Consider the following 52,086-nt stretch of genomic DNA (forward strand, 5'->3'; position numbering starts at 1 on the left):
GCCGCCGCACCGCCGGCGGTAGAGGAACAGGGTGAGCCCGGCGGCCAGCAGGTTCAGCGCCACCCCGACGACGATCGGGTCACCGCGCAGGGTCACCGACACGAACGCCATGATCGCGCCGAGGACCAGCCCGAGGCCGATCCCGGCGAGCAGTCCGAGCCCGACGCTGCCGGTGGCGTACGCGGCGAGGAAGCCGGCGTAGGCGCCGAACAGCATCATCCCCTCGAGCCCGATGTTGATCACGCCGGCACGTTCGGAGATCAGCTCACCGAGCGCGGCGAGCAGCAGCGGGACCGACAGCCGGATCGCGGCGGCGAAGAGGGCGACGTCGAACGGGTTCACGAGTGCGCTCCTTCGGTGACGCGTGCGGGTTGCTCCGCCGCGGTCGCTGCGGGCCGCCGGGAACGGCGGCGCTCGACCAGCCATGCGGAGCCGGTGACCAGCAGGATCACCACGGCCTGGGTTGCGGTGACCAGGCCGGAGGAGATGCCGACCCTGGCCTCCATCAGCCCGCCGCCCTGGCGCAGCGCGGCCAGCAGGAGCGCGGCCGGGATGCAGGCGAGCGGGTTGTTGCGGGCGAGCAGCGCCACGACGATGCCGTCGAAGCCGTAGTTCGCGGAGAAGCCGGGGGCGAGGTTGCCTGCGGGAGCGGCCAGCACGAGTGACGAGCCCGCGACGCCGGCGACGGCGGCCGACGTGCACAGCGCGCCCACCCCGACCAGCCGGGTCCGGGTGCCCGTGGCCTTGGCCGCGGACGGGTTCGCGCCGGTCAGCCGCAGCCGGTAGCCCACGACAGTGCGGCGCAGCACATACGCGGCGGCCAGCACCACGACCACGACCAGCACGATGTCCCAGCGCAGCGTGGTGCGCGCCAACAGGACCGGCCAGCGCGCCGAGTCGGCCACCGGGGAGCTCTGGCCGAGCGTGCCGGTCGGTTCCTCCATCGGGCCGTTGGCCAGCCAGGACACGATCTGGGTCATGATCAGGGTGAGGAGCAGCGTGGCGATGAAGTCGTTGACCCCGCGGCGAGCCCACAGCCAGGCGGCGATGCCGCCGAGTGCCGCGCCGCCGGCCGCCCCTGCGAGGACCGCGAGCGGCAGGTGCACCGCCATCGGCAGGCCGGACAGGTGGAGTCCGACCACCGCCGCGGTGGTGCCGCCCGCGAGGATCTGCCCCTCCAGTCCCACGTTGAGCCGACCCGCGCGGGAGGCGACGACCCAGCCGACCGCGGCCAGGACGAGGGGGACGAACTTGGTCAGGGTGGCGCCGAACTGGGCGGGGCTGCCGAAGACTCCGTCCCACATCGCCCGGGCGGCGTCGCCCACGGGGGCTCCGCTCAGGGCGATGACCAAAAGGGACACCGCCAGCGCAAGGACGACGGCGAGCAGGCTGACAGCAGCGCCGCGCAGAGCCCGCCGGTCGACGGCGAGCCGTCTCATGGGGTCGCTCCTTCTGCGCCGGCGGCCATCAGCTCGCCGATCCGGTCGCGGGTGGCGTCCGCAGCGTCGAGCACGGCGACGACCCGGCCCGACGACATTACCGCGATGCGGTCGGACAGGGCGAAGATCTCGTCGAGCTCGGCGGAGACGAGCAGGGTCGCCCCGCCCGCGGTCTTGTGGGCGTTGATCTGGGCGTGCACGAACTCGATCGCGCCAACGTCGAGGCCACGGGTGGGCTGAGCGGCGACGAGCAGATCGGGCTCGCCGTGCATCTCCCGGGCCAGGACGATCTTCTGCTGGTTGCCGCCGGAAAGGCTCGCAACGGGGGTGTCCAGCCCGGTGGTGCGTACGTCGAAGCGGGCGACGAGGTCGGCGCAGTGCCGGCGGATGCGGCCCGGCCGCAGCACGCCTGCGCGGCTGAAGGCAGGCTCGCCGATCGCCCGCATCATGAGGTTGTCGGTTACCGACAGCGGTAGCGCCAACCCGTCGCAGTGTCGGTCCTCGGCGATCGTCCCGGTGCGGCCGGGGCCACCGCCGGTGCGGGCCGTGACGGTGACCGTGCCCGCCGTGGGGGTACGCACGCCTGCGACGAGGTCGGCGAGCTCGCTCTGCCCGTTGCCCTCGACACCGGCGACCCCGAGCACCTCGCCGCCCCGCACCCGCAGGTCGACGGGCCCGAGGTCGCGGTCGCCGCGATACCGGGCGAGGGTGAGCCCGTCGACATGGAGCACCACGGGACCCGGCGGGACCACCGGCCGCTCGGTGCGCAGCACGACGTCCCGGCCGACCATCATCCGGGCGAACTCCTCGGGCGGGGTCGCACCGACCTCGACGGTGTCGACGACCCGCCCGCCCCGCACCACGGTGCACCGGTCGGCCACGGCCGCGATCTCGCCCAGCTTGTGGGTGATCAACACGATGGCCAGGCCTGCTGCGGCCAGCTCGGCAAGGACCTCGGCGAGGCGGTCCCACTCGGCCGGGGAGAGCACGGCGCTGGGCTCGTCGAGGAGCAGCACCCGGGCGTCGCCGAGCAGGCACTTGAGGATCTCGATCCGTTGCCGCTCGCCGACCGGGAGGGCCTCCACCGGGACGTCCGGGCGGACCCGCATGCCGTGCCGCTCGCCGATCTCGACGAGCCGGGCCCGGATCGCGGCTGCGTCGTACCGGCCGGTCGTGCCTTGGGCCAGCGCGACGTTCTCCGTGGCGGTCATGTCCGGGACCAGCATGAAGTGCTGGTGGACCACGCCGATCCCGGCGGCGCGCGCGGCCTGCGGGTCCCCGGCCGGCAGCGGTGCGCCGCCGACGGACACCTCACCTGAGTCCGGTCGCACCAGCCCGGAGAGGATCTTGACCAGCGTCGACTTGCCGGCCCCGTTCTCCCCCAGCAGCGCGAGGATCTCCCCGGGGCGGACGTCGAGGTCGATCCCGTCGTTCGCGAGCAGCGCGCCGTACCGTTTGGTCACCGCACGCGCCGACAGCGCCGCGGGGGCGGCGCCGTCGGACGTGCGGGAGGGGGCCGGCATGCTCAGCCGCCCTGGGGCAGCGTGATGGCCCCGGAGTTCAGCTTCGCAGTCGTGTCGGCGACGACGGACTCGTAGTGCGAGGCCGACGGGCAGAGCTTCAGGGCTTGCACGGCGGGGTCGTCGAGGGCGTAGAAGCGGGGCTCGGCCGGCAGCGAGCCCGCCTTGTAGTCCTCCAGCACATGGCCGACCATGATCTTGGTGTCCTGGAACGCGTAGCCGATCAAGGCGGGAGACTCCTCGCAGCGGTCGGTCGTCGGGTTGAAGACCTTGACGTCCTTGCCGGACTCGGTGACCGCGTCGAGCACACCGGGCAGGCCGGCGTCCTGGAAGGCGTAGATCACGTCGGCGCCGTTCGCGATCTGGGCCGCGGTGGCCTCCTTCGCCTTGGCCGCGTCGCTGAGGGACCCGACGGTCACCGAGGCGACGTTGATGTCCGGCTTGACGGACTTGGCGCCCGCGGCGAAGTCGATCGACGACTGCGAGTTCGGCGGGATATCGGTGCCGCCGACGTAGCCGACCGTGCCCGTGGCGCTCTCCTGCGCCGCGACGACGCCGGCGACGTAGGCCGGAACGCCCTGCCTGGTCGCATAGGTGTGCAGGTTCGGCACCCCGGCCTGCACCACCCCGGACATCACGAAGGTGACGTCGGGGAACTGCGGGGCGACGGTGTTGCCCGCGGAGACCAGCGAGCTGCCACCGGCGATGATCAGCTGGTTGTCGGCGGCCAGGTTGGTCAGGGCGTCGATCGCGGCCTGCGGGGAGCCGACGTTGTCGACGACCGAGACCGTCATGCCCTCCCGGTTCGCGACGGCCTGCACGCCGTCGAGGTAGGACTGGTAAAACGCCTTGTCGTTGCGCGGGCCGGCGAGCACGACACCGACCTTGGTCGGCGCCCCGGAGGCACCGGTCTCCGGCGCGGCCGTCGACCCGCCGCTGGAGCAGGCGCTCAGCACGAGCGCGGCGCCGAGAACGGGCGCGGCGAGCACGCGGGTGCTGCGCAGCCACGAAGGCACTCGGATCATCTGACTCTCCTTCTTCGCGACCGATCCGCCGGCGGCTGAGATCCTGAGATCGCATCTAGTGCCACGGATCGTGTCCTCGGGGCTCACTGGCCGTCAAGACATGCACGGATGCGTAACCAGCACGCAACACCAAACTCGGTTAACGTGCCGTGACGTGACGTCCACCGCCCTTGACAGTCTGTGGACCGACCCCGCAGATTTAAGATCTCAAATCGAAGTGGGAGTGCAATGGAGAGATCAGCAGCGGTCGAGCAGGCCCTCGCCAGCATCGACGAGGCGCGTGTGGTGTCCCTGGTCCAGGACGTCTGCCGGATCCCGAGCGTGCTCGGCGACGAGCTCGCGTTCGCTCAGTACCTGGTCGACGTCATGAAGGACTCGAGCTTCACCGACGTCCGGCTGCAGGACGTGCTGCCCGACCGGCCGAACGCCATCGGCGAGCTCGACTTCGGCACGGGCCCCCGGGTCGTCCTGACCGGACACATGGACACCAAGCCCGAGTCCATCGGCTGGACCGACACGACGCCCTACTCCGGCGAGCTGATCGACGGGCACGTCTACGGCCACGGGATCATGGACATGAAGGCGGCGCTGGTCTGCCAGATCGTCGCCGCCGAGGCCGTACGCTCCTCGGGCGTCCCGGTGTCGGGCAGGCTCGCCTTCGCCGGCGTCAGCGACCACATGGGCGACCAGCTCGGCTCGATCCGCTACTTCGACGAGTACTCCGCCGACCTGTGCGTGCTCGGGGAGCTGTCGGACAACGAGATCTACCTCGGCCACCGGGGTCGCTACTACTTCGACATCACCGCGCAGGGCAAGTCGGCGCACACCTGCCACAAGCCGCTCGCGGTCAACGCGAACATGTTGGCGGCCAAGGCGATCCTGGAGCTCGACGCGTCCCGGCTCACCCCCGAGCTCGAGCCGTGGGTCCGCGACCTGTTCGGCGAGGAGACCTACATGGCGCCCGGCCGGGTCTACGGCGGTCTGCCGCCGGGAGGGCCGTCGATGATCCCGGACGAGTGCGTGATCCGGCTCGACTGCCGCCCGCAGCCCGGGGTGTCGGTGGAGACAGTGCGTGCCGAGCTTGACCGCTGCCTCGACGCGGTCAAGGCCGCCGACCCGCGCTTCGCGGCGCGGGTCGAGCTCGCCGACGTCAAGTCCGGTTACGTGGCGGACCCGCACAGCCTCGTCGTCGAGACGATGGTCGACGCCGTCCGGCAGGTCCGCGGTACGGAGCCGACCCTGCAGGCCGCGGGCTGGCTCGGCGACACCGCCAGCTTCGGCGACACGATCCCCACGGTGATCTTCGGTCCGGGCGGCGAGCCGGTGTACTGCCCGAACGAGCGGCTCTCGGTCGCGGACATCGTCGAGGCCACCAAGGTCTACACCGCCTTCGCGACGCTGGCGCTGCTGACGTGAGCGCCCCGGCCACGGCTGCCCCGTCGTTCGAGCACCTGCTGGAACGGCCGGACCTGGTGTGGATGGGGCAGAACACCACCCACCTGGAACCGCCCGCCGAGGTGCTCGCCGCGCTGGAGGAGAGCACCCGGCGCCGCGAGTTCCAGCTCTACGCCCCGGCGCTGGGCTTCGAGCGGCTACGCACACAGATCGTCGAGGACCTCGGGCTGGCCGGGGCCGACGCGTGGATCACCGACGGCGCGGTGGGCGGGCTCCACCACATCTGCACCGGCCTGGCCGGGTCGGTCTCCCGGGTGGTCACGAGCGACCCGGGATGGCCATGGCCGGCCCGGTTCGCGGGTCTGGAGGGCGTGCCTGCCACGACCCTGGACCTGTACTCCGCCGAGCAGGGCTACCGCGTCACCGCCCAGCAGATCGCCGAGGTGATCGAGCCCCGCTCGCTGATCTACCTGATCGACCCGCTGAACCCGCTCGGCAGCCGCTACACCCGCGCCGAACTCGTCGCGATCACCGACCTCGCCCGACAGACGGGCTCGCTCGTCGTGCACGACTGCACCTACCGACACTTCGCCACCGACCACACCCTCGCGGCGGAGCTCTACCCCGAGGGCACGTTCACCACCTACTCGTTCTCCAAGTGGCTGGGTCTGGCCGGGCTGCGGCTCGGCGCGGTGGTGGCGGTGCCGGAGCTGCTCGGGCGGCTGACCGAGGTGCCGTCGAACCCGCTGGGCGCCAACATCCAGGCCCAGCGCGCGGCGATGGCGGGGCTGTCGGTGAAGGAACCGTGGCTCGCCCGCGTGCGCGCGGCCAACCGGACCAACCAGGAGACGGTCCGGCTCGCCGTGCAGCGCAGCGGGCTCGGCGAGCTCGTGGTGTACCCCTCGCACGGGAACTTCGTCGCCGTGGACATCGCAGGCAGCGGCTGGTCCGCCGACACGCTGTGCGCCGCCATGCTCGAGCGGGACGTGTTCATCCGGCCCGGGACCTACCAGTCCCCGCGTTTCGGCGAGCGCTTCGTCAAGGTCAGCACATCGGTTCCCGAGGAGTGGGGCGAGCGGTTCGCCGCGGCTTGGGCGGACCTGTCGACCCCTGCGAGGCAGGCGTGACCGCGGCGGCGCGCTACGCCGAGCTCGACGCCGAGGAGTACCGGGCGGCGTCTGGGCTGGAGCTCGGGCGCCGGGTCGCCGCCGGGGAGATCTCCCCGGTGCACCTGGCCGAGCTGGCCCTGGGCCTGGCCGCGGAGGCCGAACCCGCGCTCAACGCCTACGCCGTCCTGCTCCCCGAGCGGGCCCGCGCCGCGGCGGTGCAGCTCGAGGCCGAGGTGCGGGCCGGCCGCGTGCGCAGTCCGCTGCACGGGGTCCCGATCGCCGTGAAGGACAACATGCTGGAGGAGGGGCTCCCAGCCGGAAAGGGCTCCCGGACCAGCCCGGGCACGCCCGCCGCCGCATCGTCGCCCATGGTGGGCAGGCTCGTCGACGCGGGCACCGTGGTCATCGGACGCACCACCACCCCGGAGTTCGGGTGGAAGGGCACGGGGATCTCGCCGCGCACCGGCGTCACCCGCAACCCGTGGGACCCGACCCGCAGCTCGGGTGGCTCCAGCGCGGGTTCCGGCGCGACCGTGGGCAGCGGCGCGGTCCCGATCGCGACCGGCACCGACGCGGGTGGCTCGGTCCGCATCCCTGCCGCGTTCTGCGGCGCGGTCGGGCTCAAGCCGACCCTGGGGGCGATCCCGGTCTGGCCGGGCACGGTCAACGAGAACCTCTCCCACGCCGGTCCGATCACCCGCGACGTCCGGGACGCACGAGCCGTCCTCGACCTCACCCGCGGACCCGACGCGCGCGACCCCCAGTCGTACTGGTCCCGTCCACCCGCTCCCGACAGCGGGCGCACGCTGCGAATCGGCGTCGTCCGGGCGCCGTTCGGGATCGCTCCGGAGGCGTCGGTCGGCCGGGTCGTCGATCCCGCCCTCGACGCGGTCGTGGCGGCGGGCGGCGCCGAGTACCACCAGGTCGAGCTGCCCGCGGCGCTGCCGCGCGCAGTGTTCGAGGCGCTCTGGGTGACCGGACGCGGCCTGGGGTTTTGCGACCTCGCCCGCGAGCACGCCGCGGTCATGGACCCGGGCCTCGTCCGGCTCGGTCCGCTCGCCGAGACCTACAGCCTGGGCGACTACTACGAGGCGCTGACCGCGCGCCGCGCGTTCAACACCGCGATGGCACGGACGCTCGACGAGTGGGACCTGCTCGTCATGCCCACGATGCCCCTGACCGCCTTCGCCGCGGACGCGGAGGTCCCCGAGGGCGGGGAGGCCGACGCGCCGCTCCCGTGGATCACCTGGACTCCGTACACGTACCCGTTCAACATCACCGGCCAGCCCGCCGTCACCGTGCCGTGCGGGCTCGCGGGGGACGGGCTCCCGGTGGCGCTGCAGATTGTCGGACCGTGGGCGCACGACGACCGGGTCCTCGGCTTCGCGGCCCACGCCCAGGACGTCCTCGGTCCCGCACCGGCCGCTTCGCGTCCGCGAGAATCACAAAGTTAACGGCCGTGGCCCTTTCGTCACCGCCAACCGGGCACGGAGAGTGCAAGGTTGTACCACAAGGATCACCGGAGACCCCGACCCGCCGGGGGAGTGCGAAGGACAAGACGATCATGAGGCCGAGCGTGGGCACGCCCCCGGCGCCGAAGGCGTCCACCCGCAGGTCGACGCCGGACTTCACCGGCCTGACCCTGCCGGAGCCCGGCGCGGACACCCACCTCCAGATCAAGGAGGTCGTGTACCGCCGCCTGGTCCGGGCGATCGTCGAGCTGGAGCTCGAGCCGGGAACCCAGCTCCGCGAGCGCCAGCTCGCGGAGCAGATGGGGGTCAGCAAGACCCCGATCCGCGAGGCGCTGGTCCGGCTGGAGAAGGAGGGCCTGGTCACGGTCGCCCCGTACCGTGGCGCGATCGTCCGCGGCTACACGCACGCGGACATCCGCGAGATCTATGAGCTTCGTGAGCTGCTGGAGGGCTTCTGCGCGCGGCGGGCGGCCATGCAGATTAGTGACGCGGACGAGGCGGACCTGCGGGCCAACGTGCGGCAGAGCCGTGCGCAGCTCGACGCGGGCGAGCTGGATGGCATCCCTGCGCTCTTCGACGGCTTCGACCGCATCCTCTACCGGCAGGCCGCGGGCCACCGGATCGGCGGCATGCTCGTCGAGCTCGACGCCCACCTCGAGCGGCTGGGCAACCTCACGGTCGCCGTGCCCGGCCGACTCGACGCCTCGGTCCGCCAGCACGAGGAGATCGTCACCGCCATCACGAAACGGGATCCCGCCGCCGCCGAGGCGGCGTGCCGTGAGCACATCCGCAGTGTGTTCGCGGACCTCGTGAACGCGCTTCCCGACGAATGACCTGTCAGGCTTAGCGGATCCGGGGAGTTCGTCGTCCGGGAGTGTGCGCCGAGCCTGGGCGCTGACCGCGTCGTCTGTGGGTGACGCGGTACATCGGTCCTCGGGCACACGGTCGGTGGAGAGGCGCCCGGCGGTCTTCGCGCAGCTCATCCGCCGTGACGTGCGGCGGCCTTACGCGGGGAGGATGACAGTGCAAGACCGAGCGTCGTCCGCCCTCGTAGATCACAGCGGAGCAGCTGATTCGCTTTCCCAGCAATACACCCCATCCCGGCCCGAAAGGCGCAAGGTGCTCCCGTCAAACGCTGACCGGGGTGAGGCTCTCGCCCATCCACCGCGCGATGTCAGCCATCCTGGCGTCCGTGCCCGGCTGCCCGAGGTCTTGGAGGCCGAAGGGCAGCCCACGGCCATGAGCGGCACGTTGACCGCGGCGCCCCCTATAGCGAGCTGGGGAAGTTGAAGGCCGGGTCACCCGTCGCGGGCGGGCTCCTCGCCGGTTAGGTCACCGTGCCACTCGGGTGCCGGGGGTGGAGGTCGGCGCGCGATGATCGCGTCGATGCGAGTCTCGAGGAGTGCGTGTCGCCCGTATCGCGGCCCGCTCCCGCAGCGCCTCTTCGTCGTCCGCGGCACCGAGCTCCTCGGCGGCCTCGACGAAGAACCGTTGCCCGCGCTCGCTGACCCCGTCCGGGTGGTCAGCGAGGACTTCGCGGAAGGCCCGGTAGTGCTCCCAGGCGGGGATGGCTCTGCCGAGCCCGGAAGCGCCGGCCAGCGCCCGTTCGAGGCGCTCCACCACTTGAGCTCGCCAGTTCTCGCAGCTCACAGACGATTGTGCTGCCGGCGTCGTCAAGGACGGCCCTGGTTGTCGGTTCGTAGGTCTGGGTCGGAGCGATTCTTGACCGGACAGGACACCAGGGCGTGCGGTCCTCGCGGGAGCTGGAGGAGCGCCGCTGTGGGCGGGACGTGGCCTGGGGCTCTACGACGCCCTCCCCCTCGTCTATGGGCCGGACGAGCACCCGCGCCCCTCCGAGTTGCGCGGCACGCTCGCCGCCGTGCTGCCCGACGTCTACGCCGTCTACCGCAGGCTCGGCACGCTCGCCAGCCGAGACGCCCGCCCTCGGCGACGGCCACAACGTGCACGGACTCATCCCCGGCGCCGGCGCCTCGGTCCGGCTGCCCCGCACGATCGGCCGCGACGCGCCGCCGAGATGCTCTACACCGGCGCCACCTACGACGCCGACCTCCTGCAGTCCTGGGGACTGATCAACCAGGTCGTCGCCTCTGATGAGCTGGACAGCACCGTGGCCACGCTCGCAGCCCGGCTCTCCCAACGAAGCCCGCTTGGGCTGCGGCGCATGAAACAACTACTCCACGACAGCGCCGATCTGCCGTCCACCGAGGCACTGCAGACGGAGCGGAGCTGCGTCGACCAGCACGATCTCGCACCCGACGTGCAAGAAGGGGTCGCCGCCTTCCTCGACAGGCGACCACCTGTCTTCGCGTCGACCCCCGAGAGCTACACCATGTCTACCGACGGTGAACAAGGTGACCTGCAGATCACTTGCGGCAAGCCCCAGCGGAGTCCGCAGCAACATCGTCCTGAAGGCTGCCGCCACTGCGCTAGCCTGGTGTCGCCGGAGCCTAAAACTCGACGCGTTGGCTCGGGCGACTGCGTTCCGGCGGTGGCGGGCCGAGGACGTCCGCTCCATCCTCGCCGCCGGCGCGGCCGCGCCCCGGCCCCGCCCGGCCGGGAACGCCCTGGTCATCGAGCTGCCCGCGGTCCCGACCCGCTCTCTGGCCGACTACGCCATCACCACCGCTATCGAGCCGGACACCGCGGAGAGGTCTGGGCACCGCCACCGTCGCATCGCGGGGTGAGTGCCCGCGATCACCGCTACCGCCAGGAGGCAGGCCAGACGCCGATGATGGCCGTTGCGGGGGCCGAGACCAGGCCGGCGACGAGCCCGGCGCGGGCGTCGCCGAGCCCGGGACCGCCAGCGCCGATGGCGTACTCCGCGGAGTTGATCCGCTGCGGAACCCATCGGGTGTCTCGTTCCAGCAGGCCAGCGGCGCCGACCAGCTCGACGAGGTGCTGCGCTGGCCCGCCCGCCGTGGTCACGGTCTGGGCGATTGGCATCTACGCGAGCGCGCTCGATGCTGGGCGGCACCCGCGTCCGCTGGGCCGCGGCGTGGCTGTTCGTCGACCTGAACTGGATCGAGGAGGACTACTACTCCCCACAGGCCACGGGATCTGCCTGCTGCTTCACCATGTTGACCTTCGCGCTCGCCCCGATGACGACCCGCCGCGCCGACCTCGCCGGAATGCCCGGCTGGCCGACCAGGCAGCCAGGGACCAAGCCGCTGCCGCTGGGGCACCGCTGGCTGGTCTCGGCGCTGACCCCGCCGGCACACGACGGTCGTCCGCCGGGATCGACACATGGTGCTCGTCAAGTACGACTCGGACCGGATACCGCCTGGGAGCGGGTGCCGGGCGGTCGGTCATGGGCGCATCCTGCCCTGCCGGCGCTCGGGCGCGCCCTGAGGTGCGGTCAGTCGCGGAGCGTCATGAGAGCCTTGGCGACCGGGGCCCAGCGGTCGGCGTAGGCCGGTAGTGCCGGGTCGTCGGCGAAGCCCGAGTCGAGGAGGTAGAGGCCGGGCAGGGCGCAGGTGCCGCCGAGCTCGGCCAGGACGGGCTTGAGGGTGAGGTCGGGGGCCATGGAGTGGGCGGGCCCGGCGCCGAGCATCAGCGGCACGGCGACGACGTCCTGCAGCCCGGTGCCGCCCGCGAACTGGTCGAGGAACAGCTTGAGCAGCCCGGTGTAGGTGGCCTTGAATGTCGGGCTGGCGAACACGACCAGCGAGGAGGCCTGCACGGTCTTCACCGCGGACGCGACGGCCTCGTCGCCCCAGCCGAGCAGGCCGGGCCCCAGCTCGGTCAGCTCGACGACGTGGTCCGGGGCGCCGCCGGTGAGCCGCTCGGCGAGCAGCTCGCCGGCCGCGCGGGTGCGGGAGCCTGCCTTCGGGTTGCCGACGACGACGGTGACGGTCATGAGATCTCCAGGAGGCGGACGGGGCGGGGCCCGGGGGTGGGAGCGGGGACGGGCAGCACGGCGAGGTCGGGCCGGGCCAGCCCGGTGGCGCTCGCCGGGCCGGGGAGCAGCCGCACGGCGCGGTGCCCGAGGTCGGCGAGGATCGCGCCGGCGGCGCCGTCGTCGGCCGGGGTCCATGCGTGCCCGTCGAGCGCGCCGACGGCTCGCGCACCCGGCCGGCGCACGTAGAGCAGGATCCCGCCCTCGCGCGCGACCTGGGCCGCGGACTCCGCGAAGCGACGGGCGCAGTCGCAGGTCAGAACGCCGAAGACATCGCCGGTCACGCACTCGGCGTGCACCGCGACGAGCGGCCGGCTCGCCGGCCCACGCCCGACGAGCGCGACGTGCTCGGCGCCTGTGACCTCGTCGCGGTACCCGACGGCGTCGAGCGGGCCGTGGTCGGTGGGCAGCCGGGTGGTGGCGGCGCGGGTGACCCGGCCCCGCTCGCCGTCGCCGTGGCGCAGCCGGTGGTCGACGAGCTCGGCGATGTCGAGGACGGGCAGGTCGTGCCGCGCGGCGAGGAGCGCCGCGTCCTCGCCGCCGGCCATGCCGGTGCCGTTTCCGACCAGCTCGGCGATCAAGGCGACCGGGGGCAGCCCGGCCAGGCGGCACAGGTCCACGCCGGCCTCGGTGTGCCCGGGCCGGGCGACCACACCACCCACGCGGGCCCGCAGCGGGAGCACGTGCCCGGGCCGGACGAGGTCGGCGGGCCGGCTGGCGGGATCGGCGAGGACCCGGGCGGTGCGTGCACGGTCCTTCGCGCTGATCCCCGTGCCGACGCCGTGCGCCGCGTCGACCGACACCGTGTAGGCCGTGCCGCGCGGGTCCTGGTTGTCGCGGACCATGGGGTCCAGGGCGAGGGCGTCGGCGCGCTCGGCGGTGAGCGGCGCGCAGAGCAGGCCCGACGTGTGCCGGACGGCCCACGCGGTCCACCGCGGCTCGGCCAGCGCGGCCGGGAGGATCACGTCGTACTCGTTCTCCCGGCCGGCGTCGTCGGCGACGAGGACCGGGCGCCCGGCACGCAGGGCGGCCACGGCGGGGCCGACCCGGTCGACGGGGGTGAGGGTCTCGGGCTGGACGCTCATCAGGCCGCCAGCGCCGCGAGCCCGTGGAAGCGGCTGCCGTGGAAGACGAGCGGGGCGACGTCGTCGTGGGTCTGCAGGGCCTCGACGCGCAGCAGCACCAGGTCGTGGTCCCCGGCGGGCACGATCGCGTGGACCGAGCAGTCCAGCCACGCCGCGGCGTCGTGCAGCAGCACTGCGCCCTCGTCCGTCGCGGTGTAGCCGATTCCCGCGAACCGGTCCCCGGTCTTCGAGGCGATCTGCCGGCACGCCCGGTCGTGCGTGGACCCGAGCACGGACAGCCCGAGCCGCGGCCGGTCGGCCAGCAGCGGCCAGGTCGTGGAGGTGTGCTGCACGCACACCGACACCAGCGGCGGGTCCATCGACACCGACACGAACGAGCTGGCGGCGATGCCGACCGGGGCGCCGTCGCGCAGCGCGCAGACGGCGGTCACCCCGCTGGGGAAGGTGCCGTAGGCCCGCCGCAGCGCGCTGGTCTCGGCGGGGTCGGGAACGATCATCTTCAGGGCCTCCTGTCGCCTGCGGTGAGGCCTACGGAACCCGCCGACTGTTGCCTCCGCGTTACGCGCGACGATCGCCCGATTTGCGCTCCCGCCGGCCCCCCGCCCGGCCCTCCGACCTGCGGCGACGGCCTCGGAGCCGGGGAATTACGCCACGGCTAGCCCATGCGGTGGCCGGTCTCCGTGAACGTGCCGATGCCCGACAGGGCCACCCGGCCACTACGGAAGTACGTGAAGCTCAACTCGAAAGGCCTGCCGTCGACGTCCGCGGTCGTCAGCTCCCGCAGGAGGGTCGGGACCTCGGGCTGGACGTGCAGGAGGGCCGCGATCCGCTCCTCCAACGCGACCGCCTCCACCGAGTAGATGCTCGCACCGTAGGGGCGCCCGAACACCCGCTCGAAGACGACGGGCAGCGGCGGATAGTCGACGTGGCAGCGGTCGAGCAGGGCGAGGAACGCGGGCGCCTCGAGGTCGGTGACCAGGTACCCGGTGCGGACGTAGAGCGGCTCGGAGTCGTAGTTGCCCACCTGCTCGATCCGCATGACCTCGGCCGTCGGCTCGATCTGCAGCCGCCGGGCCACCTCGCGGCCGGCGATCACGCGCGTGCACTCCAGGGTCTCCACGGCGAGGCGGCCCTCGTGCAGGGTCCCCTCGTACACCCGCGGCCCGACGTCGGTGGGGGCGACCGGCACGATCGTGCGGGAGAGGCTGGTGCCGACCCGACGAGTCCGGTCGAGCAGGCCCTCCTCGGCCAGCGCCTGCAGCGCTCTGCGCACCGAGTTGCGGCTGCCGTTGTAGGCGCGCACGAGCCGCTGTTCGTCCAGCTGCTCGCCGGCGCCGATCGAGCCGTCCCGGATGCTGGCCCGCAGCAGCTCGTAGATCCGGCGGGACGAGGTGTCGGCGGGACGGGCCCGGCCGCCCCGGGCCGTCCGGTAGGCCCGGCGGCCCTCGTCGTCGTCCTTGCGCAGCGGGACAGGATGCGCCACGAGTGAACCTCCGCTGGGTGCGAACGGGGTGCGGGCGGCTCACCCGGGTGGGTGTGGACCGGTCGGGCGCCGCAGCCCATGCCGCTTCGCACCGGGACGAACGGTGACGGACCGTCCGCCGTTCGAGGCTAACGGCGACCCCCGATGTGCCGTATGTGACCTCGGTCATGGGGCCCGAGGTGGCGGTCATCGCCCGATTCGCCGGGTCCGCAACGCTGTGACCTGCGGATAAACGTTCGGGCCCGGCGGCGCAATAGAGCGGTTACCCCCAGCGTGCTTGTCGGCGAAACATGCCGTCCGCAGGCTCTGCACTCACCGCCCGCCGACGACGCCCGGTCGGACCCCCGTTTCCCGGCAGTTCCCGCACACCTCTGCCCACGCGAGAAGGACGAGAACGTGACAGAACACCCGGTGCCGGGCCCCCGCCCCGCGCAGCGCCTCGGCACTCCCACCGGTCCGCTCCTCGAGGTCCGCGGCCTCACCGTCGGCTACCCGACCCCCGACGGGGAGTCGGTCGCCGTCCGCGACGCCGCGCTGAGCATCGGCGTGGGCGAGCAGGTGGCATTCGTCGGCGAGTCGGGCTCCGGCAAGACCTCCCTCGCGATGGCGGTGGCCGGGTTCCTCGGCGGCTCCGCGCGCGTCACCGCCGAGCTCCTCGCGTTCGACGGCGTTCCGCTCGACCGCAACCCGCACGCCGGGGTGCCGCGCCGTACCCCGGGTATGGCCGTGGTCTTCCAGGACGCCATGACCTCGCTCGACCCGGTGTGGTCGGTCGGCAGCCAGCTCACCACGGTGGTCCGCAGTGCCACCCGCTGCTCCCGCCGGGAGGCCACTGAGCGGGCCCGCGAGTGGCTGGTCCGGGTCGGACTCACCGACACGCGGCGGGTCCTGCGCAGCCGTCCGTACGAGTTGTCCGGTGGCATGCGGCAGCGCGCGATGCTCGCCCTCGCGCTGGCCGGCACGCCGAAGCTGCTGATCGCGGACGAGCCCACCAGCGCGCTGGACGCGAGCCTGTCCCGCACGGTGATGGAGCTGCTGCGGGAGCTCGCCACCGAGACCGGCACGTCGCTGTTGATCGTGTCCCACGACATCCGGCTCTGTCAGGAGTTCTCCGACGCGATGGTGGTCATGTACCACGGCGCGATCGTCGACGCGGGTCCGTCCGCCGAGCTCGAGCGGACGGCGACCCACCCGTACACCCGCGGCCTGCTGCGCTGCGTGCCCGATCTCGGCGCCCGGCACGCCCATCGGCTGCCCACGCTGGACACGGTGGACACCGGCGTAGGCGCCGAGCTCGTCCGCACGAGCGTCGCATGAGGACACCTGGGATGCGGCTGCTCCGGCAGCGCCCGGCAGCAGACCCGGTCGGTGACCGCGGCCTGGTGCAGATCACCGGGGAGTCGCTGGAGAAGACGTTCGTGGTCAACCGGGCCCGGCACCGCGCCGTGGCCGCGGTCGACGTCACGATCGGCTCGGACCGCACGATCGGCGTGATCGGCGAGTCGGGTTCGGGCAAGTCCACCCTGGCCCGGATGCTGTCCGGCCTCGAGCAGCCCGACGGCGGCACCCTCGACTACAACGGCGTGCCGCTCGGCCACCACCTCGCCTCGCAGACCGGCCGCCGGGACTTCCGCCGGGCGGTGCAGCTCGTCAGCCAGGACGTCAGCTCGTCCTTCGATCCGCTGCGCACGCTGCGCGACGCCGTCCGGACGCCGGCCATGGTGCTCTGCGGGCTCGAGAGCGCCGCCGCCGACCAGCGGGTCGACGAGGTGCTGGAGACCCTGCAGGTCTCCCCGGCGATGGCCGACCGGCGCCCCCACGAGGTGTCCGGGGGGGGGCAGCGGCAACGCTTCGCGATCGCCCGGGCGCTGGTCGTCCGGCCGCGGGTGCTGCTCTGCGACGAGGTCGTGTCGGCGCTCGACGTCTCGGTGCAGGGCGCCGTGCTGAACATGCTGAAGGACTACGTGGAGCAGAACCGGGCGGGGCTGTTCTTCGTCTCGCACGGGATCCCCGCCACGGCGTTCCTGGTCGACGAGCTGATCGTCATGCAGGACGGCGAGATCGTGGAGCGCGGCAGCACGGACGAGATCGTGGACCGGCCGCAGCACGAGTACACCCGGTTCCTCGTCGCGGCCGCGCGGCGCAGCGGCCGGATCGAGGTGGTGGCCTCGTGACCCCCGCCGTACCCACCGCCGCGCCGGACGCGGCCTCCCTGCTCGCCGCGGTCCGCCGGCAGCGCTGGTGGGCCCTGCGGGTGCTCGTCCTGCCGATCCACATCCTCGTGTTCGCGCTGATCGCGTTCTTCCTCGTCCGGCTCATCCCCGGCGACCCGGCCCGCGCGATCGCCGGGCCCGACGCCACCCCCGAGACCTACGAGGCGGTCCGCGCGCAGCTCGGCCTCGACGGGAGCATCTGGACACAGCTCGGGCACTACGTGTCCGGCCTGGTGCGGTTCGACCCCGGTACCTCGATCACCAACGGCCGGCCGGTGTTTGACGAGCTCATGGCCCGGTTGCCCGGCACCGTGGAGCTCGCCGTGGTGTCCTTCGTGATCCTGGTCCTGGCCAGCCTTCTGCTGTCCCTGGTGGTGGTCCTGGCCCCGCGGAGCCTGGACGCCCGGATCGTGTCCGGCTACTCGCAGGCGGCCGGGGCGGTCCCGGACTTCGTGGTCGGCGTGATCGGGATCCTCCTCTTCTACGCCACCCTGCAGGTCGTCCCCGCGCCGAACGGGCGGACCCGCCCCGGCCTGCAGGAACCGGATCCGATCACGCACTTCCCGCTACTGGACTCGGTCCTGGCGGGGAGGTTCGCGGTCACCTCGTCGATCCTCAGCCACTACCTGCTGCCGATCGTGGTGCTGGTCGTGTCGCTGGCCCCGCTACTGCTCAAGCAGCTGCTCGGCGCCCTCGGCCCGGCCGCGGAGGACCGCGCCACGCTGTTCCGGATCGCCACCGGCACTCCGCGCCGGAAGGTGGTCGTGAGCATCTACCGGCGCGCGCTGCCGCCGACCATCGCGGTCTTCGGCACGATCTTCGGCACGCTGCTCGGCGGCACGGTGATCATCGAGCAGCTGTTCGGCCTCGGCGGGCTGGGGACGTACGCGGTGACTGCCGTGGCCGGCCTGGACTTCACCGCGCTGCAGGGCACGCTCGTGCTGGTCGCCGCCATCTCGATGATCGTCTTCCTGCTCTCCGACGTCACGACCATGCTGCTCGATCCGCGGCGCCGGCCCGGCGTCCGAGGGAGTGGATCATGACCTCCACCCTGCCGCCGCCCGCGGCCCCGACCGATACCCCCGCCCCGCCCACCGCGGCCCGCCGCCCCCGTCCCCGGCTCGGGGTGGGCACCTGGATCGCCGCCGCCCTGCTGGGGCTGGTACTGCTCGTCGCGGTGATCGGGCCGCTGATCGCGCCCCACGACCCGACGGGTGTGGTGGGCCTGCCGTCCCGCCCGCCGAGCGGCGAGCATTGGGGCGGCACCGACTCCACCGGGATGGACGTGTTCTCCCGGACGCTGGCCGGCACCCGCATCGACGTGGCCATCGCGGTGTTCTCGACGCTGCTGGCCACCGCGCTGGGCATCGTCGTCGGCCTCGCCGTCGGGATGAACGAGTCCCGGCGCGGTCCGGTCGGCATGGCGGCCAGGGGCCTGTCCCGGCTGCTCGATTTGCTCCAGGCGATCCCGGTGGTGATCATCGGCCTGGTGGTGGTGTCGTTCTTCGGGACCAGCACCGTGACGATGATCCTCGCGATCGCGGTGATCCTGATGCCGATCCAGGCGCGGCTCACCCGCACCGAGGTGCTCCGGGTGCGCGGCGACGCGTACCTCGACGCCGCCCGCCAAGCGGGGCAGCACGAGCTGCGGGTGATCGTGAAGCACGTGCTGCCGAACTCGGTCCGCCCGGCCCTGCTGAACGTCTCGGTGATCCTCGGCATCAGCATAGTGCTGACCGCCGCGCTCGGCTTCCTCGGCGTCGGGCTGCCGCCGCCTACGCCGGAGTGGGGCTCGATGATCGCCCACGGCGCCGGCGACGCCGCGGTCGGGAAGTGGTGGTCGGCCGGCTTCCCCGCGGCCGCCCTCTGCATCACCGTCGCCTCCGCCTCCGTCCTGACCCACCGCTTCACCGTGAACCGCGTCGGCTGACCGGACGCACGGCCCGCTGGTCCACCCGCACGACCCCGCACGACCCGCACGACCGACGGACGGCGCCGGTGCCGCCCGGCGGTCGGGCGTGCCCGCAGGACTCCATCCCCGCACACCCCGAGGAACCCCCATGCCCGCTCCACCCCGCCTGCGCCGACTCGCCCGTGCCGCCGTCGCCGTCGTCGCTCTCGGCCTGGTCGCCACCGCCTGTGCCGACACCGGCGACTCCGCCTCCGGCAGCGGCGCCGCGCGCGACACGATCGTCGTGGTCACCGGCGACCAGGCGTCGAATGTCGTGCGCGACTACGGCTTCACCAACGGCACCGACAACCAGGAGGTGACCAACAGCATCCACGCCCAGCTCATCCGCAAGCCGTACATCGCGGAGGAGGGCGCGAACGTGCAGGTCCAGGACCTCTACCACTTCGAGCCGTTCCTGGCGCAGAGCTACGACGTCAGCCCGGACGGCAAGGTGTTCACCTTCCACCTCCGCCAGGGCCTGAAGAGCCAGCAGGGCAACGAGCTGACCGCCGACGACGTCGTCTGGTCCTTCGAGCGGAAGTTCTCGTCGAAGGGCGGCGGCATGCCGGGCTACTACGCCCCGATGCTGACCGACATCGACAAGCAGGTCGTGGCCGTGGACAAGTACACGGTGACCTTCACGATCGACCAGCCCGGCTACGGCTTCACGCTGCTGGGCAACCTGGCCGAGAACATCGGGTCGATCTACGACAGCACCTACCTCAAGCAGCACGCCACCGCCGACGACCCCTACGCCATCCAGTGGGGCGTCTCGAGCATGATGAACGGCAACTCCGGGTTCGGGCCCTACATGCTGCAGAGCGTCACGCCGAACCAGGAGATCGTGATGACGGCCAACCCGAACTACGTGTTCGGGCCGCTGCCGATCAAGACGATGATCCGCCGGGTGGTGCCCGACGCGGCCACCCGGGCGAACATGCTCGTCCGCGGTGACGCCGACGTCGCGCTGGACCTGCGCCCGTCCGACCAGGCCGACCTCGCGTCCAATCCGGACGTGTTCACCCCGACGGCGTCGTCGAACCTCTACCACTCGATCACGCTGAACACGAAGCAGGCGCCGTTCGACAACCGGACGGTGCGGCAGGCCCTGGCCTACGCGGTGCCCTACGACCAGATCGTCAAGGACGTCTACCACGGCCGCGCCTACGCCTACCAGCACCTCCTCGACGACAAGCAGCCCTACTACGACGAGTCGACCCTGCCGAAGTACACCTACGACCCGGCCAGGGCGAAGGCGCTGCTGGCCCAGGCGGGGATCACGACGCCGGTGTCGTTCACGCTCACGGTCAGCAACGCGTCGCCGTCGGTCCAGGACTCGGCCGTCGTGCTCGCCTCGGCGGCGAAGGACGCCGGCTTCGATGTGAAGATCAACCAGGTCCCCGCGGCGCAGCTGTTCTCCGACGGGCTCGCGGGCCGGCTGCAGGCGAACATGGGCACCGGGTCCGCGGTCACCATGTCCCCGCCGTACGAGCTCCAGCTGGTGACCCAGCCCGGCGGCGGCAGCAACCTCTCGTTCTGGTCCGGCCCGGACTACGACGCCTTCGCCCAGGTCATGAAGCAGGGGCTCGCCTCCACCGACGCCATCGGCCCCGAAGCCGGCCCGCTGTGGAGCAAGGCCGAGGGAATGCTGGCGGATAGCGCCGCCAACATCTTCGTCGCCCGGGTCATGTCGCCCTACTCCCTGCGTGCCGACGTCCACGGCTACGCGCAGCGCACCGACCGCCGCATCGACTACGCGGCCATCACCGCCGGAGGCGAGCAGAACTCATGAGCGCAGACATGTTCCACCTCGGGTGGTTCGGCAGCTTCATCCCGACGACCTGGACCACCGGCTGGGACGGCACCGACGCCGCCCGCTGGATGGACGGGAAGTTCTACGTGGACAAGGTCCGCACACTGGAGCGGGCCTGCTTCGACTTCATCCTCTTCGAGGACTCCTCGATGGTGTCCGACGTCTACGGCGGCAGCTCCGAGGCCACCCTCAAGCGCGGCGGCTGGGCGCCCAAGGGGGACCCGGTGGCGCTGGCCCCGATCCTGGCCCGGGCGACCGAACGGATCGGCATCTCGGTGACCATGTCGACGTCGTTCTACCCGCCGTGGATGCTGGCCCGCTCCGTCGCGACGCTGGACCACATGTCCCGCGGCCGGATCGGCTGGAACATCGTGACGTCGTCGGAGGACCTGGCGGCCAAGAACTTCGGCATGGACGCCCTGCCCCCGCACGACGAGCGCTACGCCCGCGCGGACGAGTTCGTGGACCTGGTGACCCAGCTCTGGGACTCCTGGGACGCGGACGCGCTGGTCATGGACCGCGAGCGCGGGGTCTACGTGGACCACACCAAGGTCCGGCCGATCGACTTCGTCGGCAAGTACTACAAGTCCCGCGGCCCGCTGAACACGCTGCGCCCGCCGCAGGGCCGGCCGGTGCTGACCCAGGCCGGCGGCAGCCCGGCGGGCCGCCAGTTTGCCTCCCGCTACGCCGACATGGTCATGGCGCTGCCCAAGGGCGTCCCGGCGATGAAGGAGTACCGGGACGACATCCGGATGCGGGTGGCGGCCGAGGGCCGGGACCCCGACCGGACGAAGGTCATGTTCGTGGTCTCGCCGATCCTGGGGGAGACCCACCAGCACGCGCTGGACCGCAAGGCGGCCAAGGACGAGGCGGTGCGGCAGCACCCCGAGGGCCAGCTGATCGGCTGGTCGGGCAGCATGGAGATCGACTTCTCGAGGTTCGACCTCGACAAGCCGCTGCCCGACGACGTGCAGACCAACGGTCACCAGAGCACGCTCGCCAACTTCCGCAAGTGGGCGAACGGCCGCACGTTGCGCGAGGCCTGCGTGGCCTACCGCACCGAGTCCATGGAGCTCATCGGCACGCCGGACGAGGTCGCGGCGCAGATGGACGAGGCCATGCAGGAGGTCGGCGGGGACGGGTTCCTCATCTGGAACCAGCCGCACAACCGCCGCTACATCGGCGAGATCGCGGACGGCCTGGTGCCGGCGCTGCAGAAGCGCGGGCTGATGCGGACCGGGTACGGCCACGAGCACTTCCGCGACAACCTGCTGGAGTTCTGATGACCACCGCTGTCGACCCCCGGTTCCACCTGGCCTGGTTCAAGAGCTTCACCCCGCACGACTGGCGTGGGCCGTGGGCCGGTCCCGAGGACCGCGAGTGGATGAACGGCGACTCGCACGTCGACTTCCTGCAGGCCCTGGAGCGGGCGCGGTTCGACTTCCTCATGCTCGAGGACTCGCTGATGGTGTCCGACACCTACGCGGGCACCGCGGAGGCCTCGCTCGCCCAGGGCGGCTACGCGCCGAAGGGCGACCCGGCGCTGCTCGCGTCGATGCTGCTCAGCGAGACGACGCGGATCGGCGTGATCGCGACGATGTCGTCGACCTTCGTGCCGCCGTGGCTGCTGGCCCGCACGTCGGCCACGATCGACCACCTCTCCGGCGGCCGGTTCGGCTGGAACTGCGTGACCTCCAGCGAGAACCGGGCGGCGCAGAACTTCGGCATGGACGCGCTGCCCCCGCACGACGAGCGGTACGAGCGGGCCGCCGAGTACGTCGACCTGGTCAAGCAGCTGTGGGACTCGTGGGAGGACGGCGCCCTCGTCATGGACGAGGAGACGAACACCTACGTCGACCACACGAAGGTGCGCCCGATCCACTTCGAGGGCCGGTGGCACCGCAGCCGCGGACCGCTCAACCTCATGCGCCCGCCGCAGGGGCACCCGGTGATCTGCCAGGCCGGCGGCTCGCCGGCGGGGAAGGCGTTCGCCGCCGCCAACGCGGACGTGCTCCTCGCGCTGCCCAAGGGGCTCGCGGACATGAAGCGCTACCGGGACGACATCCGCGAGCTCGCCGTGGAGGCGGGCCGCGACCCGGACGACATCAAGGTCATGTTCATCGTCTCGCCGATCCTCGCCGACACCGACGAGGAGGCCCGCGAGCTGCAGGCCCTGATGAACGCGAACGCCGAGGCCAAGATCAAGGCCCAGATGGTGAACTGGTCGGCCACGATGGAGATCGACTTCTCGCGGTTCGACCTCGACGAGCCGCTGCCCGACGACGCGTCGACCAACGGCCACCAGAGCACTCTGTCGACCTTCCGCAAGTTCGCGGCGGGACGGACCCTGCGCGAGGCGTTCACCGCCTACCGCACCGAGTCGATCGAGGTCGTCGGCAGCCCGGCGACCGCGGCCGACGTCCTGCAGGAGGCGATGGAGTTCGTCGGGGGCGACGGCTTCCTGATCATGGGCGGCACCACCAACCGCCGCTACGTGCACGAGATCACCGACGGCCTGGTCCCCGAGCTGCAGCGGCGCGGCCTGGTCCGCACCGAGTACGCCGGGGCCCACCTGCGGGATCACCTGCGAGAGTTCTGAGAAGGAGCACGACGATGAGTGCGCGGATGTTCCACCTGGGCTGGTTCCTGGGCAACGGGTTCGGCGTGCAGGCCTGGAACCAGGAGTGGGCCGGCACCGGCGCCACGGACTGGATGATGCCGGACCAGTACATCGACCTCGCCCGGTCGATCGAGCGCGGCGGGTTCGACTTCCTGATGATGGAGGACTCGGTCCAGATCCCGAACGCCTACCAGAACTCCAGCGAGTACTACCTCCGGACGGCGAGCGCGGCGCCCAAGCAGGACCCGGCGGTGCTCGCGGGGATCCTGTCCCAGTTCACGGACAAGGTCGGCATCGTGGCCACGCTGACCACGACCTTCTACCACCCGTTCACCGTGGCCCGGATGATATCCACCCTGGACCACGTGTCGAAGGGCCGGATCGGCTGGAACATCGTCACCGGCTCCAGCACCTACGCGGCGAAGAACTTCGGGTTCGACATGCCCGAGCACGACCTGCGCTACGAGATGGCGGACGAGTTCGTCGAGCTGGCCTGCAAGCTGTGGGACTCGTGGGAGCCCGACGCCGTGCTCGCGGACGTCGAGAACGGGATCTACGCCGACCACACCAAGGTCCACACCCTCGATTTCGAGGGCAAGTTCTACTCCTCACGCGGCCCGCTCAACACCACGCCGTCCCCGCAGGGCAGGCCGGTGTTCCTGCAGGCGGGCGGGTCGGACAAGGGCAAGGACCTGGCGGCGAAGTACGTCGAGGCGATCATCGCCAACCCGCCGGGCGTCGAGAAGATGAAGGCCTACCGTGAGGACATCCGGCGGCGTGCCGTCGAGCACGGCCGGGACCCGGACTCGATCAAGGTGATGTACCTGGTCTCCCCGGTGCTGGGCGAGACGGACGCCGAGGCCGAGGAGAAGCTCGCCCGTCGGGAGCGGGCCAAGGAGTCCAACATTGAGGGACTGCTGGCGGGCCGCTCGCACCTGGCGAGCATCGACCTCTCGCAGTTCCCGCTGGACGAGCCGCTGCCGGACGACCTGATCTCCAACGGCCACCGCAGCAGCTTCGCCAACTTCAAGGGCGACGGCACCCAGACGCTGCGCGAGCGGATCCTCGCGCACAGCGCCACGGACGCGGTCCACCTCTGCGGCACGCCCGCCACCGTCGCGGCGCAGATGGACGAGATCATGCAGGAGGTCGGTGGCGACGGGTTCCTGATCGTCGGCACTCCGATGCACCGCCGCTACGTCGCCGAGATCACCGACGGCCTGTCCCCGGCCCTGCGCCGACGCGGCCTGATCCGCGACGGGTTCGAGCACCAGCTGCTCCGCGACAACCTCCTGGCCTTCTGATGCTGCACCTCGGATGGTTCTTGTCCTTCCAGGTGCAGTCCTGGAACCAGATGTGGTCCGGCGAGGGCGGCCGGGAGTGGAACAAGCCGCAGCTCTACATCGACGCGGCGCGCTCGCTGGAGCGGGCCGGCTTCGACTACATGATGTTCGAGGACGGCTCGTTCGTGCCGGACTCCTACGGCGGCAACCACGACTGGTGGCTCAAGGCGGCCCGGTCGGTGCCCAAGCAGGACCCGCTCCCGCTGATCCCGATTCTGGGGGAGCACACGAAGAACATCGGCTTCTTCGCCACGGTCACGACGTCCTTCCATCCGCCGTTCATGGCGGCCCGCAGCGCGGCGACGATCGACCACCTCACCGACGGCCGGTTCGGGCTCAACCTCGTGACCAGCCACAACCACCGGACCGCGCAGAACTTCGGGCACGACGCCCTGTTCGACCACGACGAGCGCTACCGGATGGCGGACGAGTGGATCGACCTGGTGCGCAAGCTCTGGGACTCCTGGGACGCCGACGCGGTGGTGCTCGACGAGGAGCGCGGGATGTTCGCGGACGGGTCCAAGGTGCACCCCGTCGACTTCGAGGGTGAGTTCTACCGCAGCCGCGGCCCGCTGAACACCACCCGGCCGCCCCAGGGCCGCCCGGCGCTGTGCCAGGCGGGTGGCTCGAACGCCGGCCGGGCGTTCGGGGCGAAGAACGTGGACACCATCATCGCGCAGGTCAACGGCGTCGAGGACATGAAGGCGTACCGGGACGAGGTCAGCGAGCACATGATCGCGGCGGGCCGGGACCCGAAGGAGTGCAAGGTCCTGTTCATCGTCACGCCGGTGCTGGGCGAGACGGACGCCGAGGCGCAGGACCGGGCCGAGCGGGGTCGGCTCGCGATGGCCGGGGCGGTCGAGAGCAACCTGGCGTCGCTGTCCTACGCGACGGGGGAGGACTTCGCGAAGTACGACCTCGACGCCCCGTTCCCGGACATCGAGACCAACGCGACGCAGAGCTCGCTCGCGCTGTTCAAGAAGCTCGCGGCCGGCAAGACGCTGCGGGAGTTCGTCACCTCGGACACCCGCAAGTCCGTCGACCTGGTCGGCACACCGGACACGGTGGCCGGGCAGATGGACGAGATCATGCAGGAGGTCGGCGGGGACGGGTTCCTCATCTCCGGTTCCCTGCACCGCCGCTACGTCAGCGAGATCGCCGACGGGCTCGGCGCGGCGCTGCGCCGCCGCGGGCTGGCCCGGGACGGGTACGCCGGCTCGACGCTGCGCGAGAACCTGCTCGAGTTCTGATGGCCCTCACGCAGTCCCCGCCGGCGGAGCTCCGGTACGCGTGGCGGGTCCTCTCGGTGACCGGCCTCGGCATGTGGGTCACCTTCTCCAGCGTCAGCATGGTCCCGCTGGCGTTGCCGCACATGGTCGGCGACCTGCGGGCGGGCTCCGCGCAGGCGGACTGGTTCGTGCTGGCCTACCAGCTCGTCACGGCCGTGCTCATGCTTCCGCTCGGGCGCCTGTCCGACGTGCTCGGCCGGCGCACGATGTACGTCGGCGGCCTGGCCCTGGTCACGGCGTCCACCCTGGCGATCTGTTTCTGCACCGCCCCGGAGCCGGTGATCGCGCTCCGGGCGGTGCAGGGCGTCGGGGCGGCGGCGGTGATCACCAACACCACCGCCCTGCTCGTCGACGCCTTCCCGCCGAGCCACGTCTCCCGCGGCATCGGCTGGAACATCACGATCATGTCCACGGCGGTGGCGCTGGGGCCGCTGCTCGGCGGCCTGCTCACCGAGGCGTTCGGGTGGCGCGGGGTGTTCGCGCTGTCCGTACCGCTCGCCCTCGCGGGCACCGTGTGGTCGGCGGTCGCCTTGCGGCGCACCCGGCCGATCACCCAGGGCCGGATCCAACCCGACGTCGGGGGCATCCTCGCCTCCGTCGTCGGGGTGGGCGGGATCGTGCTGGCGGTGAACCGGGTGGGCGACGGCGTCGGCTCGGTCACCTTCCTGATCCCGCTGGCGGCCGCGGTGCTGGGGGTGGCGTCGTTCGTCGCGATCGAGCGGCGGGTGCCGAACCCGATCCTCGACCTGCGGCTGGTCCTGGTCCGCTTCCGCGGCTCCGCCTACGCCACCACCGCGCTGCTCAACCTCGGCCTGTCCGCCGGGCCGCTGCTGGTGTCGTTGTACCTGCAGAGCCTGCACGGGCTGACGGCGTTGTCGGCCGGTCTGTGCATCACCGCCCAGGCCTGCGGCAACATCGTCGTCGGGCCGCTCGCGGGGCGGTGGGCCGCGCGCACGGAGGCCCGCGTCCTGGCGACGGCGGGCGCGTTCGTCGCGGTCGCCGGCGCGGCGTTGCTGGCGACGGTGTCCGCCCTGGGCGGCGGCGGGCCCGCGGTGGCCGGGGCGATGTTCGTGATGGGTCTCGGGAACGGCATCTTCCAGACGACGAACGCCTCGGTGATCAACATCGGGGTGCGGCCGTGGGAGCGCGGGATGGCCAACGGCTTCCGCGTGATGATCGACAACTCGGCGGCGCTGCTCGGCTCGGCGATCGCCCTGGTGCTCATCACCTCGGGCCTGCCGCACGCGCTGCGGTCGGACGCGCTGGCCGGGGCGACGGACGGGTTCGGCCCGGCGGACCTCGCCGCGTTTGCCCACGCCTTCCCGCTCACCATCGGTGCGCTGGCGGTGCTGTCGCTGGTCGCCGTGTGCATCTCGGCGCTGCGCGGCCGGACCCCTCATCCGGAGGAGGAGACGTGATGTTCCATCTCGGCTGGTTCACCAACTACATGCCCCCCGCCTGGAACAAGCCGTGGGCGGGCGACGCCGGGCGGAGCTGGGCCAACGGGGACTTCTACCTCGACATGGCCCGCCAGCTCGACCGCGCCGGCTTCGACTTCATGATGCTGGAGGACTCCACCGCGCTGCCCGACACCTACGGCGGCACGTTCGAGGCCGAGCTGCGGCAGATGGTCCGGGCCCCCAAGCACGACCCCGTCCCGCTGGTCCCGCTGCTCGCCCACGTGACCCGCGGACTGGGCATCGTGGCGACCTGCTCGACGTCCTTCTACCCGCCCTACCTGCTGGCCCGGATGATGTCCACGCTGGACCACCTGACGAACGGGCGGGCCGGCTGGAACGTCGTCACCTCGGCGGGATCGGCGGCGGCGCAGAACTTCGGCATGGAGGACCTGCCCCCGCACGACGAGCGGTATGCGATCGCGGAGGAGTTCGCCACGCTCGTCGAGCAGCTGTGGGACTCGTGGGAGCCGGACGCACTGCTCGTCGACCACGACACCAACACCTACATCGACCACGAGAAGGTCCATCGGGTCGACTTCCGCGGGAAGTACTTCGCCAGCCGGGGGCCACTCAACACCCTGCCCGGACCGCAGGGCCGGCCGGTGATGCTGCAGGCCGGCGGCTCTCCCGTCGGGCGGGCGTTCGCCGCGCGGCACGCGGACGCGATCGTCGCGATCCCGAAGGGGATCGACGCCATGAAGACCTACCGCGCCGACATCAGCCGGCTGGCCGCGGACGCGGGGCGGGACCCGAGCGCGGTGAAGGTCTTCTCCATCGTCTCGCCGATCGTCGCCGAGACCCACGACGAGGCCGTCGCGCGCAAGGAGCGGCTGTACGCGCAGGAGTCCGAGCGGCTGGAGAAGCGGCTGCTGCTGATGTCCGGCGGCGACCTCGACCTCTCCCGCTTCCCGCTCGACGAGCCGCTGCCCGCGATCGCCGCCGCGTCGTCGAACGGCAGCCAGAGCATCCTGCAGACCTTCCTCGACCGCGCCCGGGGCAAGACCCTGCGCGAGGCCGCGGTGGCCGACCAGACCGAGTCGCTGGAGTTGGTGGGCACCCCGGACGCCGTCGCCACGCAGATGGGCGAGGTCATGGCGGAAGTGGGCGGGGACGGCTTCCTGATCTACAGCGGCTCCGGGCAGCTCACCCGTCGCTACGTCACCGAGATCTGCGACGGGCTGGTGCCGGAGCTGCAGCGCCGGGGCCTGACCCGCGACCGGTACGAGCACCGGCTGCTCCGCGACAACCTGCTGGCCTTCTGAAAGGGCAACCCGATGTTCCACCTCGGATGGTTCTGCAACTTCTCCAACCCGCCCTGGTCCGCGCAGTGGTCGAGCACCGAGGGCGCCGACTGGCCGACCGGCGAGGCGCACGTCGAGTTCGCCCGCTCGCTGGAGCGCGCGTGCTTCGACTACGTGATGCTCGAGGACTCCTCGATGGTGTCCGACGCCTACGAGGGCTCGTCCCGTGTGGACCTCAAGTACGGGCTCTACGCGCCGAAGCACGACCCCACGATGCTCGCGCCGGTGCTCACGGACGCCACGCGGAACATCGGCATCATCGCCACCTGCTCGACGACCTTCTACCCACCGTGGCTGCTTGCCCGACGGTTCCAGACGCTCGACCACCTGTCGGGCGGGCGAATCGGCTGGAACATGGTCACCTCCAGCGAGGACCGCGCCGCGCAGAACTACGGCATGGACGAGCTGCCCGAGCACGACCTGCGCTACGAGGTCGCGGGCGAGTTCGTGGAGGTCGCGCGACGGCTCTGGGACTCCTGGGAGCCGGACGCGCTGGTCATGGACCCCGAGACACAGACCTACGTGGACCACACCAAGGTGCACACGATCGACTTCGAGGGCCGGTTCCATCGCTCCCGGGGGCCGATGAACATGGTCGCCTCCCCGCAACGGCATCCGGTCCTCTGCCAGGCCGGCGGCTCGCCCAAGGGTCGCGACTTCGCCGCCCGGTACGCCGACACCCTGCTCAGCGCCGAGACGCACTCGGTGGCGGCGATGAAGGCGTTCCGGGACGACATCCGCGCCCGGATGGGCGCGTACGGCCGCGACCCCGACGAGCTGAAGATCATGTTCATCACCCAGCCGGTGCTCGCCGAGACCCGGGAGCTCGCAGAGGGCAAGAAGGAGCGGATGCTCGCCGGGATCGACGCCCGGATCAAGTCCAGCCTGGGGCACATCTCGGCGCTGACCGAGAACGACCTGTCGCAGTTCGGGCTCGACGAGGAGTTCGGCGACCTCACGACGAACGGCCACCGGACCACGCTCGCCGACTTCATGCGCGCCGGGCGCACCCCGCGCGAGGCGGCGCTGGGCTGGTCGATGAAGAACGTGAAGTTCGTGGGCACGCCGGACTCCGTCGCGGCGGAGATGGGCGAGGTCATGGAGGAGGTCGGTGGGGACGGCTTCCTGATCACGGGCAGCATCACCCGGCGGTTCGTCGACGAGATCACCGAGGGCCTGGTGCCCGCGCTGCAGCGGCGGGGGCTCACCCGGAGCGAGTACGGCGGTGGGACCCTGCGCGAGACGCTTCGTGAGTTCTGAGCGATGAGCACCGCGACATGAGCTCCGGCGAACGCACGGCGGCCGGGGACCGCACCCCCGTCCCGGTCGCCGTCGTCGTCCTCGCGGGGGTGAACGTCTGCATCGGCCTGGGCTACGGGATCGCCGCCCCGGTGATCCCGCTGCTCGCGGCCGCGTTCGACGTGAGCGACCTGGCGGCGTCCGGCGTCGTCAGCGCCTACGCACTCGCACGCATCGTCGCCGCTCCGCCGGCGTCCCGGCTCGCGGCTCGGGCCAGCCCGGCGCCGGTGATGGCGGTGCCGATGGCGGTCACGGCCGTCACCAGCCTGCTGGCTGGCATGGCCGGGTCGTTCACCGGTCTGCTGATGTGGCGCGCGCTGGGTGGTGCCGCGACCGTCGTCACCTCGGTCGCGGGCCAGACGCTGCTCTACCGGGTGGCACCCGCGGGGGCCCGCGGGCGCGCCACCGCCGTGTTCCACGGCGGGTTCCTGGCCGGCGGGCTCGCGGGTCCGCTCGTCGGCGGTGTGATCGCGGGGGTGTCGCTGGCGCCTCTGCTGGTCTACGGCGGTCTGCTCCTGCTGGGCGGGGTGCTCGCGGCCGTGCTGCTCGGGCGCGCCCGGCGTGCCTCGACGCCGGAGGACGGCGACGCCGCAAGCATGTCGATGAGCCTGCGCGAGGCGTGGGCCGACCGCCGGTTCCGCGTCGCCGTGCTCACCCAGTTCGCCAACGCCTGGGTCGGCAACGGGCTGCGGTTCACCGTGATCCCGCTGTTCGTGGCCGCGGTCCTCGGACTCGGGCCCGTGTGGACCGGCCTCGGGCTGCTGCTGGCGGGGACGACGCAGGTCCTGGTCGCGCCCGTGAGCGGGCGGCTCACCGACTCCTGGAGCCGGCGCGGCCCGCTGGTGCTCGGCGGCCTCGCGGCCGGCGCGTCGGCCCTACTACTGGCGGTCGACGAGACCACGGCGGGCTAACTCGTGGCGATGGTCCTCTCGGGCGTCGCGGGCTCGCTCGGCGCCGTCGCGGGCGGGGCCCTGCTCGGTGACGTGCTCGACGGGCGCAGCGGCCCGCCCATCGCGTGGTACCAGATCGCCTTCGACGTCGCGGGGGTCGTGGGACCGCTCGCCAGCGGCGCCATGGCCGAGGCGTCCACGTACTCCGCCGCCTTCGTCCTCGCGGCGGCGGTCTCCGTCCTCAGCGCCGCCGTCGCCGTCGCAGGTCGTCCGCGGCGGGCCCGTTGACAGCTCGCCGCCCGGGCGCGCTCAGCGGCGGGCGGCGGCGTCGCCGCGGGTGAGGCCCCCCGGGAGGCGACCCACACACTGAGCGTATCCCTCGCCTCGGCCGCCGCCCGCCGGAGCCGCCAATGGCGCGGCGCTCGGGTCGGGCACCTGTCGCGGCCTTCCAGCCTGCAAACGCGGATGCTACCGACGGGTCCTGGGCGGCGCACGGATCAAGGGGGGCTCTCGCGGTCACCGACGCCCGCACAGTCGGCCTGGACGAGTACATGTCCGTCCCGATCCACGAGCGCCCCGACGAGCCGCAGCCGTTCGTCGGATTGAACCTGATGTATGACCCGAAGCAGCGCTGGTACTACTTCCCGGACATGCAGCCCGACGAGGCCCTGCTCTTCCGGCTCTGGGACACCGACCCCTCCGTCCCATTCCCGGTGGCGTACAGCGCAATCGACGACCCGACCTCACGACCGGACGCAGCACCGCGTGCCAGCGTCGAGGCACGCACAGTTGCCTTCTTCGGCTGACTGAACCGGCGATCTCGGCGGGCCTCTATGCCGAACCGGTGATCCAGCAGAAATCGTGCAACTAACACGGCGTCTCGATGGCCACCCGCCGACGACGTTGGACGCGCCGCGGGTATCGCGCAGACTCATCGTCGTCGCCCTCGCCGGGTGGGCTCCGAAGGCATGTGCACCGCGACCTCCTCGTTCATCCTGCTCAGCGGTGTCGTGTTTCCGGCGTTCGGTCGCTCTAGCAACAGCGGCCTCGACGAGGTGGCGGCGGCTCGGGCGGCGAACACGCTGCGCGGCTACCGCAGCGACTGGGCCGACTTCACCACCTGGTGCACTACTCGCGACCTGCCCCCGCTGCCGGCCCGGCCGGCCGCCCTTTCGGGTATCTGACCGACCTGGCCGGCAGTGGGCACGCCGACGGCACGCCATCCCGACCCCGCCGCCGGGGCGCGCGGGTGGCGGCGGTGTGGGAGGGGATCCGCCGCACCCACGGCGCCCCAGCCGGCAGGCGCCCCGCTGATGCCCCGGAGCTGTTCGAGGTCGTCGCCGCCTGCCCCGACCAGCATCGTCGAGGTCGTCGTGCTCCCGCGCGCACACCGCCCGGAGCGCAGCCTGGTCTGCGCCCTAGGCGCCTGGCTCGACGCAGCCGCCGTCACCGCGGGGCCGATGCTGCGCGAGGTCATCAAGGCCAACCGGCCCAGTGGCCGCGGGCTGCACCCGGAGCCAGTGAACGTGCTGGTGCAGAACGCCATCGCCCGCCCGCGCCGACATCGGCGGCGGGCCCTGGTCGGCGCACCCGCTGCGTGCCGGGTTCGTCACCTACGTCCACCCGAGCGGGGCCTCCGACCGGGCCATCGCGCACCAGACCCGGCACCGCTCACTGGCCAGGGGAAATGTATGTGCGGATCCACCCGGCGCGGGAGGGCAACGCGGCCACCATGCTCGGCCTCTGGCGCTGACGGCCTGCTGCGGCCGAGGACCTGGCGTATGACGAACCGGCCGGTCAAGCGCCCGGCAAATCGCGTCGAAGTCTCGTGCGGGTGGTGATCGTCGGCGGCTAGAAGCACTGATTCGAGGCCGGACTTACTTCGGATGACGGTGCGACGGCGGAGTTCGCGGGAGTTTTTGACCGTTCAACGAGAATGTCCGATTGACTGTCACTGGCTCAACTAGTGCCCGGTGGGTAAAGCAGGTTTCCTCGGCGCGTGATAGCACACGGGCCACATCTGCCTCACCTGCAGGCGAGGTGAACTGGATGTGGGTGTCGAACTCGAGTGGCCCTCCCTCCACCGTGCCGGCGAGGGCGGATCCGGCCATGTAGAAGCGGGTGGTCACGTCGGCACGCAGCTCGTGGAGGGGCACCTTGTTCACTCCGGCGAGCCAACTGATGTGGCTCATCATGCAGAAGGCGAGTGACGCGGCGTAGTACTGGATTGAGGTCGGGGCGGTCCCGCCGCCGCCGACCGACTCCGGCTCGTCTGAGATGAGCGCGAACGTGGCCCCGCGCGGCTCGACCTGCTGGACGAGTGCCTCTCGGCGCGTGCCGTCGAGCACCCGCGCCTTGACCCCGATCGTGATGGTGCGGCGCCCGCCCGGGCTGTTGCTCGGATCGAACGGGTCGACGTCGGTTGCCGGGGCGCCGGGGTCTGCGGTCTCTGCAGTCATGGCATGCCTTTTCGCACTCGGTCCGGGGTAGACGCCTGGGAGGCTAGCGTCACCGCGTCTGGGATTCAAGCTTGAGAGTTGCATCCAAACTCAGTCATTGCGTACGTTGCGAGGTGAGGGATCACGCCCATGTGGGCGCACTATCCCTAGGACCTCGAAGAGGCGGGCTGTTGATGCGACGCGTGGACCTGCATGCGCATGTGATCCCTGACGACTACCGGCGGCTCCTGGTCACTCCGGCCGGAGACCGGCCGTTTGTCGTCTCGGCGCCGTTGGAGGGGCTCGAGGAGAACATGGAGCGTTACGGCATCGACGCCGCTGTGATCTCGGTCGGGCCTCCGGGCGCCTACCTGGGTGAGCAGCAGCGAGCCAACGAGCTTGCTCGGGCCGCGAACGAGTCACTTGGGGCGATCATGAACGCGTCGCCGGACCGGTTCGGCGTGCTTGCCCTCCTCCCGTTACCCGACGTCGAAGCGGCGCTGTTCGAGCTGGCGTATGCCCTCGACCAGCTGCACCTCGACGGGGTGCTCCTGTTCAGCAACGTCGCCGGCACATACCTCGGGGACCCCGCGTGGGAGCCGCTCTACTCCGAGCTCGACCGCCGGGGGGCCTACGCGTTCGTGCACCCCGGCGCCCCGCCGTACGCGCTGCCACTCGGTGCCGACCACCCGATCTGGCTCTACGAGTTCCCGTTCGACACGACCCGAGCGCTGACTCATTTGATCTACACGGGCACTCTGGAGCGGTACCCGCGTATTCGGTTTCAGTTCTCCCACCTTGGCGGTGTTGCGCCGTTCCTTGCGGGCCGGCTTGCGTCCCTGGCTGAACGTCAACCCGAGCTCGCTACCGCGGCGTCCGCGGGTTCGTCGGAGTACCTGCGCCGCCAGTACTACGACACCGGGCTGTCTCAGAGTCTGGCTGCGCTCACGGCGACCCGGGCGGTCGCGCCGCTGGAGCAGATCGTGTTCGGGACGGACTGGCCGTACGCGGCACTGCCGGAGGAGGGTTCTGACCCGGCGCCGGAGTTCGCGGCGTTGTCGCCCGCGGAGCGGGAGGCGGTAGATCACCGCAATGCGGCCAGGCTGGTCCCTCGCCTGGTTCGCGAGTGAGGGTGGCCCCTGTTACCGGCCTGGGCTGTGTCGGAGGAGCTTGTCAGGAGTGATCGGCGGGTCGCGCACTCGAACTCCGATTGCGTTGTAGACGGCGTTGGCGACTGCGGCTGCGGTTCCAGTGATGCCGATCTCGCCGACGCCGTGAGCGCCCAGCGGGGTGTGTGGGTCGGGGATATCGGTCCACATCACCTCGATGTCCGGGACGTCGGCGTGAGCCGGGACGTGATAATCGGCAAGACTTGGATTCATGATCCGGCCGGATCGGCCATCGACCTGGGTCTCCTCCATCAGCGCGAGCCCGAGGCCCATGACGATGCCGCCGCGCAGCTGGCTTGCGGCTGTCCTGGCGTTGATGATGCGCCCACAGTCGAACGACCCGAGGAATCTACTCACCCGGATCTCGCCGGTGATCACACTGACCCGGACCTCGCAGAACTGCGCTCCGTAGGAGTGCATGGACCACTCGAGCTGCTCCATACCCTCCGGCGCAGTGGCCTCGGCGCTGATGGTGTCCACGCCGGCGGCGGCCAGAATGGCCGTGTAGCTCTCGCTTCGGGAGGGATCGTCGAGCCTCCCCAGCCCTCCGGGGATGGTGCCGACCTCGTCGGGATGGAGCCCGGCCAATGGCGAGTCGCAGTTGATGAGCTTGAGCAGCTCGCCGACCAGCTCGCGGTGGGCCGCGGTGATGGCACCCCCGATGGCCGCGGTCTGCTGGGAGCCACCTGCCAGGACGACGCCGGGCAGTGAGGAGTCGCCGAGGACGAAGATGATCTTTTCGACCGGCAGGCCGAGTCGTTCCGCCGCGACCTGGGACTGGACGGTGCCGGTGCCCATGCCCATCTCGTGCGCGGCTACTTCAACTGTCGCGTCACCGTTGCGGTTGATCGTGATCCGGGCGGCGCCGCCGGGGAAGCGGTTGTACGGGTAGGTCGCGGTTGCGCAGCCGAGCCCGATCAGCCACTCGCCGTCCCGCCGGGCGCGGGGCCGGGGCGAGCGGGCCTCCCAGCCGAAGCGCTCGGCGCCGGCGCGGTACGCCTCGATCAGGTGCCGGGCGGAGAAGGGCTTGCCCGAGCTGGGATCGACAGCGGGCTCGTTGCACAGCCGCAGCTCGATCGGATCGACTCCCATGCGGTCGGCGAGTTCGTCGACCGCGCTTTCGAGCGCGAAGGTGCCTACTGCCTCGCCGGGTGCGCGCATGAAGGTGTTGGCGAGCATGTCGAGGTCGGCCCGCTTCACCTCGAAGGTCGCGTTCCGGGTGGCGTAGAGGCAGCGGGCGGGCTTGATGAACGGCTCCGGGACGTTGTTGTGGCGGCTGGTGGCGACGACGCCGGTGTGCACGAGCGAGGTGAAGGTGCCGTCGTCCTCGGCGCCGATGGCCACCCGCTGCTCGGTCGAGGTCCGGCCGCCGACGACTCGGTAGACGCCCTCACGGGAGAGCACGACGCGCACCGGGCGCCCGGACAGGCGGGCCGCTGCAGCGGCGAGGATCTGGTGCTGCCAGAGCATTTTCCCGCCGAAGCCACCTCCCACGTAGGGCGCCGAGATGTGAACCTGGTCCTGCCGGATCCCGAAGACCTGGGCGAGCGACCAGGCCAGATGCGTGACTGCCTGCGGGCAGTCGTGCACGGTGAGCTCGTCGCCGTCCCAGGCCAGTGTGACGGCGTGCGGCTCGATCGCGTTGTGGTGGTGTCGCGGGGTGGTGTAGACGGCGTCGACGGTGTGCGGGGACTCCGCGAGCGCGGTCCACGGATCACCGATCGTCTGGCGCAGGGGGTCTCCCTGGTAGAGCGCCGGGGGGCGGGCGTCGGCTCGAGCCTGGTCGAACCGCGTGATCGCCGGCTCCGGTTGGTACGTCGCGTCGATCAGGGACGCTGCGTGGTCGGCCTGCTCCTGGCTCTCGGCGAGGACGATCGCGATGGGCTGGCCGTTCCAGCGGATCCGGTCGTCCTGCATGACCGGGAGCTCGTCCGCAGCAGCAGCCCTTTCCGCAGTTCCCAGCTCCACGGTCGAGTGCAGCCGTGGGGCGTTGTGATGGGTCATGACGAGGGCGACGCCGGCCGCGCGCTCGGCGCTGCTCGTGTCCATCGCGACAATGCGGCCCCGGGGGATGGTGCTGAACGCCAGGGCACCGTAGAGCATGCCGTCGAGGCGCACCTCCGAGGCGTAGCGGGCCTCGCCTGTCACCTTCGCCGGGCCGTCACGCCGCGCGAGGGGCGCGCCGATCAGGCCTTGCCGGGCAGCCAGCGGATCCGGTCCGGCGTCGATCGCCCAGCTGCTGGGGCCGAGCGGCAAGGGGGCCTGCTCGAGGCTCACGCTTCCTCCCTCGTGAGCTCGTTGAGGACCCCGATGACGGTCCGGACGGCGAGCTCGACCTTGAAACCGTTGTGTGCGCGGGGGACCGCGGCTGCCAGCTCGGCTTGCGCGGCACGTCGGAAGGCCGGCTCTCCAACGGCCTGGCCCCGCAGCGTCTCCTCAGCGTGCCGAGCACGCCAGGGAGTGGTGCCCACACCGCCCAGGGCGAGGCGGACGTCTTGGACGATCCCGGCCTCGACCTCGACGGCTGCCGCGACCGAGACGAGGGCGAAGGCGTAGCTTGCCCGGTCGCGGACCTTGCGGTACGTGGAGCGGGCGGCCAGCGGTAGGCGCGGTAGCTCGACCCCCGTGACGAGCTCACCGGGTCGCAGAACGGTCTCGATGTCCGGCCGGTCCCCGGGAACGCGATGCAGGGCTGTGAGGGGCAAGCTCCGCTCGCCGTCCTCGTGCGCAAGATGCACGACGGCGTCGAGAGCGGCGAGCGCCACGCACATGTCGGACGGATGGGTGGCGATGCAGGAGCTCGAGGTGCCGAGCACGGCGTGCCCTCGGTTCAGCCCCTCGATTGCGTCGCAGCCCTGACCCGGGCTGCGTCGGTTGCAGCGCGAGCCTTCGACGTCGTAGAAGTAGGCGCATCGGGTGCGCTGTAGCAGGTTGCCGCCGACGGTGGCCATGTTGCGGATCTGTGCCGACGCGCCGGCCAGGATCGCCCGGGCCAGGGCGGGATACCGCTGCCGGACCGCTGGGTGTTCGGCCACCAAGGAGTTGCGGGCTGCTGCGCCGATGCGCAAGCCGCCGGTCTCGGTCCCCTCAATCGTCGATGCCAGCCTCGTGACGTCGACGAGCGCCGCGGGCTGCGCAACGGTCTCCCGCATCAGATCGACGAGGTTGGTTCCGCCGCCGAGGTAAAGGGCGTCCCGTCTCGTCCCGTATCGGACGGCGTCCGCGACGTCCTCGGCGCGGGCGTAGTCGAACCGCCTCACGGCCCGGCCCCGCACGCAGCTTGGATGGCGGCGATGATGCCGTTGTGTGCGCCGCACCGGCACAGGTTGCCGCTCATCCGTTCCCGAATCTCGGCTGCGGACGCCTCGACTGTCCCGGTCAGGTCGGCGGTGACGTGGCTGGGGGCGCCTCGCTCGATCTCGGTCGCCATTCCGATCGCTGAGCAGATTTGGCCGGGCGTGCAGTAGCCGCACTGGAAGCCGTCATGGTCGACGAACGCGCGTTGCACCGGGCCCATCTGGCCGTCCTCGGCCAGGCCCTCGATCGTGAGGACGGAACGACCGGAGTACTGGACGGCGAGGGCGAGGCAGGACAGTATTCGGGCTCCGTCCACTAGGACGGTGCACGCACCGCAGGCGCCCTGGGCGCAGCCCTTCTTGGTCCCGGTGAGCCCGAGGTGCTCGCGAAGCAGGTCCAGCAACGACACCCGGGGGTCCTCGGGCAGCCGGACCGGCCGGCCGTTCACGACCATCGGCTCGGCAGCGTCAGTCACGCGTGACACCGGGCGGGGGCCCGACGCGAAGGGGGTTCTCGCCCTGCCAACCGCGGGCGGCGCGCTCGACCCCCTCGAAGAAGCCGTTGAGGAAGTCCGACGACTGGTGGATTTCGATCGAGTGCTCGGCGGTCGGCACCGAGTGGAACCGGGCGAGGATCGGGCCGCTGCCATGGACCATATACAGGGGCATTCCGGCGGCCTCCAGCTCGGCGCTGGCTGCGGCGCCGTCTTCGGCGATGTAGGACACGTGGTTCATGGGGACCTCGAGGCGCCGGCGCAGCCCCTCGGGTTCAACGCGGTGCAACTGCTGCAGCTCAACTGCGATGTCGCCCCACTGCCCGAAGGCACCGGAGTGTTCGAAGATCGCAGGCTCGCCCTCGTACTCCATGAAGTCGAACTCGACGTTCTCGAGTAGGAAGAAGGGGCCGGCGTGCATAGCACGCGCCCAGAAGTCGACGGCGGCTCGCAGGTCGGGCACTCGGAAGCAGACGTGGCTGAGTGGAAGGCCGAGTGGGCCCTGGGCGATCGCGCCGAGCTCGGCGGAGGTCGTCTGGTCGCTGGTCATCGATGCTCCTTCGCGTACTTGTGCTGGCCGGGGAGGTTGGGATCGGCGACGCAACGGTTTCGCATCACCCCAAGTCCGGTGATCCGCCCCTCGACGACGTCTCCTGGGCGAAGCCAGCGGTCGCCGTGGTGGCCGGCGTTGCCGCCGGGCGAGCCGGTGAGGACGACATCGCCGGGCCGCAGCTCAGTGATGGTCGACAGATAGGCCACGAGCTCCTCAACGCCGTAGATGATGTCCCGGACGTACTCGTCCTGCATGACCTCGTCGTTGACCGTGAGGGTCAGCCGCAGCGCCCGGTAGTCCTCCACGAACTCCCGTGGGACCAGATACGGCCCGGTGGGGAAGAACCCCGGGCGGCCCTTCGACACCAGGAAATCCGTCATCGGCAGGTGCGGGCGGACCAAGACATCGCGGGTGCTGACGTCATTGCTCATGGTGTAGCCGGCGACATAGTCCATCGCCTCAGCGGCGCTGACGTTGCGCGCCGGCCGCCCGATGGCGAGCGCCAACTCCAGCTCCCAGTCGTGCTGATAACCCGGCCCCCACAGCACGATGTCATCGCGCGCACCCGAGACGGTGCTGGGCGGCATCGCGAAGACAAACGGCGTTCCGGAGAGTCGGCGGCGTTCGACGAGTTCGCTCGCGGTCGCGCGCAGCTCGGCCTGCGAGCGTCGCTCGCCGGGGTCATTGCGTGCCATGCTGAAGGCGATCTCGGCGAGATGCTTGCGGTAGTTCGCGCCGGCGCAGAACAGCTGACCCACGGGCTGTATCGGCGGGAGGGGACGCAGCGACGCGGCCGGGACGCCCCCGGTGAGCGAGCGGGCAAGCTCGTGCAGCCGTGTCAAGGTCGATCCCCAGTCGGCGAGCATCGTCGCAGTAGTCGACGCACGACCGAACTCGTCCCGCAGATCGTGGACACGGCCGTCGCGGACGAGGCCGGGGAACGTGTCGCCATCCTCTGCCGCGAACGTGCCGAGCGCAAACACATCGATCTCCAACTTCTGTCGGCGGAGGTCGTCTGCACGTGCCGCTCCGCACTTGGTGTGGGGCGGAGTGGGGATCCGAGAGCCCCTGCACCCGCGCCTGGTGATCAAAGTATCCGTTGAGCAGGACATGCGTCAATAGTATAGTTTGGATACTATCGCGCTCCAGGTTGCGACGAGCGGCCGCGACTGTGCGCCAAACCAGCACTCTTGCGCCCAAGACGCTGTTTGGATACATTCACTGTTCGTCGCGGGTTGCCGACGGCGAACCCACACGGTTCGGACCGAAGACCCCGGTGAGGACCAGGCCTCGAAGGAGAGGAAGCCCCCGAATGTCGAATCGTCTGCTTGCGCCGCTGGCTCAGGTCGAGCTGCTGACGCCTGATCTCGACGTGAGCGTGGAGTTTGCCCAGGAGATGCTCGGCCTGGACGTGGTTGAGCAGGTCGGCGAGTCGGTCTACTTACGTTGTTGGGGGGATCACTACCTGTACAGCCTGGCCTTGACCCAGGCCCCGCAGCCAGGCCTCGGCCGTGCTGCGTGGCGAGCTGAGGGTCAGGAGCAGATGGCGGAGGCAGTTCGTCGAATCGAGGCGAGTGGGCGCCCTGGGGAATGGACGGAGAGTTCACACGGGGTGGGGCGCTCGTACCGGTTCACCGGGCCGGCGGGACATCAGCACGAGATCTTCTGGGACGTCGAGCGAGCGCGGGTGCCCGAGGCGGAGAAGTCGACCTACCCCGAGCGTCCGCAGCGGCGCCACGGCCGCGGCCTCGGAGTTCGTCTGATGGACCACCTCACGGTCACCGCCCCGGACGTGCAGGCTGCGGCGACCTGGGCCAACCAGACCATGGGTTCACGGGTCATGGCCGCCGTCGAGCCGGCGCAGGGCGCGCCATGGGTGTTCGCCGTCACCACGAACAACGAGACCTCGCACGACTGGGGTCTCATCCAGGACTTCGACGGCCAGTCGGGCCGGATGCACCACCTGGCGTTCTGGGTCGAGTCCAGCCACGAGCTCATGCAAGGAGCGAAGTTCCTCATCGAGCACGGACATGACATCGACCAGGCGCCCGGTCAGCACGGCATTGGGGAGCAGAACTACCTCTACTTCCGCGACCCTGTCGGCCTGCGCTACGAGCTCAATGCGGGCGGCGTTCGCAACTACGTCCCGGACTGGGAGCCCGTCATCTGGACTCCGGAGCAGGGCTCGAACAACGCCTACCGCACGGAGATCGAGATGCCACCGGTGAGCCTCGTGGCCATCCCTCCGGGCGTCGCCCGCCGGGGCCAGGCCAAGGAGGCTGAGAAGGTGCTTGAGACCGCCATGGATGCCCTCGCGCGTTCCTGAGATCGTCGGGCCCGCCGCTCCCCGGCGGGCCCGACCCACGAGAGGGAGGTTCCCGTGAGCACAGCGACGGACGTGACGGTCGACGAGCTCATCGAGCGCGCGGAGAAGCTCGTACCGGCGATTGCCGAGCGAGCCCTGCGGACGGAGGACGAGCGGCGTATCCCGCAGGAGACACTGGATGAGATTCGGGCCGCGGGGCTGCACAAGGTGCTCTACCCGCGGCCGTGGGGCTACGGCATGGACTGGGACGCCTTCTTCGAGATCTCCTGGCGACTGTCCTCGGCATGTGGCTCGACTGGTTGGGTCTACTCGGTTGCGGCCTCCCAGAGCTGGCAGCTCGGGCTCGCGCCTGAGGCCGCACAGGAGGAGTTCTTCGGCTCGGGCGATGTTCTGTCCTGCTCGGCGTTCAACCCGCGCGGAGCGCAGGTCGAGGCCGTAGAAGGCGGTTGGCGGCTGGCGGGGCGATGGAAATACTCCAGTGGCTGCCTGCACGCCGACTGGGCGCTGCTCGGCGCGCGGGTGCCGGAATTCCCGGCCCCTGTGCTGCTGCTGGTCCCGCGCAACGACTTCGCCATCGACGACACATGGCATGTCTCGGGCCTGGTGGGGACCGGGAGCAACGACGTCGTCATCGACGACCCGGTCTTCGTGCCTGCGCATCGCTACATCCCGCACAGCGGCCCGAATCCGGCCGCCGCAGCGGCACAGGGTCTTGGATCATACGCAGTGCCCCCGGCCTCGCTGACCCCGTGGTCGCTGATCGGCCCGGTGATCGGAATGGCCCAGGGCGCCCTGACCGCCTACGAGCAGGCCACGCGTGGGCGGGTCGCGGCCTTCAGCGGGCAGCAGGTGGCACAGATGGTCGGACCTCAGCTGCGGGTCAGCGAGGCTGCGGCAGCCTTGGACGCGGCTCGCGCCCTGGCGCGTCGCGATATCCGAGAGGTCATCGATCGGGGCAGCCGGGCAGAGGTGCTCAGCGACGAGGATCGGGTTCGACTGCGCCGTGACCACGCCTACGCCGCCAACCTCGCTTACGACGCCACGATGATGATCGCTCGGGCCGGCGGGGCCGGCTCGCTGTTCCGCACCAACCCCATCCAGCGGTTCATGCGCGACGTGCACGCCGGCTCGATGCAGCTCGTCGCAAACTGGGACGAGCAGGCAGAATCCTATGGGCGGGTCCGGATGGGGCTCGAGCCGAACGGGCAGATGTGGTGACAGGCACGACATTCCAGCGGAAGCGGATGAGCAGCCACTGATGAAGATCCTCGATCTCTCAGTGCCGCTGGCCAACGACGTCCCTGCGGACCCGCCCTTCCAGAAGGTGTCCATCGAGTACACCGGGCACGACGAGGGCGCGTTCGAGCTTGCCGCGGCGTTCCCCGGCCTGGAACCGACACAGCTACCGGACGGGAAGGGCTGGGCAGTCGAGCGAGTACACATCTCCACTCATAACGGCACCCACATGGACGCGCCGTGGCACTACCACCCCACCATGGACGGCGGTCAACGCGCGATCACCATCGACGAGGTGCCGCTGGATTGGTGCATGCGCCCGGGCGTTCGGCTCGACTTCCGGGACTTACCGGACGGCTACGTTGTGACCCCGGAGGATGTTGACCGGGAACTGGCGCGGATCGACCACCATCTGCAGCCGCTGGACATCGTCGTCTGCGCGACCGGCGCCGGTGCCCGCTACGGCCACGAGGACTACATCCACAGCGGGTGCGGGTGCGGGTTCGGGCGCGACGCGACCCTGCACCTACTCGAGCAGGGGGTCCGGATCGTCGGGACCGACGGCTGGAGCTGGGATGCCCCGTTCAGCGCCACGCTCCAGCGGTTCGTGCGCGACGGCGACCCGTCGGTCGTCTGGGAAGGCCACAAGGCAGGCCGGGAACGAGGCTACTGCCAGCTAGAGAAGCTGCACCGCCTGGAACAACTCCCGGACAGCGGCTTCACCGTGGTCTGCTTTCCGGTCTCCATACAAGCGGCCTCGGCCGGCTGGACCCGTGCCGTCGCGCTCCTCGAGGACGACTAGGGCCTACCCAGCGCGACCGGCGGTGCCGCCAAACGTTCCTTCTTCCGGCCCCCACCACCAGTGATCGTCCCGAGCGCCACCCCGGACGGTGCACGTGGTGGGGGCCGGCTCCGTTGATCGCAGACTGGGGCGCTCTCGCTCCGGTGGAAGCTGGCCCTCGGCACTGATCGATCCCAAGGGAAGGTGGAGATCGTGTCGGCGCCGGGGGCAGCCTCCACTGCAGCCGGGTCGCTTCAGATCTCAGAACCGTCAATACCCAAAGCGAGATCCCCCAAGGGTAAGTACGACGTTGAAGCCGTACGCTACTCAGCTTTCTCTGGGTTCGGCCGGGGCACAGCCCGCAGGTCGGTGTGCTGGCGGCCGCTCTCAATGGCAAGGGTGACCTCGAGGCGCTGCATGGAGTGATCGGGGTCTAGGTGCTGACCGATCTCACGCACGGCACGCGCGTGATGCTGGGCCAGCAGCCACGCGGCGGCCTCAGCGTCGCGCGCCTCGGCAGCGTCGAGGAGAGCGCGATGCTCCTGCATGTTCGCGGCAACGCGACCCTCGTCATCGCCAACGCGTTCGAAGGCGCGGCGGTAGCGGGTCTCCTGCTCCCACAGCCGGCCGAGCTGCTCGGTGTGCATCGGCCCCGCTTCGCGGGTCAGCAGGGAATGGAACCGCTGGTGCGCGTCTTCGAAGCCGTCCCACTCGCCCATCTCGGCCAGCCGGACCGCTTCGGCGAGCATGCCCTCGAGGGCGGCGTGATCGGCGTTGGTCAGCTCGGGCACGGTGATCCGCACCGCGGCGGCCTCCAGCGTGATACGCAGAATGCCGAGCTGCTCGATCTCGTCGGCCGACAGCCCGGCCGCCCGGAATCGGCCGTTGGGCTCCCGGATGATCAGGTTCTCCTGCTCCAACATCCGGAGCACCTCGCGTAGCGGTGTCCGGCTGACCCCGAGTGCAGCGGCCAGCTCCGCCTGTGTGGGCGTGGCGCTGGCCGGGATCTCCCCGGACACGATCGCCTGGCGGAGTCGGTCCCGCAGCTCCGCCACCGAGCCGCGGCCGCGTCCGTTTCGGTTGCTCTGCGTTGACGTCATGTCCGCCTCAGCTGTCGGTGCGGAAGAGATCAGGGCTGCCGGTGAACCGTTCGACGAGATCGTGCACGCGCGTCACCGGATGCGTGGGGTCGATTCGTTCGGCGACGACGAGGGCCGTGCGGGCGACCTGCGTGACGATCCAGCCCGCGGCCGCTGCTGCGTCGTAGGCCTCGAAGGCGTCGACGATCCCACGATGCTCGGTCCGGGTGATCTCCCACACCTCGTGGCTGTCTGCCGCGCGTTGAAATGCGATCGAGCGGTACCGCGACGCGTGGTCCCAGAGCTGGGCGAGCAAGGTGGTGACCCGCTCACCGGCCCCACTCACGATCATCTGGTGGAACTCGCGGTGAGGGGCTTCAAGGCCCACCCAGTCATCGACCGCCGCATAGCGGTCGATCTGCGCGAGGCAGCCCTCCAGCCGGGCGTGGTCGGCGTTGCCGAAGCGCGGGACGGTCAGGCTCACGGCCAGGGCCTCGACGTTGATCCTCATCACGGCAAGATCCACGACGGTCTGGATGCTCAGCGGACTGATCCGGAAGCGACCGTTGCTCTCCCGCAGGACCAGGCCCTCGAGCTCGAGCATGCGCAGGGCCTCGCGCAGCGGTGTTCGGCTGACCCCGAGACGCTCCGCCAGGCTCATCTGAGTGGCGTACTCACCTGGCTCGAGATCTCCAGTGAGGATGGCGCTGCGCAGCCGGTCGCTGATCAGCCCGACCGTAGCCGTCATCTGGCGAACCCCCTTCCGAACCCGAAGTCGTGCCGGGCAGCCCCAAGCTTACGACCCGGATGCATCCCCCGGGCTTGGCCCACGCGACCACAACCGAATGGCTCCTAGAGGGCAGTGAAGGGCACCGTAGCGTCTATTGACGGCGATTCTCAAGTATGGATACATTCTTCTGCAGTCACGTCACGCTACAGCGTTGCATACCGAGAACGTGTTCCATGACACCCGCAGGGCCACGATCGGACCCTGCCCCGCCCTCAAAGAGGAGGGGATCAGATGCGCAATCTGAAGAAGATGGCCGTCCTTGCGTCGGCTCTCACCATGGCGTTGGTCGCCGCTGCGTGTGGATCGGCGCCGTCAACGGCGACGGGCGCCGCCGACGGCGCCACGTGCGGCGCGGTACCCAACCAGATGCCGGCGGATCCGGACGGCGTGCTGGCCACGCTGCCGGATTCCACCCGCGCCGCGTTCAACCTTTACCCCGAGACGATACGGGCCAGCGCGTGGGCGAACTGGAAGCCTAGCCACCCGGGGCCCTTCGTCATCCACTACAACCCCGGCCGCCTGACCACCTCCTTCGATCAGGAGTTCCTGGCGACCCTCAACGCGCTGAAAGGCGACACCGAGGTCGTGGTGAAGGACGCCAACGGCGACCCACAGGTGCAGCTGCAGCAGCTGCGCCAGTCGATCCAGGAGAAGCCGGACCTGATGATCGTCATGGCGCAGGCGCCCGCCGCGGTGGCGGCGGTCCTCGACGAGGCAGGGAAGGCAGGGATCCCGTCCATCGTTCCGCTCTTTGCCTCGTCCAGCCCGTACATCGTCGGTATCGACGGAAACAACCCGCTCAAGGGCGCGTACCTCGCGCGCGACCTCGCGAAGCTCATGAACGGTCAGGGCAGCCTGATGGAGATGCTGGGGAAACCTGGCACACAGGCGACGGACGCGGTCTACCAGGGCGCTGACGCCGTGTTCGCGACCTGCCCGGACATTCAGATCGCGGGCAAGCCGGTCGGCCAGTACGACCCGGCGGCCGCTAAGTCCCAGACACTGCAGTTCCTGAGCGCACACCCCCAGCCCATCGACGGCGGGATGCAGGTCGGCGGCATGGCGGGCGCGATGATCCAGGCGTTCGAGCAGCTCGGGCGCCCCGTGCCACCGATCGCCGACCTCGGGGCGACGCCGGCGGCGCTGTCGTATTGGAACGAGCACAAGGACACGTACAAGGGCGTCGGGCTCGCCCTCCCGGTGGCCGGGCTGGCCGAGACCACGTGGAATGTCGCCTCCGGGATCCTGGCTGGCCGCGGGCTAGAGGTGAACGAGGTCCTTCAACAGCCCACCATGATCACTGCGGACAACCTGGCTCAGTGGGTGAAGCCGGAGTGGAACCTCAACACCCCGCAGACCTTCGCACCCGCTCCGCCGGGGGTGTACTACCCCAAGGAGTACCTGGACACCCTGTTCGCCAACCCCGGGAACTGACCATGAGCCAGGAAACCGGCAGCGCGACGGCCGGCGCCTCGACGTTGACCCAGCAGGAGCCCGTGTCGGGCGAGGTGGTCCTCGCCATCGATGGGCTGGCGAAGGCCTTCGGCCACACCCAGGCGCTGCGGCACTGCACCCTCTCGGCGAGAGCTGGCGAGGTGCATGCCGTGGTCGGCGAGAACGGGTGCGGTAAGAGCACTCTTGTCAAGATCCTCGCCGGGGTGCACCGGCCGGATCAGGGCACACTGCAGGTCTGCGGCCAGGCGATCGCTCGGCATCACACCCCGCGGAAGATGATCGATGCGGGCGTGCTGGCGGTGTTCCAGGAGGTGCTCGTCGTCGACCCGCAGACCGTGCTGGAAAACCTGTGGCTCGGCGCAGACGGGCTCTTCCGTCGACGAGTGCCGGACCGGGTCAAGCGGAAGCGCGCCGTGCAGGTCCTCGTGGATCTGCTCGGCGAGACGGCCCCGGCGCTCGACGCCAGGGTGGAGTCGTTGCCGCTGAGCGTGCAGCAGGTGTGCGGGATCGCCCGAGCGCTGCTGCGCGACCCGCAGATCCTCATCCTCGACGAGTCGACCTCGGCGCTGGACGTCGACACCCGCAACCGGCTCTTCGACGTCGTCCGGCGCCTGGTCGCGAACGGGAAGACAGTCATCTTCATCTCCCACCGCATGGACGAGATCGAGGAGATCGCCGACCGGGTGACTGTCCTGCGCTCGGGTCGTTCGGTTGCCACCCTCGACCGAAGGGACGCTTCGGTGCCCCAGCTTGTCCGGCTGATGAGCGGGGCGGACCACCTCACAGCGCACCCCCCCGCCGCGCAGCGGGCCACCCGCACAGGGCACGGACACTGCGTGCTCAGCGTGTCCGGCGTCCGGCTACACGAAGCCGCCTCTCCCGTCGACTTCTCGCTACGGGCCGGCGAGCTCGTGGGGCTCGCGGGCCTGGAGGGCCACGGCCAGGACGCCTTCCTGCGAGCCCTCTGGACGGGATCCACGCACGGCGAGGTTGTTCGTATCCGCGACGACGGCAGCCGCACTGTCATCAAGACGGCTGCTCAGGCGGACGCTCTCGGAGTGGCCTATGTGCCTCGGGACCGCCGCTCGGAGTCACTGTTCGCCTCGTTGACCATCAGCGACAACTTCGCCTCGGCGACGCTGACCAAGGATCGCCGGGCATTCCTGGTACGCCGGCCGCGGACCGAGACCCGACTGGCCCGGTACCGCCAGCAGCTCAGCATCGCCTTGACCTCCACCAAGTTGCCGATCACCACCCTCAGCGGTGGGAACCAGCAGAAGGTCGTCATGGCCCGCTGGCTGGCGACCGAACCCGCGGTGCTGCTGCTCAACGACCCCACCCGCGGAGTCGACCTCAACGCCAAGCGCGACACCTACCGGCTGCTCGAAGAGCTCGCGGCGAGCGGGGTAGCCGTGGTCATGCTCTCGACCGAGGTAGACGAACTCGTCGAGCTCACCGACCGGGTGCTCGTCTTCCGCGAAGGCTCTGTGTCAGCGGAGCTCGACCGCGCGGAGCTGTCCCGGGAGGCCCTCGTCGCCAGCTTCTTCGGAAGGGAGCACGTCAGCGATGGCTAGTCGCGTCGCTGGAGGCGTAGCCCGCGCAGCCGGGCAGTTCCGTCTCCGTACCTACCTGTTCGCCGTGGGCCTGGCCGTGGTGCTGTTCGTGGCCAATCTGGCGGCTCAGCCGCAGTTCGTCTCGGCCGCCGCGCTGCCCGCGACCCTGGCGATCCTCGCGCCGTTCGCGATCGTCGCCATGGCGAGCGTGCCGTCAGTGGTCAGCGGGGGGTTGGACCTCGCCGTCGGCCCGGTGCTCAGCGTCACCAACGTCATGTTCGTGGCGGTGCTGCTGCCGTCCGGACTGGGCAGCCCCACCGTGGCGATCCCGATCCTGCTCGTCGTCGGTGCGCTCGTCGGTGCCGCCAGCGGCATAGCCACGGCCTACCTGCGCCTACCGGCCATCATCACCGGCCTGTGCGCGCTGTTCATGGTCGCCGGAGCGGGCCAACTGATCCTGCTCACTCCCCGACAAGCTCCCGCAAACTGGACTGACACGCTTGGTGGCTCTGTGGGGCCAGTGCCCGTGGCCGTGCTGACGATGGCCGTGCCGGTACTGATCTGGACTTTGCTGCGACGGACCCCGTTCGTGAACGCAATGTTCTCGGTTGGAGGACACGCCCCCACCGCCTTCGCCGCCGGGCTGGACGTCCGTGCGGTGCGGGTCATCGCGTACGCACTCGGTGGCGTCTTCGCCGCCATCGGAGGCATCGCACTCACCGCGGTGATCCGCTCAGGAGACTCGTCGGTGGCGCTGCAGTACACGCTGATTGCCATCGCCGCCATGTCCCTTGGTGGCACGCCGATCGGCGGCGGCCGGGGTGGGCTCATCGGGGTGCTGTTCGGCGCGGTCTGCATCTTCCTGATGCAGAACCTCATCTCCGCCCTCGGGATCGCCGCGACCTGGATGAACGTCGTCTACGGCTGCGTGCTCGTCGCCGTCGTGGTCGTCAGCTCCCGCCTCGCCCCGCGACCGAATGGAGGCCTCGCGTCATGAGCGCTGTCGTCGACACCGAGCCCCCAGCACCCCCCGGGCGCTCGTCGCGGCCGTCACTCGCGCGGCTAGGACGCGACACGCCGGCCCTGCAGGTCCTCGTGCTCCTGCTGATCTTCGGCTACGGGGCGTTCACCCTGCGGGGATTCGGCTCGCTGCTGAGCGTGAAGTCGATGCTGCTGATCGCGTGTTTCGTCGGCCTCGCCGCACTGGGCCAGACCGTGCTCGTGCTGCTCGGCCACCTCGACCTCTCGGTGCCCGGGTTCATCGGCCTGGGCAATCTCGTCACTGCGATCCTCGTGGGGCAGTACCAGTGGGGTTTCCTGCCTACTCTGGCTGTCGTACTCGGTGCGTCGGTCTCGCTCGGCGCGTTCAGCGGCTACGTCTGTCACAGGTTCCGCGTCGAGTCGATCGTGATCACCCTGGGCATGAACTTCGTGGTGCTGGGCGGGCTCGCCGTGCTTGCGGGGTCGGGGGTCACCGGCAGCGCGCCGGAATGGCTGACACGTTTCGCCAGCGTGAACGCCACGACACTGGGGATCCCCGTGCCGCCGCTGGTCGTCCTGTGGGTCGTTCTCGCGGTGATCACCGGCCTCGTCCTGCGCCGCACGGTGGCCGGACGACGTGTTTACCTCACCGGCGCGAACCCGAAGGCAGCTGCGTTCACGCTCGTCCGGACCGGCCGGGTCGTGGTCGGTGCGTTCGTGCTCAGCGCCGTGAGCGGCGCGCTGACCGGGGTGTTGCTCACCGGCTTCAGCGGCGCCGGCGATACCAACATCGGCAACCAGTACCTCTTCACCAGCCTCACCGCGATCATCGTGGGCGGGACGTCGATCACCGGCGCCCGCGGGAACTACTGGCGCAGCGTCATCGGGGCGGTCATGCTCACGATCCTGAACACCGTCCTGCTCGCCAACGGGTTCACCGCAGCCGAACAGCAGATCCTCTTCGGCCTGATCATCCTCCTGGTCGCACTCGCCTACAGCCGAGAGGCCCCGCTGCGCGACCAGGTCTGAGCATCCTCCGGCACCCTGCCCTCCCACGCGAAGGACGACATCATGAGCACGCCCGCCGTCTTGGCAGCCGCTCTTACCGGGCCGATCGCCACCAAACAAGACAATCCGAACCTGCCCACCACCCCGGAGGAGATCGCAGCCGCCGCCACCACCGCCCACAAGGCCGGCGCCTCCGTCGTCCATGTGCATGTCCGCGACGAGGCCGGCCGCCCCACCGCGGACCTGGAGCTGACTCGCCGGACGATCGGGCTGATCGAGGACGCCTGCCCGGTGCTGATCCAGCTCTCCACCGGAGTCGGGCTCGAGGTGCCGTTCGAGGAGCGCGAACGGCTGGTCGAAGCTCGGCCGCGAATGGCCACACTCAACGTCTGCTCCATGTCGTTCGGTGCCGGCGAGTTCCGCAACCCGCCGTCAGGTGTCCGCCGGCTCGCCGCCCGCATGCGCGAGCTCGAGGTGAAGCCCGAGCTGGAGGTCTACGACACCGGTCACCTCGACGCCGCGCTGGCCCTGCATTCGGAAGGACTGCTCGCAGACCCGATGCAGTTCTCCATCGTGCTCGGAGTCAAGGGCGGCGCAGCCGCGACCGTCGAGAACCTCGTGTCGATGGTCCGTCGCATCCCGCACGGCGCCGTGTGGCAGGTCATCGCGATCGGCAGAGAGAACCTCAACCTGACCGCAGTCGGCCTGGCACTCGGAGGGAACGCCCGAACCGGCATGGAGGACACGCTCACGTTGCGGCGTGGAGTTCCCGTGACCTCCAACGCCGAGCTGGTCGAGAGGCTGGTGAGCGTAGCCCATGCGATCGAACGGCCCCCAGCGTCGCTCGAGGAGACCGAGGCGCTGCTGTCGTTGCCTACCCGGCGCGGCTGACCTGCACCGGCCTCCGACCGAACGGATCCCCAGAGATGGTCACCATCACCGCAGCTGTCGCGCGCCGACCGAAAGAGCCCCTGACGATCGAGGCCCTCGACCTGGCCCCGCCCAGACCGGACGAGGTGCTGGTGCGCCTGACCGCCACCGGCGTCTGTCACACCGATATCAACTACCGTGACCAGATCTACGAGATCGACCTCCCCGTCGTGCTGGGCCACGAGGGAGCCGGCGTCGTCGAAGAACTCGGCGACCAGGTCGAGGGCCTGGTGCCCGGAGATCACGTCGTCCTCGGCTACAGCACCTGCGGACGCTGCACTCTCTGTCGCTCCGGCAACCCCGCCTACTGCGTGCACGTTCCAATGCTGAATCTCCAGGGAAATCGCCCCGACGGCTCGTCGGCGTTCGGGGGAGATGTCCGCAGCCACTTCTTCGGGCAGTCCTCCTTCGCCACGCACGCGGTCGTGCCCGCGGGAAACCTGGTCGTCGTTCCGCCAGAGGTGCCACTGGAGCTGCTCGGGCCGCTCGGATGCGGCGTCCAGACCGGCGCGGGAGCGGTCCTGCGGTCGTTGCGCGTCCCGGCGGGAGCCGCGCTGGTGGTCTTCGGAGCCGGAGCTGTCGGGCTCAGTGCGGTGATGGCCGGTGCGGCGGCCGGTGCGCACCCGATCATCGTGGTTGACCGGGTCGACGCACGTCGCGCCCTCGCCGCCGAGCTCGGCGCGACGGCGACCGTCAACGCCGACCAGGACGACCCAGTGGCCGCTGTCCGGGATCTGACCGGCGGCGGAGCAGACTTCGCGATCGAAGCAGTCGGCAAGCCGACGGTTCTGCACCAGGCCGTCCACTCGCTCGGAGCAATGGGGGTGTGCGGCCTGGTCGGGGGCGTCGGACCCGGCGTGAAGGCCGAGTTCGACTGGCAGCACGTCCAGCTCAACGGGATCACCATCCGCGGTGTGATCGAGGGAGACTCGGTGTCTGCCGATTTCGTGCCCCAGTTGATCGACCTCTACCGTCGAGGTCGGCTCCCGCTCGAGAAGATCGTTCGGTTCTACGATCTCGCCGATGTCAACACGGCGATGGCCGACGCGGACGCCGGCCTGACAGTGAAGCCGGTGCTGCGCATCGCGGAGGGCAGGACATGACGACGATCGCGTGCGTCGTCACCGCGGGTGCTTGTGCGTTGGCGCTGCTCTGTGGGCCCTTCGCAGTCAGGACGGTATTCAGCACGGCACCGGCCCGCCTGTCGTGCCTTCGCCGAGCAGCGAGGGCACGACAGGCAGCCCTCAGCCTAGGAGACTGCTGAAAAGCTCGGGTGTCGGACCGCCAGTCGATCTCGGGCCGCTGGGACGATGCCCGTGTGCAGGGTCGGTCTGATCCGCAGCGTGAGCTGCTCGATGTCGAGTCCGTGGCCGG

The 52,086-nt window shown here is 70.7% G+C and carries 48 protein-coding genes and 2 pseudogenes; 32 read left to right on the plus strand and 18 right to left on the minus strand.

What is annotated here, in order from left to right:
- From LWC35_RS28650 to LWC35_RS28665, 4 genes are all read right to left on the minus strand, one after another.
- Positions 1–342 (minus strand): ABC transporter permease subunit (locus tag LWC35_RS28650; protein WP_443690210.1); only part of this gene is annotated, 342 nt, incomplete at its 3' end.
- A complete protein-coding gene (locus LWC35_RS28655; protein ID WP_232873388.1) occupies positions 339–1,439 on the minus strand; it encodes an ABC transporter permease in 1,101 nt (366 codons plus the stop codon). The genes LWC35_RS28650 and LWC35_RS28655, both read right to left, overlap by 4 nt.
- Positions 1,436–2,962 carry an ABC transporter ATP-binding protein gene (locus LWC35_RS28660; protein WP_232873389.1) on the minus strand — a complete coding sequence of 509 codons (1,527 nt, stop codon included), beginning with the start codon at positions 2,960–2,962 and terminating at the stop codon, positions 1,436–1,438. The genes LWC35_RS28655 and LWC35_RS28660 overlap by 4 nt, the downstream gene beginning before the upstream one ends.
- Positions 2,963–2,964: 2 nt before the next feature.
- On the minus strand, positions 2,965–3,984 hold the full coding sequence (locus LWC35_RS28665; protein WP_232873390.1) for a BMP family protein: 1,020 nt from the start codon (positions 3,982–3,984) through the stop codon (positions 2,965–2,967).
- Positions 3,985–4,212: 228 nt separating this feature from the next.
- On the opposite strand from LWC35_RS28665, the gene LWC35_RS28670 reads away from it, so the two are divergent.
- From LWC35_RS28670 to LWC35_RS28685, 4 genes are all read left to right on the plus strand, one after another.
- Positions 4,213–5,400 carry a M20 family metallopeptidase gene (locus LWC35_RS28670; protein WP_232873391.1) on the plus strand — a complete coding sequence of 396 codons (1,188 nt, stop codon included), beginning with the start codon at positions 4,213–4,215 and terminating at the stop codon, positions 5,398–5,400.
- Positions 5,397–6,506 (plus strand): pyridoxal phosphate-dependent aminotransferase, encoded by a 1,110-nt coding sequence (locus LWC35_RS28675; RefSeq protein WP_232873392.1) that lies wholly within the window; start codon positions 5,397–5,399, stop codon positions 6,504–6,506. The genes LWC35_RS28670 and LWC35_RS28675 overlap by 4 nt, the downstream gene beginning before the upstream one ends.
- Entirely contained in the window at positions 6,503–7,942 is a 1,440-nt protein-coding gene (locus tag LWC35_RS28680) for an amidase (protein WP_232873393.1), read from the plus strand. Before LWC35_RS28675 ends, LWC35_RS28680 begins: the two co-directional genes overlap by 4 nt.
- 110 nt (positions 7,943–8,052) lie before the next feature.
- Positions 8,053–8,793: a GntR family transcriptional regulator gene (locus tag LWC35_RS28685; RefSeq protein ID WP_232873394.1), complete on the plus strand. Its 741-nt coding sequence runs from the start codon at positions 8,053–8,055 to the stop codon at positions 8,791–8,793.
- Between the two features lie 499 nt (positions 8,794–9,292).
- On the opposite strand, the gene LWC35_RS28690 is transcribed toward LWC35_RS28685, so the two are convergent.
- Positions 9,293–9,583: a hypothetical protein gene (locus LWC35_RS28690; protein WP_232873395.1), complete on the minus strand. Its 291-nt coding sequence runs from the start codon at positions 9,581–9,583 to the stop codon at positions 9,293–9,295.
- Positions 9,584–9,839: 256 nt separating this feature from the next.
- Here LWC35_RS28690 and LWC35_RS41075 point away from each other — a divergent pair.
- Both LWC35_RS41075 and LWC35_RS28695 read left to right on the plus strand, forming a co-directional pair.
- Positions 9,840–10,277: pseudogene (locus LWC35_RS41075) on the plus strand (enoyl-CoA hydratase/isomerase family protein); the annotation flags it as partial.
- A 157-nt stretch (positions 10,278–10,434) separates the two neighbouring features.
- Positions 10,435–10,665, plus strand: a pseudogene (locus LWC35_RS28695) (hypothetical protein); the annotation flags it as partial.
- Positions 10,666–10,681: 16 nt separating this feature from the next.
- Here LWC35_RS28695 and LWC35_RS28700 read toward each other — a convergent pair.
- From LWC35_RS28700 to LWC35_RS28720, 5 genes are all read right to left on the minus strand, one after another.
- Positions 10,682–10,924 (minus strand): hypothetical protein, encoded by a 243-nt coding sequence (locus LWC35_RS28700; RefSeq protein ID WP_232873396.1) that lies wholly within the window; start codon positions 10,922–10,924, stop codon positions 10,682–10,684.
- A 412-nt stretch (positions 10,925–11,336) separates the two neighbouring features.
- Entirely contained in the window at positions 11,337–11,837 is a 501-nt protein-coding gene (locus LWC35_RS28705) for an NADPH-dependent FMN reductase (RefSeq protein ID WP_232873397.1), read from the minus strand.
- Positions 11,834–12,961 (minus strand): 3,4-dihydroxy-2-butanone-4-phosphate synthase, encoded by a 1,128-nt coding sequence (gene ribB, locus LWC35_RS28710; protein WP_232873398.1) that lies wholly within the window; start codon positions 12,959–12,961, stop codon positions 11,834–11,836. Before ribB ends, LWC35_RS28705 begins: the two co-directional genes overlap by 4 nt.
- A complete protein-coding gene (locus LWC35_RS28715) occupies positions 12,961–13,458 on the minus strand; it encodes a flavin reductase family protein (RefSeq protein WP_232873399.1) in 498 nt (165 codons plus the stop codon). Before LWC35_RS28715 ends, ribB begins: the two co-directional genes overlap by 1 nt.
- Before the next feature lie 158 nt (positions 13,459–13,616).
- A complete protein-coding gene (locus LWC35_RS28720) occupies positions 13,617–14,444 on the minus strand; it encodes a GntR family transcriptional regulator (protein WP_232873400.1) in 828 nt (275 codons plus the stop codon).
- Positions 14,445–14,840: 396 nt separating this feature from the next.
- Here LWC35_RS28720 and LWC35_RS28725 point away from each other — a divergent pair, with 396 nt between their 5' ends.
- The 16 genes from LWC35_RS28725 (at position 14,841) to LWC35_RS28800 (ending at position 31,807) form a co-directional block, all read left to right on the plus strand.
- Entirely contained in the window at positions 14,841–15,761 is a 921-nt protein-coding gene (locus LWC35_RS28725) for an ABC transporter ATP-binding protein (RefSeq protein WP_232873401.1), read from the plus strand.
- 11 nt (positions 15,762–15,772) lie between these two features.
- Positions 15,773–16,618, plus strand: coding sequence for an ABC transporter ATP-binding protein (locus LWC35_RS28730; RefSeq protein ID WP_232873402.1), 846 nt, complete (start codon positions 15,773–15,775; stop codon positions 16,616–16,618).
- Positions 16,615–17,700, plus strand: a complete 1,086-nt coding sequence (locus LWC35_RS28735; protein ID WP_232873403.1) for an ABC transporter permease — start codon at positions 16,615–16,617, stop codon at positions 17,698–17,700. The genes LWC35_RS28730 and LWC35_RS28735 overlap by 4 nt, the downstream gene beginning before the upstream one ends.
- The gene (locus LWC35_RS28740) at positions 17,697–18,587 is read left to right on the plus strand and encodes an ABC transporter permease (protein WP_232873404.1); all 891 of its coding nucleotides are present in this window, start codon (positions 17,697–17,699) and stop codon (positions 18,585–18,587) included. The genes LWC35_RS28735 and LWC35_RS28740 overlap by 4 nt, the downstream gene beginning before the upstream one ends.
- Before the next feature lie 130 nt (positions 18,588–18,717).
- On the plus strand, positions 18,718–20,400 hold the full coding sequence (locus LWC35_RS28745) for an ABC transporter substrate-binding protein (RefSeq protein ID WP_232873405.1): 1,683 nt from the start codon (positions 18,718–18,720) through the stop codon (positions 20,398–20,400).
- The gene (locus tag LWC35_RS28750) at positions 20,397–21,704 is read left to right on the plus strand and encodes an NtaA/DmoA family FMN-dependent monooxygenase (protein WP_232873406.1); all 1,308 of its coding nucleotides are present in this window, start codon (positions 20,397–20,399) and stop codon (positions 21,702–21,704) included. The genes LWC35_RS28745 and LWC35_RS28750 overlap by 4 nt, the downstream gene beginning before the upstream one ends.
- Positions 21,704–23,020, plus strand: a complete 1,317-nt coding sequence (locus tag LWC35_RS28755; protein WP_232873407.1) for an NtaA/DmoA family FMN-dependent monooxygenase — start codon at positions 21,704–21,706, stop codon at positions 23,018–23,020. The genes LWC35_RS28750 and LWC35_RS28755 overlap by 1 nt, the downstream gene beginning before the upstream one ends.
- A gap of 14 nt (positions 23,021–23,034) precedes the next feature.
- Positions 23,035–24,345, plus strand: coding sequence for an NtaA/DmoA family FMN-dependent monooxygenase (locus tag LWC35_RS28760; protein ID WP_232873408.1), 1,311 nt, complete (start codon positions 23,035–23,037; stop codon positions 24,343–24,345).
- Positions 24,345–25,634: an NtaA/DmoA family FMN-dependent monooxygenase gene (locus tag LWC35_RS28765; RefSeq protein WP_232873409.1), complete on the plus strand. Its 1,290-nt coding sequence runs from the start codon at positions 24,345–24,347 to the stop codon at positions 25,632–25,634. The genes LWC35_RS28760 and LWC35_RS28765 overlap by 1 nt, the downstream gene beginning before the upstream one ends.
- Positions 25,634–27,091 carry an MFS transporter gene (locus tag LWC35_RS28770; protein ID WP_232873410.1) on the plus strand — a complete coding sequence of 486 codons (1,458 nt, stop codon included), beginning with the start codon at positions 25,634–25,636 and terminating at the stop codon, positions 27,089–27,091. Before LWC35_RS28765 ends, LWC35_RS28770 begins: the two co-directional genes overlap by 1 nt.
- Complete coding sequence (locus tag LWC35_RS28775) at positions 27,091–28,395, plus strand: NtaA/DmoA family FMN-dependent monooxygenase (protein WP_232873431.1); 1,305 nt, start codon at positions 27,091–27,093, stop codon at positions 28,393–28,395. The genes LWC35_RS28770 and LWC35_RS28775 overlap by 1 nt, the downstream gene beginning before the upstream one ends.
- A gap of 12 nt (positions 28,396–28,407) precedes the next feature.
- A complete protein-coding gene (locus LWC35_RS28780; protein ID WP_232873411.1) occupies positions 28,408–29,694 on the plus strand; it encodes an NtaA/DmoA family FMN-dependent monooxygenase in 1,287 nt (428 codons plus the stop codon).
- Between the two features lie 17 nt (positions 29,695–29,711).
- Positions 29,712–30,644: an MFS transporter gene (locus tag LWC35_RS28785; protein WP_232873412.1), complete on the plus strand. Its 933-nt coding sequence runs from the start codon at positions 29,712–29,714 to the stop codon at positions 30,642–30,644.
- 9 nt (positions 30,645–30,653) lie between these two features.
- Positions 30,654–30,911, plus strand: coding sequence for an MFS transporter (locus LWC35_RS28790; protein WP_232873413.1), 258 nt, complete (start codon positions 30,654–30,656; stop codon positions 30,909–30,911).
- Positions 30,912–31,033: 122 nt separating this feature from the next.
- Positions 31,034–31,429, plus strand: coding sequence for a CmcJ/NvfI family oxidoreductase (locus LWC35_RS39660; RefSeq protein ID WP_269804985.1), 396 nt, complete (start codon positions 31,034–31,036; stop codon positions 31,427–31,429).
- Positions 31,430–31,591: 162 nt separating this feature from the next.
- Entirely contained in the window at positions 31,592–31,807 is a 216-nt protein-coding gene (locus tag LWC35_RS28800; RefSeq protein ID WP_232873415.1) for a hypothetical protein, read from the plus strand.
- A gap of 693 nt (positions 31,808–32,500) precedes the next feature.
- On the opposite strand, the gene LWC35_RS28805 is transcribed toward LWC35_RS28800, so the two are convergent.
- The gene (locus LWC35_RS28805; RefSeq protein WP_232873416.1) at positions 32,501–33,082 is read right to left on the minus strand and encodes an OsmC family protein; all 582 of its coding nucleotides are present in this window, start codon (positions 33,080–33,082) and stop codon (positions 32,501–32,503) included.
- 182 nt (positions 33,083–33,264) lie between these two features.
- Here LWC35_RS28805 and LWC35_RS28810 point away from each other — a divergent pair, with 182 nt between their 5' ends.
- Positions 33,265–34,191 carry an amidohydrolase family protein gene (locus LWC35_RS28810; RefSeq protein ID WP_232873417.1) on the plus strand — a complete coding sequence of 309 codons (927 nt, stop codon included), beginning with the start codon at positions 33,265–33,267 and terminating at the stop codon, positions 34,189–34,191.
- A 12-nt stretch (positions 34,192–34,203) separates the two neighbouring features.
- On the opposite strand, the gene LWC35_RS28815 is transcribed toward LWC35_RS28810, so the two are convergent.
- Genes LWC35_RS28815 through LWC35_RS28835 form a run of 5 tightly spaced genes read right to left on the minus strand, consistent with a single transcriptional unit; the run spans position 34,204 to position 39,568 of the window.
- Positions 34,204–36,507 carry a xanthine dehydrogenase family protein molybdopterin-binding subunit gene (locus LWC35_RS28815; RefSeq protein WP_232873418.1) on the minus strand — a complete coding sequence of 768 codons (2,304 nt, stop codon included), beginning with the start codon at positions 36,505–36,507 and terminating at the stop codon, positions 34,204–34,206.
- Positions 36,504–37,490, minus strand: a complete 987-nt coding sequence (locus LWC35_RS40535; protein ID WP_232873432.1) for an FAD binding domain-containing protein — start codon at positions 37,488–37,490, stop codon at positions 36,504–36,506. The genes LWC35_RS28815 and LWC35_RS40535 overlap by 4 nt, the downstream gene beginning before the upstream one ends.
- Entirely contained in the window at positions 37,487–37,981 is a 495-nt protein-coding gene (locus tag LWC35_RS28825; RefSeq protein WP_232873433.1) for a 2Fe-2S iron-sulfur cluster-binding protein, read from the minus strand. The genes LWC35_RS40535 and LWC35_RS28825 overlap by 4 nt, the downstream gene beginning before the upstream one ends.
- A 13-nt stretch (positions 37,982–37,994) precedes the next feature.
- Positions 37,995–38,570: a VOC family protein gene (locus tag LWC35_RS28830; protein WP_232873419.1), complete on the minus strand. Its 576-nt coding sequence runs from the start codon at positions 38,568–38,570 to the stop codon at positions 37,995–37,997.
- A complete protein-coding gene (locus LWC35_RS28835) occupies positions 38,567–39,568 on the minus strand; it encodes a fumarylacetoacetate hydrolase family protein (protein ID WP_232873420.1) in 1,002 nt (333 codons plus the stop codon). The genes LWC35_RS28830 and LWC35_RS28835 overlap by 4 nt, the downstream gene beginning before the upstream one ends.
- A 317-nt stretch (positions 39,569–39,885) precedes the next feature.
- Here LWC35_RS28835 and LWC35_RS28840 point away from each other — a divergent pair, with 317 nt between their 5' ends.
- Genes LWC35_RS28840 through LWC35_RS28850 form a run of 3 tightly spaced genes read left to right on the plus strand, consistent with a single transcriptional unit; the run spans position 39,886 to position 42,937 of the window.
- Positions 39,886–40,899, plus strand: coding sequence for a VOC family protein (locus LWC35_RS28840; protein WP_232873421.1), 1,014 nt, complete (start codon positions 39,886–39,888; stop codon positions 40,897–40,899).
- Between the two features lie 54 nt (positions 40,900–40,953).
- Positions 40,954–42,117, plus strand: a complete 1,164-nt coding sequence (locus tag LWC35_RS40540; protein WP_232873422.1) for an acyl-CoA dehydrogenase family protein — start codon at positions 40,954–40,956, stop codon at positions 42,115–42,117.
- Positions 42,118–42,157: 40 nt separating this feature from the next.
- Positions 42,158–42,937 carry a cyclase family protein gene (locus tag LWC35_RS28850; protein ID WP_308194693.1) on the plus strand — a complete coding sequence of 260 codons (780 nt, stop codon included), beginning with the start codon at positions 42,158–42,160 and terminating at the stop codon, positions 42,935–42,937.
- Positions 42,938–43,239: 302 nt separating this feature from the next.
- Here LWC35_RS28850 and LWC35_RS28855 read toward each other — a convergent pair whose 3' ends face one another.
- Together LWC35_RS28855 and LWC35_RS28860 are read right to left on the minus strand one after the other, a co-directional pair.
- Positions 43,240–44,016, minus strand: coding sequence for a GntR family transcriptional regulator (locus tag LWC35_RS28855; RefSeq protein WP_269804986.1), 777 nt, complete (start codon positions 44,014–44,016; stop codon positions 43,240–43,242).
- Positions 44,017–44,023: 7 nt separating this feature from the next.
- Positions 44,024–44,743: a GntR family transcriptional regulator gene (locus tag LWC35_RS28860; RefSeq protein WP_232873424.1), complete on the minus strand. Its 720-nt coding sequence runs from the start codon at positions 44,741–44,743 to the stop codon at positions 44,024–44,026.
- Between the two features lie 273 nt (positions 44,744–45,016).
- Here LWC35_RS28860 and LWC35_RS28865 point away from each other — a divergent pair, with 273 nt between their 5' ends.
- From LWC35_RS28865 to LWC35_RS28890, 6 genes are all read left to right on the plus strand, one after another.
- On the plus strand, positions 45,017–46,219 hold the full coding sequence (locus LWC35_RS28865; protein WP_232873425.1) for a substrate-binding domain-containing protein: 1,203 nt from the start codon (positions 45,017–45,019) through the stop codon (positions 46,217–46,219).
- Positions 46,220–46,221: 2 nt separating this feature from the next.
- Complete coding sequence (locus tag LWC35_RS28870; RefSeq protein ID WP_232873426.1) at positions 46,222–47,814, plus strand: sugar ABC transporter ATP-binding protein; 1,593 nt, start codon at positions 46,222–46,224, stop codon at positions 47,812–47,814.
- 64 nt (positions 47,815–47,878) lie between these two features.
- The gene (locus tag LWC35_RS28875; protein WP_232873427.1) at positions 47,879–48,790 is read left to right on the plus strand and encodes an ABC transporter permease; all 912 of its coding nucleotides are present in this window, start codon (positions 47,879–47,881) and stop codon (positions 48,788–48,790) included.
- Complete coding sequence (locus LWC35_RS28880; RefSeq protein WP_232873428.1) at positions 48,787–49,803, plus strand: ABC transporter permease; 1,017 nt, start codon at positions 48,787–48,789, stop codon at positions 49,801–49,803. The genes LWC35_RS28875 and LWC35_RS28880 overlap by 4 nt, the downstream gene beginning before the upstream one ends.
- 42 nt (positions 49,804–49,845) lie before the next feature.
- The gene (locus LWC35_RS28885) at positions 49,846–50,673 is read left to right on the plus strand and encodes a beta-keto acid cleavage family enzyme (protein WP_232873429.1); all 828 of its coding nucleotides are present in this window, start codon (positions 49,846–49,848) and stop codon (positions 50,671–50,673) included.
- Between the two features lie 35 nt (positions 50,674–50,708).
- Positions 50,709–51,815: an NAD(P)-dependent alcohol dehydrogenase gene (locus tag LWC35_RS28890; protein WP_232873430.1), complete on the plus strand. Its 1,107-nt coding sequence runs from the start codon at positions 50,709–50,711 to the stop codon at positions 51,813–51,815.
- Positions 51,816–52,086 lie beyond the last annotated feature (271 nt).

This window comes from Pseudonocardia kujensis, assembly GCF_021283305.1.
Lineage (GTDB): Bacteria > Actinomycetota > Actinomycetes > Mycobacteriales > Pseudonocardiaceae > Pseudonocardia > Pseudonocardia kujensis.

Excerpts from the sequence above, each read along its gene's own strand:
- LWC35_RS28655 (WP_232873388.1), bottom strand. The coding sequence starts at position 1,439 with ATGAGACGGCTCGCCGTCGACCGGCGGGCTCTGCGCGGCGCTGCTGTC.
- LWC35_RS28660 (WP_232873389.1), bottom strand. The coding sequence starts at position 2,962 with ATGCCGGCCCCCTCCCGCACGTCCGACGGCGCCGCCCCCGCGGCGCTG.
- LWC35_RS28665 (WP_232873390.1), bottom strand. The coding sequence starts at position 3,984 with ATGATCCGAGTGCCTTCGTGGCTGCGCAGCACCCGCGTGCTCGCCGCG.
- LWC35_RS28670 (WP_232873391.1), top strand. The coding sequence starts at position 4,213 with ATGGAGAGATCAGCAGCGGTCGAGCAGGCCCTCGCCAGCATCGACGAG.
- LWC35_RS28685 (WP_232873394.1), top strand. The coding sequence starts at position 8,053 with ATGAGGCCGAGCGTGGGCACGCCCCCGGCGCCGAAGGCGTCCACCCGC.
- LWC35_RS28700 (WP_232873396.1), bottom strand. The coding sequence starts at position 10,924 with ATGCCAATCGCCCAGACCGTGACCACGGCGGGCGGGCCAGCGCAGCAC.
- LWC35_RS28705 (WP_232873397.1), bottom strand. The coding sequence starts at position 11,837 with ATGACCGTCACCGTCGTCGTCGGCAACCCGAAGGCAGGCTCCCGCACC.
- ribB (WP_232873398.1), bottom strand. The coding sequence starts at position 12,961 with ATGAGCGTCCAGCCCGAGACCCTCACCCCCGTCGACCGGGTCGGCCCC.
- LWC35_RS28715 (WP_232873399.1), bottom strand. The coding sequence starts at position 13,458 with ATGATCGTTCCCGACCCCGCCGAGACCAGCGCGCTGCGGCGGGCCTAC.
- LWC35_RS28730 (WP_232873402.1), top strand. The coding sequence starts at position 15,773 with ATGCGGCTGCTCCGGCAGCGCCCGGCAGCAGACCCGGTCGGTGACCGC.
- LWC35_RS28740 (WP_232873404.1), top strand. The coding sequence starts at position 17,697 with ATGACCTCCACCCTGCCGCCGCCCGCGGCCCCGACCGATACCCCCGCC.
- LWC35_RS28745 (WP_232873405.1), top strand. The coding sequence starts at position 18,718 with ATGCCCGCTCCACCCCGCCTGCGCCGACTCGCCCGTGCCGCCGTCGCC.
- LWC35_RS28750 (WP_232873406.1), top strand. The coding sequence starts at position 20,397 with ATGAGCGCAGACATGTTCCACCTCGGGTGGTTCGGCAGCTTCATCCCG.
- LWC35_RS28755 (WP_232873407.1), top strand. The coding sequence starts at position 21,704 with ATGACCACCGCTGTCGACCCCCGGTTCCACCTGGCCTGGTTCAAGAGC.
- LWC35_RS28760 (WP_232873408.1), top strand. The coding sequence starts at position 23,035 with ATGAGTGCGCGGATGTTCCACCTGGGCTGGTTCCTGGGCAACGGGTTC.
- LWC35_RS28765 (WP_232873409.1), top strand. The coding sequence starts at position 24,345 with ATGCTGCACCTCGGATGGTTCTTGTCCTTCCAGGTGCAGTCCTGGAAC.
- LWC35_RS28770 (WP_232873410.1), top strand. The coding sequence starts at position 25,634 with ATGGCCCTCACGCAGTCCCCGCCGGCGGAGCTCCGGTACGCGTGGCGG.
- LWC35_RS28775 (WP_232873431.1), top strand. The coding sequence starts at position 27,091 with ATGTTCCATCTCGGCTGGTTCACCAACTACATGCCCCCCGCCTGGAAC.
- LWC35_RS28780 (WP_232873411.1), top strand. The coding sequence starts at position 28,408 with ATGTTCCACCTCGGATGGTTCTGCAACTTCTCCAACCCGCCCTGGTCC.
- LWC35_RS28785 (WP_232873412.1), top strand. The coding sequence starts at position 29,712 with ATGAGCTCCGGCGAACGCACGGCGGCCGGGGACCGCACCCCCGTCCCG.
- LWC35_RS28790 (WP_232873413.1), top strand. The coding sequence starts at position 30,654 with ATGGTCCTCTCGGGCGTCGCGGGCTCGCTCGGCGCCGTCGCGGGCGGG.
- LWC35_RS39660 (WP_269804985.1), top strand. The coding sequence starts at position 31,034 with ATGGCGCGGCGCTCGGGTCGGGCACCTGTCGCGGCCTTCCAGCCTGCA.
- LWC35_RS28800 (WP_232873415.1), top strand. The coding sequence starts at position 31,592 with ATGTGCACCGCGACCTCCTCGTTCATCCTGCTCAGCGGTGTCGTGTTT.
- LWC35_RS28805 (WP_232873416.1), bottom strand. The coding sequence starts at position 33,082 with ATGACTGCAGAGACCGCAGACCCCGGCGCCCCGGCAACCGACGTCGAC.
- LWC35_RS28825 (WP_232873433.1), bottom strand. The coding sequence starts at position 37,981 with ATGGTCGTGAACGGCCGGCCGGTCCGGCTGCCCGAGGACCCCCGGGTG.
- LWC35_RS28830 (WP_232873419.1), bottom strand. The coding sequence starts at position 38,570 with ATGACCAGCGACCAGACGACCTCCGCCGAGCTCGGCGCGATCGCCCAG.
- LWC35_RS28840 (WP_232873421.1), top strand. The coding sequence starts at position 39,886 with ATGTCGAATCGTCTGCTTGCGCCGCTGGCTCAGGTCGAGCTGCTGACG.
- LWC35_RS28850 (WP_308194693.1), top strand. The coding sequence starts at position 42,158 with ATGAAGATCCTCGATCTCTCAGTGCCGCTGGCCAACGACGTCCCTGCG.
- LWC35_RS28855 (WP_269804986.1), bottom strand. The coding sequence starts at position 44,016 with ATGACGTCAACGCAGAGCAACCGAAACGGACGCGGCCGCGGCTCGGTG.
- LWC35_RS28860 (WP_232873424.1), bottom strand. The coding sequence starts at position 44,743 with ATGACGGCTACGGTCGGGCTGATCAGCGACCGGCTGCGCAGCGCCATC.
- LWC35_RS28865 (WP_232873425.1), top strand. The coding sequence starts at position 45,017 with ATGCGCAATCTGAAGAAGATGGCCGTCCTTGCGTCGGCTCTCACCATG.
- LWC35_RS28870 (WP_232873426.1), top strand. The coding sequence starts at position 46,222 with ATGAGCCAGGAAACCGGCAGCGCGACGGCCGGCGCCTCGACGTTGACC.
- LWC35_RS28880 (WP_232873428.1), top strand. The coding sequence starts at position 48,787 with ATGAGCGCTGTCGTCGACACCGAGCCCCCAGCACCCCCCGGGCGCTCG.
- LWC35_RS28885 (WP_232873429.1), top strand. The coding sequence starts at position 49,846 with ATGAGCACGCCCGCCGTCTTGGCAGCCGCTCTTACCGGGCCGATCGCC.
- LWC35_RS28890 (WP_232873430.1), top strand. The coding sequence starts at position 50,709 with ATGGTCACCATCACCGCAGCTGTCGCGCGCCGACCGAAAGAGCCCCTG.